The sequence below is a fragment of the Streptomyces sp. NPDC006655 genome (assembly GCF_040703965.1).
Classification (GTDB): domain Bacteria; phylum Actinomycetota; class Actinomycetes; order Streptomycetales; family Streptomycetaceae; genus Streptomyces.
In genome coordinates this window covers 56,587-113,148 of record NZ_JBEYJU010000014.1, presented here as the reverse complement: position 1 = coordinate 113,148, position 56,562 = coordinate 56,587, and the positions used below count along the sequence as shown (strand labels likewise).

Genomic DNA, 56,562 nt, shown 5'->3' with positions numbered 1-56,562 from the left:
CGTGGACCTCCTCCGGTGTCAGGGAGGCGGCCAGCTTGAACGGTGACATCCGCGCCGCGTGCAGGATCTCGTCGCTGTAGGCGTTGCCCACCCCGGCGATCAGGCTCTGGTCGCGCAGGGCGCCCTTGAGCTGTCGCCGTTCGCCCCCCAGCAGGGCGGCGAGCCGGGCCTCGTCGAAGCCGTCGGCGAGCGGGTCGGGGCCGAGCCGGGCGATACCGGGAACCTCCCGCGGGTCGCGGACGATGTACACGGCGAGCTTCTTCTGGGCGCCGGCCTCGGTGAGGTCGAAGCCCGCACCGGTCTCCAGGGCCACGCGCATCGCCAAGGGGCCCTTGCCGGGCCGGGGCGGGCCGTCCGGGAGCCGGTCCTTCCACTGGAGCCAGCCCGCGCGGGCCAGGTGGGTGACGAACCGCAGGCCGCCGTCGCCCTCGATGTCCAGGAACTTGCCGTGCCGGTGCACGGCGACGACCTCGCTGCCCTGGAAGGCGCCGACGGGCGGGTCGTACGTCTTCAGGACGCTGATGGCGACCGGCAGCACGCGGACGACCTCGTGGCCGATCAGGTTCTCGGTCAGGAAGTCCCTGAGCGCTTCCACCTCGGGCAGTTCGGGCATGTGTCCAGAGTGCTATCCGGGGCCCGCGGGGTCAGGCCGCGTCGGTCTTCTTCGGCATCCGGAACTCGCACCACACCGCCTTGCCGCCGCCCCGCGCCTCGACGCCCCAGGCGTCGGTCATCATGTCGACGAGCAGCAGCCCGCGTCCGGACACCCCGCTCTCGCCCGCCTCACGGCGGCGCGGCAGGGCACTGGAGGAGTCCTCGACCTCCACGCGCAGCCGGCGTTCGCTGCCGCCGAGGACCCTGAGGGTGACGATCGCGGAGCCCTCGGTGTGCATCAGGGCGTTGGTGATCAGCTCGTCGGCGACGAGTTCGATCTCGTCGGCGCGCTCCTCGGCGCCCCAGGCGCGGACGGCCGCGCGGATCATGTGCCGGGCCAGGCTGAGCGCCTCGGGATCACCGGACGCCACGTGCTGCTGGAGGCGGCCGACGGCCTGGGTGCTGTCCTGGCCGCGGCGGCGCAGCAGGAGCAGGGCCACGTCGTCGTCGCCGCCGCGCTCCTCGGCGATCTCGATCAGCCGGTCGGCAAGGTCCCGTACGTCCCCGGGTCCGGCGGCGACCTGCTCGGACAGGGCGCGCATCCCGTCGCCGAGGTCCGCGCCGGGCGTCTCGACCAGCCCGTCGGTGCACAGCAGCAGGATCTCGCCGGGATCCAGTTCCAGGGTGGACACCGGGTACTCCAGGCTCCCGAACTCGGCGGACAGGCCGAGCGGCAGCCCGCCCTCGACGGGCACCCGGCGGCAGCCGCCGTCGGCGCCGCGGACCAGCGGGTCGATGTGCCCGGCGCGGACCACCTGGACGACGCCGGTGGCCAGGTCGGCCTCGGCGTACAGGCAGGTGGCGAAGCGGTCGGTGTCCAGTTCGTCCAGGAAGACCGAGGCGCGGGCCATCACGGTGGCCGGGGCGTGGCCCTCGGCGGCGTAGGCGCGCAGCACGATGCGCAGCTGGCCCATGACGGCCGCGGCGTGCGTGTCATGGCCCTGGACGTCGCCGATGACCGCGCCGACCCGTCCCCCGGGCAGCGGGATCAGGTCGTACCAGTCGCCGCCGATGTCCCGGCCCAGGGAGCCGCCCGCGCTCGCCGAGCGGTAGCGGACCGCGACGTCGGCGCCGCGCACGCTCGGGATGGTGCGCGGCAGCATCGCCTGCTGGAGGCCCTGGGCGAGGTCCTTCTCCTGCTCGTAGAGCATGGCCCGCTGGAGGCTCTGCGCGATGCTGCTGCCGAGGGCGACCAGGACGGCTCGTTCCTCGTCGGAGAAGCCGTGCCGGTCGTTGTAGAGCAGGCCCATGGCGCCGATGGGGCGGGCCTGGGCGATCAGCGGCAGGTAGGCGGCCGAGGTGATGCGCAGGCCGGTGATGTGCGGCCACAGGATCGGGTAGCTCTCGGCGAAGTCCTCGGCGGACTCGATGAAGCGCGGGGTGAGGGTGCGCACCACCTCGCCCATCGGGTAGGGCTCCTCCACGCGGGTGATCCGGGTGCCGGGCACGAAGCTGCCCACCGGCCCCTCCGCGACCAGCCGGATCCGGCCGGCCTCCACCAGGCCCATCACCAGGCTGGTGGCCCCCAGGTTGGGGATGCCCTGGGCGTCCTTGAGGGCGTCGATGACGTCCTGGACGCTGCGGGCGTGCGCGAGGGCGGCGGTGATGACCTGGACGACGTTGCTCTGCTGCCGCAGCGCCTCGTCCTGGGCGGCGCGCGGGCTGTGCGCCTCGCTGTCCTCCAGTTCCCGGGTGGCGTCCCGGACGATGCCCACGACCCGGCGCGGGCGGCCCGTCCCGTCCCGCCGGATGTAGCCCTGGGTGTGGGTCCAGCGCAGGGTGCCGTCGCGGCGGCGGATCCGGAAGTACGCCCCGTAGTTCTCGCTGCCGTCCTTGATGGCCTGGGACACCACCGCGTCCAGCCGGCTGCCCTCCGACAGGGGCACCCGCACCGCGAGGCCCTCGGGGCGGCCGTCGTACTCCTCGGGGAGCAGGTCGAACACCTCGTACGCCTGGGCGTCCAGGTGGAACAGACCGGCGTCCAGGTCCCAGTCGAAGGTGCCCAGGCGGTTGAGTGCCAGGATCGGGTGGTCCGGGTGGGCGGGCCAGTCGTCCGGGAGTGACGGAGCGCTCGCTCCCCGATCAGCCATGGGGCCACCATGCCAGGGGAACCCAGGACGGGCAATTCATCCCTATTGTCTGCTTCACTCGCCCGGGTTACGCAAGCGCGGACGCGAGGTACACAGGGTGACGGGCCCCTTCCCGACACGGGGCACAGGCAGGAGCGCACGGTCGTGGACTGGTTCACCGCACCCGGGTACTGGCTGAGCCGGCTGGTCTTCCAGCGGGCCCTGGCCGGCGTGTACCTCTTCGCGTTCCTGACGGCGGCGCTCCAGTTCCGGGCCCTGCTCGGCGAGCGCGGGATGCTGCCGATCCCGAGGTTCGTGGCGCGGGTCCCCTTCCGGCGCGCACCGAGCCTCTTCCACCTGCGGTACTCGGACCGCCTCTTCGCGGGCTGCGCCTGGACGGGCTGTGCGGTGGCGGTGGCGCTGCTGGCGGGCGCCGACTCCGAACTCCCGCTCTGGGCCGGGATGCTGCTGTGGCTGGTGCCGTGGGCGCTGTACCTGTCGATCGTGAACGTCGGCCAGACGTGGTACGCGTTCGGCTGGGAGTCGCTCCTCCTGGAGGTCGGCTTCCTGGCCGTGTTCCTCGGCAACGACGAGGTGGCCCCGCCGGTCGTGGTCCTCTTCCTGCTGCGCTGGATCCTGTTCCGGGTGGAGTTCGGGGCGGGCCTGATCAAGATGCGCGGGGACGCCTGCTGGCGCAAGCTGACCTGTCTGCACTACCACCACGAGACCCAGCCGATGCCGGGTCCGCTGAGCTGGTTCTTCCACCATCTGCCGGGACCGGTGCACAAGGCGGAGGTGGCCGCGAACCACGTCACCCAACTGGTCGTTCCCTTCCTGCTCTTCACCCCGCAGCCGATCGCGACGGCCGCCGCGTCCCTGATGATCCTCACCCAGCTGTGGCTGGTGGCGTCCGGCAACTTCTCCTGGCTGAACTGGATCACCGTCGTCGTGGCCCTGTCGGCGCTGCGGCTGCCCACGGACCGTACGACCGCGCCCCCGGCCCCGCTGTGGTTCGAGGTCGTCGTCCTCGCCGTGACCGCGCTCATCCTGTTCCTGAGCCACCGTCCCGTGGTGAACATGATCTCCCGCCGCCAGGTCATGAACCGTTCCTTCGACCCCCTCCACCTGGTCAACACCTACGGCGCCTTCGGCAGCGTCAGCCGGATCCGGTACGAGGTGGTGGTGGAGGGCACCCGGGACGGCACCCCGCGCGAGGACTCCGACTGGCGGGAGTACGAGTTCAAGGGCAAGCCGGGCGACCCCCGGCACTGGCCGCGCCAGTTCGCGCCCTACCACCTGCGCCTGGACTGGCTGATGTGGTTCGCCGCCCTCTCCCCCGCCTACGCCGGCGACTGGTTCGGCGGCCTGGTGGAACGCCTCCTGGAGGAGGACCGCGACACCCTGCGGCTGCTGCGCCGCTCCCCGTTCCCGCCCGGTGAACCCCCGCGCTTCGTCCGGGCCCGCCTCTTCCGCTACCGCTACACGACCTGGCGGGAGCTGCGGGAGACGGGCGCCTGCTGGGAACGCACATACGTACGGGAGTTCATGCCGCCGACCCGCCTGGCGGGCACGGCACGACGGCCGTAGCCCCGAGGGCGGCCCGGCTCACCCGGATCGGTTCACAGGCCGTACACGTGGGTGGCGGTGGTTTCGAAGACGGCGGTGTGTTCGGTCGGGGGGATCAGCCGGCGTGCCGCGTCGAGGACCTCGGCGTAGCTCCCGGCCAGCGTGCACACCGGCCAGTCCGAACCGGCCATCAGCCGGTTGGGGCCGAAGGCGTCCAGCACGGTCTCGGCGTACGGGCGCAGGTCGTCCAGGGTCCAGGAGGCGGGGTCGGCCTCGGTGACCATGCCGGAGAGCTTGCAGACGGTGTTGGGCAGGGCGGCGAGGGCGCGTACCGCGGTGGCCCACGGCTCCGTGCTGCCCGCGGCGATGGGGGGTTTGCCCAGGTGGTCGAGGACGAAGGTGAGCCCGGGGTGCGAGCGCGCGGCCTCGGCGGCGGCCGGGAGCTGGTGGGGCAGCACGACGAGGTCGTAGACGAGGCCCGCGTCGGCGACGGCGGTGAGGCCCCGGTGGACGTCGGGGCGCAGCAGCCACCGCGGGTCGGGTTCGCCCTGGACCTGGTGGCGGACGCCCTTCAGGTACCGGCCGCCGGGGAGTTCGCGGAGCCGGGCGAGTTCGTCGGCGACGTCCGGGCGGGTCAGGTCGGTCCAGCCGACGACTCCGGCGACCAGGTCGTGGGTGTCGGCGAGGGCCAGGAACTCGGGGGTCTCCTCCGGCACGGTGACCGTCTGTACGAGGACGGTGCGGGTCACGCCCGCCGCGCGCGCCTCGGGTTCCAGGTCCGCGACGGTGAAGGTCCGCCTGAGCGGCTGGAGTTCGGGCCCGGTGAGCCAGTCCTGGTCCCGTACCGAGAGGTCCCAGACGTGGTGGTGGGCGTCGACGGTCACGGCAGCTCCCACACGACGGGCAGACCGGCCTGCGCACCCGCCTCGGAGTAGTCGTGGACGACGTCGAGGAGGTCGGCCATCCGGGCCTGCCAGGCGAGGTTGACCGGCAGCTTCTCCAGTTCGGCGAGGAGGCGGCCGTAGTCGGTGCAGTCCAGGACGTGGAAGAGGTCGGTGCCGCTGCGCCAGATCGTCCAGGAGGTGGCGCCCGCGGCGCGGATGGCGTCGGTGAGTTCGGTGGGGACCTCACGGTGGGCGGCCTCGTACTCGGCGACGCGGTCGGGGCGGACCTTGGTGTGCAGGGCGATTCTCATGGCCGTTCCTCGGTGGGTACGGGTGCGTCGGGGGGCAGCAGCCCGGTGTCGCGCAGCTCCTGCCAGAAGGCGGCCGGGACGGGCGCGGCGAACTGCCGTGCCGCGTCCGCGATCTCGGCCGCCGAGCGGGCGCCGACCAGGACGCTCGCCACGGCCGGGTGGGCGGCGCAGAAGGCGAGGGCGGCGGCCCGGAGGGTGCTGCCGTGCTGTTCCGCGAGCGACTTGAGACGCAGGGCGCGGGAGAGCAGGCCGTCCGGCGCCTGGGCGTAGTCGTAGGTCGCGTCCGGTTTCGGATCGGCCAGCAGACCGGAGTTGAAGGCGCCGCCGATCACCACCGAGACGCCGCGCTCCTCGGCCGCCGGCAGCAGGTCGGTGAGGGCGCTCTGGTCGAGGAGGGTGTAGCGGCCGGCGCACAGCACCACGTCGACGTCGGTGTCGCGGACGAACCGGGTGAGCATCGCCGTCTGGTTCATGCCCGCGCCGATCGCGCCGACGACCCCTTCGGAGCGGAGTCTCGCCAGTGCCGGGTAGCCCTCGCGGAAGGCCTGTTCGGCGTGGTCGTCGGGGTCGTGGAGGTAGACGACGTCGACCCGGTCGAGGCCGAGCCGGTCCAGGCTCGCCTCCAGGGTGCGGCGGATGCCGTCGCCGGTGAAGTCCCAGACCCGGCGGTGGGTGTCGGGGACGGCGAAGCCGTGCGCGAGGTCGTCGCCGGTGCCGGCGGCCGGTTCCAGTCGGCGGCCGACCTTGGTGGAGAGCGCGTAGGAGTCCCGGTCGTACGCGCGCAGCGCCTCTCCCAGGCGCCGTTCGGACAGGCCGAGGCCGTAGTGCGGGGCGGTGTCGAAGTAGCGGATGCCCTGCTGCCAGGCGGCGGCGACCGTGTCGTGCGCCTGCTGGTCGGGGACTTCGGTGTAGAGGTTGCCGATCACGGCGGCGCCGAGGCCCAGGGGGCCGACCCGGACGCCGCCGCGGCCGAGGGTGCTCACTGTCCCGCCGGGCGAAGACGCAGGCCCTGCAGGCCGCCGTCCACCGCGAGGGAGGTGCCGGTGGTGGCGCCGGACAGGGGGCTCGCCAGGTAGGCGATCGCGCCGGCCACCTCGGCGGCGGAGACCAGACGGCCGGAGGGCTGGCGGGCCTCCAGCGCGGCGCGTTCGGCGGCCGGGTCGGGGGCCTTGCCCAGCAGGCGGCCGATCCACGGGGTGTCCGCCGTACCGGGGTTGACGCAGTTGACGCGCACGCCGTCGCGGACGTGGTCGGCGGCCATGGCCAGGGTGAGGGAGTACACCGCGCCCTTGGTGGCGCTGTACAGGGCGCGTTGGGGCAGCCCGGCGGTGGCGGCGATGGAGCAGGTGTTGACGACGGCCGCGTGCCGCGAGCGGCGCAGGTGCGGCAGGGCGGCGCGGGCGGTGCGGACCATGCCGAGGACGTTGACGTCGAAGACGCGGTGCCATTCGTCGTCGTCGTTGTCCTCGACGGTGCCCTGGGCGCCGATCCCCGCGTTGTTGACCAGGACGTCGAGTCCGCCCAGGGCCTCGACGGCGCTCGTCACGGCCGCGCGCACGGAGGCGTCGTCGGTGACGTCGGCCTGGAAGCCGAGCAGCGGCTTCTCGACGGCGGACGGGTCGAGGTCGAGGACGGCGACCTGGGCGCCGCGCTCGGCGAGGAGTTCGGCGGTGGCCCGCCCGATCCCGGAGGCGCCGCCGGTGACCAGGGCCTTCAGGCCCGCGAAGTCGGTCATGCCGCCTGTCCCTTCTGCGTCTGCGCGTCGGCGGCCCAGAAGGTGCCGCCGGGATAGGTGTACTCCGCGACGGACTCCGGCCGCATGGCGGCCGAGAAGCCCGGTGCGGTGGGTGCCGTGTAGTGACCCTCGCGGATCACCACCGGATCGAGGAAGTGGTCGTGCAGATGGTCGACGTACTCGATGACCCGGTCCTCGGTGGTGCCGGAGACCGCGAGGTAGTCGAACATCGAGAGGTGCTGGACGAGTTCGCACAGTCCGACGCCGCCCGCGTGCGGGCAGACCGGGACGCCGAACTTGGCGGCGAGCAGCAGGACGGCGAGGTTCTCGTTGACGCCGCCGACCCGGGCCGCGTCGATCTGGACGATGTCGAGGGCGCCGGCCTGGAGCAGTTGCTTGAACATGATGCGGTTCTGCACGTGTTCGCCGGTGGCGACCCGGATCGGGGCGACGGCCCGGCGGACGGCCGCATGGCCGAGGATGTCGTCGGGGCTGGTGGGCTCCTCGATCCAGTACGGGTCGAACTCGGCGAGGGCCTTGGTCCAGCGGATCGCCTCGTCGACGTCCCAGCGCTGGTTGGCGTCGACGGCCATCCGGATGTCCGGGCCGACGACCGCGCGGGCGACCCGGCAGCGGCGGACGTCGTCGGCGAGGTCGGCGCCGACCTTCAGCTTGATCTGCCGGAAGCCGTCGGCGACGGCCTGGGCGGCGAGCCGGGTGAGCTTCTCGTCGTCGTAGCCGAGCCAGCCGGCGGAGGTGGTGTAGGCGGGGAAGCCGCGCTCCAGGAGGCGGGCCCGGCGCTCCGCGGCGCCCTCGCGGCCCCGGCGCAGGAGGGCGAGGGCCTCCTCGGGGGTGAGGGCGTCGGTGAGATAGCGGAAGTCGATCTGGCGGACGATCCACTCCGGTTCGGCGTCGGCGAGCAGCTGCCACAGCGGTTTCCCGGCACGGCGGGCGGCGAGGTCCCAGACGGCGTTGATCACCGCGCCGATCGCCATGTGCATCACCCCCTTCTCGGGTCCGAGCCAGCGCAGCTGGCTGTCGCCGACCAGGTCCCGGTAGAGGGCCGAGGGGTCGTCGCAGATCTCGTCGACCGGGCGGCCGAGCACCTGGTTCCGCAGCGCGTCGATCGCGGCGACCTGGACGTCGTTGCCCCGCCCGATGGTGAACGTGAACCCGTGTCCCTCGTGCCCGTCGGCGGCGTCGGTGCGCAGCACGACATACGCCGCCGAGTAGTCGGGGTCCGGGTTCATCGCGTCGGAGCCGTCGAGCTCGCGCGAGGTGGGGAAGCGGATGTCGTGGGTGTCGACCGCAATGACGCGGGCGGGACTCGCGGACACGGGTTGCCTTTCGGTCGGGGGGAGGGCGGGGCGCGGACCGGTCAGTCCTGGGCCCGTCCCGTGGTGACACGGGCGATCATGAGGGCGACGAGGATGATGCCGCCGTAGATGGCCTGGATCCAGAACGACGGCACCTGCGCCAGGGTGAGCAGGTTCTGCACGACACCCAGCAGGAGTACGCCGGTCAGGGCGCCGAACATGGTGCCCTTGCCGCCGTCCAGACTGATGCCGCCGATCACCGCCGCCGCGAACACCGTGAAGATCATGTTGTTGCCCTGGTTGGCGCTGATCGCGCCCACGTACCCGGTCTGCATGATGCCGCCGACGGAGGCGAGGACCCCGGCGACCACGAACACCCCGAGCATCACGCGGTCGACGCGGATGCCGGCGGCGCGGGCCGCGTCGGCGTTGCCGCCGATGGCGTACAGGGCGCGCCCGACGCGGTGGTACTTCAGGACCAGGCCGGTGACCGCGAAGGCCACCGCGGCCAGCCACACCGACAGGGGGACGTCGAGGAAGGTGGAGGTGGCCAGGGTGAAGAAGCTGTCGGGCATCCCGAACAGGGTCTTGCCCTTGGTGGCGCCGACCAGCACACCGCGCAGCACGATCAGCATGGCGAGCGTCACGATGAAGGCGTTCAGCTTGAACTTCACGACCAGGATGCCGTTGAAGGCGCCGACGGCGGCGCCGACGACCAGGATCGCCACCATGGCGAGCGCGGCGGGGAACCCGGTGCCCCAGCCGGACTCGGCGGACGGCAGCACCAGCAGGGCGCCGACCGCGGGCGCGATGCCGACGACCGATTCCAGGGAGAGGTCGAACTTGCCGGTGATCAGGACCAGCGACTCGGCGAGCACGACCATCGCGAGGGCCGCGGAGGCGCCGAGGATGGAGATCAGGTTGCGTTCGGTGAGGAACGAGTCGTTGACCACCGCGCCGAGCACCATGAGCAGCAGCAGGGCGGGGACGAGGGCGAGTTCACGGGCGCGGCGCAGGAGGACGGTGCGGGCCGCGCGGGGGTCCGGGGAGCGCACCGGGGTGAGCGGCGGGGCCTTGGTCTCAGCCATGGTCCACTCCTTCGGACGGGGAGTCAGCTCCCGGGGGCATGGAGTCCACTCCTTCTATGGAGGCGATCAGCTCGTGGTCGTGCCAGCCGGCCGGGTGTTCGGCGACGATCCGGCCGTGGAAGAGGACGAGGACACGGTCGCAGCGGCGCAGGTCGTCGAGTTCGTCGGAGACGACCAGCACGGCGGTGCCGTCCTCGCGGGCGCTGTCCACGCGGGCCAGCAGGGACTCCTTGGACTTCACGTCGACGCCCGCGGTGGGGTTGACGAGGACCAGGAGCCGGGGGTCGGAGGCCAGGGCGCGGGCCATGACGACCTTCTGCGCGTTGCCGCCGGACAGGTCGGAGACCGGCTGGTCGGGGCCCTCGGCGTGGATGTCGAGGCGTTCGATGAGCCCGGTGGCGAAGCCGCGCTTGCGGTCGGTGCCGACGAACCCGCCGCGGCCGAGCCGGTCGAGCACGGTCATGGTGGCGTTGTCGCCGATGCTCATTCCGGGGACCAGGCCCTGGTCGTGCCGGTCGCGGGGCACGAAGCCGACCCCGGCCCCGAGCGTGGCGCGCACGTCACCGAACGGCAGCGGCCGCTCCGCCACCCGGGCGGTGCCACCGGTCGGGGTGCGCAGCCCCGCGATGGTCTCGGCGAGCTCGATCTTGCCGCTGCCGCTGGTGCCGGCGAGTCCGACGACCTCCCCGCTGCGGACGGTGAGGTCGATGCCGTCGTACGACTCGGAGCTGAGCCCCCGTGCGCTGAGCACCACGGGTGCCGCGGCGGGCACCGCGTCCCGGGCCCGCTGGTCCTGCCGGGTGACGGCCTCCCCCGCCATCGCCTCCACCAGGGCGGCCCTGGGCAGGTCTGCGACGGGGGCGGTGATGATCCAGCGGGCGTCGCGGAGCACGGTGACGGTCTGGCAGACCTCGTAGACCTCCTGGAGGTGGTGCGAGATGAACAGGAAGGTCACGCCGGAGTCCTGGAGTGCCCGCATCCGGCCGAACAGCCGCTCGATCTCGCGGTTGTCGAGCTGGGCGGTCGGCTCGTCCAGGACGATGAACCGGGCGCCGAAGCTGAGCGCCCGGGCGATCTCGACCATCTGGCGGTCCTCGACCTTGAGGTCGGCGGTGCGGGCCTCGGGGTCGACCCGGACGTCCCAGGTGTCGAGGAGCGCCGCGGCCTCGTGGTGCAGCCGTCGCCAGCTGATGAACCCCCGCCGCAGGGGCTGCCGGTTGATGAAGAGGTTCTCGGCGACCGTCAGTTCGGGGACGACCGTGGGCTTCTGGTAGACGCAGGCGACCTTGCGCCGCCACGCGTCCCGGTCGGCCGGCGGGGGCGCGGGTTCGCCGTCGAAGCGGACCGCGCCCTCGTCCGGGACCTGGAGCCCGGTGAGGACGTTGACCAGGGTGGACTTTCCGGCGCCGTTGCGGCCGACGAGGGCGTGGGACTCGCCGGGCAGCACGGTGAGCCGGCCGTCGGCGAGCGCGACGGTGGGGCCGTACCGCTTGACGATGTCCCGGGCCTCAACAAGTGGCGTGATCATTTGACCGTGTTGCCCCACAGCTTCGGGTCGTCCACGTTCTCCTTGGTGACCAGGGGCGCGGGCAGCTGGTCCTCCAGGATGCCGTTCGGCAGCTTGACGATCGTGGAGTCGTGGTCGGTCGGGCCCGGCTGGAACGTCTTCCCCTCCATCGCCGCCTTGATGTAGTACAGGCCGTACTTGGCGTAGGCGTCGGCGGGCTGGGAGACGGTGGCGTCGATCTGGCCCTTGCGGATGGCGTCGAACTCCTGCGGGATGCCGTCGTTGGAGACGATCTCTATGTGCCCGCTCTGCCCGGCGGTCCTGAGCATGCCCTTGGACTTCAGGGTCTGCAGGGTCGGCGCGAGGTAGACACCGCCGGCCTGCAGGTAGATGCCCTTGATGTCGGGGTTGGCGTTGAGCAGGGTGCCCAGCTGGGAGGCGGCCGTGTCGGACTCCCACTTGGCCGGGATCTCCAGGACCTTGAGCTTCGGGTACTTCTTCTTCACGCAGGAGCGGAACGCCTCGGAGCGGTCCCGGCCGTTGACCGAGGCGAGGTCGCCCATGACCTGTACGACCTTGCCGCTGGTGACGTGCTGCCCGAGGTAGTCGCAGGCCTTGGTGCCGTAGGCGACGTTGTCGGCGCGCACCACCATGGCGACCTTGCCCTTGTCGGGCGCCACGTCCACGGCGACCACCGGTACGCCCTTGCGCTCGGCCTGGTCCAGGCCGGCCTCGATGGCGGCGCTGTCGAGCGGGGCGACGACCAGGCCCTTCACGCCCTGGTTCAGTTCGTTGTTGATGTCGGTGATCTGCTGCGAGGGGTCGCTGTTGGAGTTGACCGTCTTCAGCGCCTCGACACCCTCGGACTTCGCCATCTTGGGCACGTAGTCGTTGTACGACTGCCAGAACGGCGAGGTCAGCAGGGGCAGGACCACCCCGACCTTGCCGGTGCCGCCGCCTTTGGCGCTGCCGCTGCCGGTGTCCTTGGTGCTGCCGCACGCGGCGAGCGCGAGCGAGGCACCGACGGCCAGGGCCGTCGCGCCGATGATCCGGGACCGGTTCCGCTTCCTCAGTGTTCTGCCGTGCATCTGGCAGCTCCTCATCGAGCGTGTTCGAGCAGATGACCGCATACTTATCAGACCACTCGGCGGTATCAACACCCCGCAGACGCGATTTTCCCGCCGAACAGGCGGTATTGGTCGGACCACCTTGCTGGTTAGACTGCGGCGCACCGGCAACAGGAGGAGCGGTGTGGACGAGACGGCGCCCCAGAAGGGCACGGTGACGCAGCGCGCCATCGAGCGCATCAAGGCGATGATCGCGGAGGGCCGTCTGGAGCCCGGCGAACGGCTGCCCACGGAGCGGGATCTCGCCGCCCAGCTGGGGATGTCCCGCAGCTCCATGCGCGAGGCGATCCGGGCGCTGACGGTGCTGGGCGTCCTGGAGGCCCGGCACGGCTCCGGCATCTACGTCACCCAGCTGGAGGCGGGTGACCTCCTGGAGACGTTCGGGGTGGTCGCCGACCTGTCCCGCGGGCCGCGGCTGGTGGAACTCCTGGAGGTGCGGCGGGTCCTGGAGTCGACGGCCACGGCGCTGGCCGCGGCGCGGATCACGGCCGACCAGCTGGCCGAGGTGGAGAAGCACCTGGCGGCGATGAACGCGACGGACGATCCCGAGGTGATCCTCGCGCACGATCTCGCCTTCCACCAGGTGATCGCGGGGGCCGCGGGGAACGAGACGATGGCCGCGATCCTGGAGGGACTGTCGTCGCGCACGTTCCGGGCCCGGGTGTGGCGGGGGTACGAGGAGGAGGGGGCGTTCGCGCGGACGCGGCGGGAGCACGCCGCCATCCACCGGGCCCTCGTCGCCCGGGACCCCGAGGCGGCGAGGGCCGCGGCGGCGGCGCACGTGGGGGAGGTGGAGGAGTGGTTGCGCGGCCAGATAGGGGGCTGAGCCGTCGTGCCGTCGCTGCGGGTGCACTGCCGTCGTGGGCCGGCCTCGCCGCCGTGGTGACGACCGCCTCGTTGTCGGCCGTCACCAGCGGGGCCACCTCCTGCCCGCCCGTCACCGTCCGCTCCGGCAGGTTGACGTGCCGGCCCTCCCGCCCCGCGTCCGCGATGGCCGCGCCTGGTACACATACCGACGAGTGAGCCCCTTTCCGCATCCCTGGGAGTGCCCGTGACCAACTGGGTCGGCCGGACCGCCGCCGAGATCGCCGCCGCCGTACGGGAGAAGCGGGTCACCCCCAGGCAGGTGGTGACCGAGCACCTGGAGCGGATCGCACGGCTGGACGGACGGATCGGCGCCTTCCGGAAGGTCCGGGCGGACGCGGCGCTCGCCGAGGCGGACGAGGTCGCGGCCCGCGCCGGCCTCGACGAACTTCCTCTCGCAGGCGTGCCGTTGGCCGTGAAGGACAATCTGGCGGTGCGCGGCGAGGCACACCGTGACGGTTCGGCGGCGACACCGGACACGCCCGCCGAGGCCGACCATGTCACCGTGGCCCGGCTGCGGGCGGCGGGCGCGGTGGTCGTGGGTCTGACGCACGTGCCCGAGCTGTGCGTGTTCGCCACGACCGAAGGGGCCCACGGCATCACCCGCAACCCCTGGGACACCACCCGCAGCGCCGGCGGCTCCTCGGGCGGCAGCGCCGCCGCGGTCGCCGCCGGGCTGGTGCCGATCGCCGTGGGCAACGACGGCATGGGCTCGCTGCGCATCCCGGCGGCCAACTGCGGTCTGGTCACGATCAAGCCGGGGTTCGGGGTGGTGCCGGCCGGGATCGGCCACGGCGACTGGTTCGGCATGTCGGAGAACGGGCCGCTGGCGACCACGGTCGAGGATGCCCGGCTGATGCTCTCGGTGCTGGCGGGGCGGGAGTTCGCGGGCGCCGGGGAGCGGCCGCCGCTGAGGATCGCGGTCTCGCGGCGCAGTCCGCTGCTCGGGGTCACGGTGAGCAGGTCGTACACGAACGCGGTGGCCGAGGCGGCGGGGCTGCTGGCGGGTGCCGGGCATCAGGTGCGGCGCGCCGAGCCGCCGTACCCGGCGTCCATCGGGGTCACCGCGTTGCGGCACTGGACCGCGGGGACGGCCGTGGACGCGGCGGACCTGGACCCCGCGCTGCTGGCGCGGCGGACCCGGGTGCACGCGGCGACAGGCCGCCGCTTCCTGCGCGGGGTGCGGGTGAGCGACTCCCGCGACCGGCTGCGCGCCCGCCTCACCCCGTTCTTCGCCGAGTACGACCTGCTGCTCACCCCGGCGCTGGCCCGCCGCTCCCCCGCGGCGGCGCCGTGGCACGAGCGGGGCTGGTTCCGCAACGTCCTGGCCGACACCGGCCACGCGCCGTTCACCCCGGCCTGGAACCTCACCGGCTGGCCGGCGTTGTCGGTCCCGTTCGGCACCCTGCCCTCGGGCGCCCCGTGCGCCGTTCAGCTGGTGGGGCGGCCGGGCTCGGAGGCGGTGCTGCTGGACGTGGCCGCGCAGCTGGAGACGCTTCGGCCGTGGCGGCGGACGGCGCCGCTCGGCTGACGGCCGGCCGGTTCAGAGGGCGCGGTACATGATGTGCAGGCCCACCGGTCCGTGTACGGGGTGGTCGTAGGCCTGCGGGACCGTGCCGAGGATCGTGAAGCCGAGGGAGGTCCACAGGGCGACGGCGGGGTTGGTCTCGACGACCGCGTTGAAGACCATGGACCGGTAGCCGTGCGCCCGGGCCTCGGCGAGGACGTGCTCGGCGAGGGCGCGGCCGATGCCCTGGCCGCCGCGGTCGGGGTCGACCATGAAACCCGCGTTGGCCACCCGGGCCGCGGGTCCCCCGTAGTTGGGGGTGAGATAGGCGGAGCCGACCACCGTGCCGGCGGGGTCCTCGGCGACGTAGACACGCTTCGCCGGGCTCATCCAGAGGGCACGGGCCGCTGCCTCCGAGGTGTCGGGGTCCCAGCCGTACGTCTCGGCGGCGGCGACGATCCGGTGCCAGAAGGGCCAGATCTGCGGCCAGTCGGCCGCGGTGGCTTCTCTGATCAGCATGGGCGTGAGTCTCGCACGCCCATGCACGTCGGCGATCGCGACAGGACCGACCGTCCGGTCAGTCCACGCTGGGCAGGATGTGGGGCTCGGCGAGGTCCTCTTCGTAACCCGCGAGGCGGATCGGGGCGGACCGGGCCCACACGTCGAGGCTGCCGAGCTGTCCTGACCGGCTGCCCGCGCCCTCGGTGCGTTCCGCGGGGCGCTGCTCGCGATTCGTCTTCTCCGGTGTCACCGCGCACTCCTTATGTGTCGGTCACCCTCGGGGCGTACCGGACAGTCTGCGTTCCGGTGCTCGACGCCCGCTCGGGTCTGGGTGGAAGGCCAGTCGGACGCGGTGGCGCCGGTAACTCACAGGAGAGCAGGCCGTTGTCCACCGGCTCGCCCCGGGACGGACCATGGGTGTGGGTGGGACCCCTTGCTGTTGTCCGTCCCCTACAGATTAACCAAATGAGCACGGGTCCGCTCGATAGGTAGTGCAAACAAGGTGTAACTATCGTGAGTCGCTCCGTACTCCGACAGCCCGGTCAAGGACCCGTTCGTACCATAATGCCGTGATCGCGAGGGGGCACCTCTGCCCGCACGGGCTGCGCAGTTCAGGTTGCGTTGGCCGGGTCGAAAACTCGACCTGATGCGATGGCGCCGGACAACGGCTGTCTCGCGGAAGGACTGACGCATGGAGCTGCGCAGCGTCGAGGAGCTGATGGATCTGCTGTACGCCTGCCGGCACCGGCGCGCGCTGCGCACCGCGGCACTGCTGCGCCGTGGCCGCCCCGCCGACAAGGAGCTCCAGGTGGCGGGCCTGGTGCGCGGGATCGGGGAACTGCTGGGTTCCGCCGACGCCGCCGCGCACGCCGTCCGGCACCTGCTCGGGGAGCGGGTCCACCACCTGGTGCGCGGGGACGGCGCCGCCACCGACGAGGACGTGCTGCGCCTGCGCCAGGCCGACGAGGAGAGCCGCACCGCCGGCTTCGACGCGGGCGTCCTGGAGGACTGGCGGACCGTCCTGGAACTGGTCGCCGCCCGCAACTCCCGCCTGGGGGCTGTCGACTGACGGCCCGTCATGAGACGGTACGGCGATGACGTCATCGTCCGGACTGTCGCGCGGGGAGTCGTACGGGTTCAGGAGCAGGGCGGCCGTCGTCACCGGTGGCACGCGCGGGATCGGGCGCGCGGTCGCGGAGGCCTTCGCGGCGGCCGGGGCGCTGGTGTGCGTGAGCGCCCGCGACCCGGAAGAGGTCCGGCGTACGGCCGCGGAGCTGGGCGGTGTCGGCCTGGCCGGCAGTGTGGCCGATCCGGAGCACGCCCGGGAGCTGACCCGGCTGGCGCTCGCCGAGTTCGGGCGGCTGGACGTGCTGGTCAACAACGCGGCCACCAACCGCCCGTACGGACCGCTCATGAACGCCGACCTCGGCATGTGGAGGGACGCGTTCACGGTGAACGTCGAGGCCCCGCTGCGGCTGACCCAGTGCGCCTGGCGGGGCTGGATGCGGGAGCACGGCGGCGCGGTGGTCAACATCTGCACGGAGGGCGCGGCGCACGTGGGGCCGGACGTGGGGGCGTACGGCACCAGCAAGGCGGCGCTGCTCCATCTCACCCAGCAGCTGGCCGGGGAACTGGCGCCCCGGGTGCGGGTGAACTCGGTGTCGCCGGGGCTGGTGCGCACGGAGATGGCGCGGTTCATGTGGGAGCCGCGGGAGCGGGAGATCGCGGCGGGGCTGCCGATGGGCAGGATCGGCGAGCCGCAGGACGTGGCGCGGGCCGTGCTGTGGCTGGCGTCGGACGCCGCCGAGTGGGTGACCGGGGCCGACGTGGTGGTGGACGGCGGCACCAGGGTCCGCGCGGCACGCCCGACCGGCTGACGACCGTACGTGCCCGAGATCGAGCCGGTGACGCGGCCGCCCCGACCGGCGACGGGCCCGTGGGTGGGCCCGTGCGGGATCGAACCACGCAGAACGCGTGACCTGCGCCGGACACGGCCCCGCGAGGACAGGCCGCCGGTGCCGGGCGCCGCCCACGGTTACGTGCGGGTCACCACTTGCCGGGTGCGTAGTCCTTCAGGAAGACCCCGTACACGTCCTCGCCCTCCTCGCCGCGCACGATCGGGTCGTAGACCCGGGCCGCGCCGTCGACCAGGTCGAGTGGTGCGTGGAAGCCCTCCTCGGCCAGCCGCAGCTTGTCGAAGTGCGGGCGTTCGTCGGTGATCCAGCCGGTGTCGACGGAGGTCATGAGGATGCCGTCGGACTCGAACATCTCCGCCGCGCTGGTCCGGGTGACCATGTTCATGGCCGCCTTGGCCGCGTTGGTGTTCGGGTGCCCGGCGCCCTTGTAGCCACGGCCGAAGACGCCCTCCATCGCGGAGACGTTGACGACGTACGACCGGCCGCGCGCCGCCTTCTTCGCGGCGTCGGCCATGGCCGGGCGCAGCGCGCTGATCAGGATGAACGGCGAGGTGTAGTTGCAGAGCTGGGTCTCCAGGAGCTCCACCGGGGAGATCTGGTCGATGGTCTGCACCCAGGTGTTGGTCTCGACGACGTCCGGGACGAGGCCGCCCGCGTCGATGGCGGTGCCGTCGAGGTGCCGGGCGACGCTGGCGTTGCCCGCCACGAGCGCGAGGTCGGCGACCTTCTGGGCGTCGAGGCCGCTGGTGCCGACCGGGAGCGCGGCGATGCCGTCCACGGCGCCCGAGTTGAAGGCGCCGATGACGTGGTGGGCGGGGAGTTCACCGGCGGGCAGCGGGGCGCTCTCGCCCTCGACCAGGGCCGCGTACGCGGAGGGCAGCCGGCGTACGGTCTGGGTCGCGTTGTTGATCAGGATGTCCAGCGGGCCCGCCGCGGCGACCTGCTCCGCGAGGGCCACGGCCTGGGCGGGGTCGCGCAGGTCGATGCCGACGACCTCCAGGCGGTGCAGCCAGTCCGCGGAGTCCTCCATCGCCTTGAAGCGGCGGATGGCGTCCTTCGGGAAGCGGGTGGTGATCGTGGTGTGCGCGCCGTCGCGCAGCAGCCGCAGCGCGATGTACATGCCGATCTTGGCGCGGCCGCCGGTGAGCAGGGCGCGCTTGCCGGTCAGGTCGGCGCGGGCGTCGCGCTTGGCGCGGTTCAGCACCGCGCAGTCCGGACAGAGCTGGTGGTAGAAGTAGTCGACCTCGACGTAGCGGGCCTTGCAGGTGTAGCAGGAGCGCGGGCGCTGGAGTATCCCGGCGACCCGGCCCTCGTCGGTCCGCGAGGACGGCAGCAGGCCCTCGGTCTCGTCGTCGATGCGCTGGGCGGAGCCGGTCGCCGTGGCCTCGGTGACCGCCTTGTCGTGGGCGGTCTTGGCGGCCCGCCGCTCCTGGCGGCGGCGCTGCTTGACCGTGCGGTAGACGCCGGCCGTGGCCCGGCGCACCGCGATGGCGTCCGGGTGGTCGACCTCCAGCCTGTCCAGCTCCTCCAGGACGCTGAGGCAGACGGCGAGTCGCTCGGGGTCGATACCGGGACCGTGGACGATCGCGTCCACCGCGTCCACCGCGTCCACCGCGTCCACCGCGTCCACCGCGTCCTCGGCCGCCGGGCCGTCCTGTGTCACCGTCATCGCGCCGCCGCTTCCCTGATCCACCAGCGGCGCTCCGACTCGCGCCCGCTTTCGAACAGGGAATTTTACGGAGCACCTGCCCGAAGGACCAAACCCGCCCGAACGACGGGCGGGCCGGGGCACGGGGAGCCCTCCCTCAGTGGTGGTCGCACACCTCCATCAGGGAGCCCACCTCGTCGGTCACCGCGCGGGCGAGCACGTCGAGGTCGGGGACGGCCGCCGCGTCGGCCACCAGGCCGTAGTGGACCTGGTTGCGGTAGGTGGAGACGGCGACGGCGAGGGACTGGCCGGGCGCGAGCGGGGCCAGCGGGTAGACGGCGGTGAGCGGGTGGCCGCCCAGGCGCAGGCCGAGGCCGGGCAGCGGCACGCTGGTGACCAGGATGTCGAACCAGAGCCGGGCGGCCTGGCCGACGAGCGGCCCGCCGAGCCGGTGCCCGAGCGCCGGCACGTGGTCGGCGAGCAGGGCGACGGCACCGGCGCCCCGGTTGGGCCCGGCGTCCTTGTTGCGGACCATCGCCGTGCGGACGCGGTCGAGGCGGGCGAGCGGGTCGGGGTTGTCGACCGGGAGCCGTATCAGGTACCCGGAGAGCCGGTTGCCCTGGGGGGTGGCGCTGCGCGGACGGCGCTTGGAGACGGGGATCAGCGCCCGCGGAGCGACGCCCGCGGTGCTGTCGCCGCGCTCCTCCAGCCAGCGGCGCAGCGCCCCGGCGACGACGGCGATGAGCACGTCGTTGACGGTGCCGCCGACCGCCTTGCGGACGCGGTGCACGTCGTCGATGTCGAGGTCGACCCCGGCGATGCTGCGGGTGCCGGTGGGCTCGGACCGCAGCGCGGTGGACGAGCTCACGCCGAGCGCGGACAGGGCGACGGACGCACCGATGTCCAGGGCCCGGCCCACGTCCGAGAGGGCGCCGCGCACCAGCTCGGGCATCCTGCGCACGTCGGGCAGGGCCAGCATCGGACGGGGGGCCTCGATCGGCCGCGGGGAGCGCTCGGGCAGGTCGAGCGGGTCCATGACGCCGGCGGCCAGTCTGAGGGCGCGCAGCCCGTCGGCGAGCGCGTGGTGGAACTTGAACAGCACCGCGAAGGACACGCCGTCCTCGCCGGGCAGCACATGCGCCTCCCACGGCGGCCGGCCGCGCTCCAGCGGACGTTCCATCAGCCGGCCCGCGACCGCCTGGAAGTCGCCGGTGGGGGCGTGCAGCCGGACGTGGTCGAGGGGGTCGAAGTCCGGGTCGGTCTCGCGTGCGGCGCCGCCGAAGGCCAGTGGCTGCCAGACGTCCCTGATGCGCATGCGCAGACCGGGCACGGCGGCGGCACGGGCCGCGAGCAGGTCGGCGGCGTGCGCACCGGCCGTCGGCGAGTGCGCCGAGAACACGCCGAGCGCGCCCAGGTGCATCGGGTGCCGGTCGGACTCGATGTTCCAGAAGGCCAGATCGAGAGGGGCGAGCAGGTCAGCAGTCGCAGTCATCAAACGCCTCGCGTCGACGGAGGGTGGATCAGCAGTCAAACGCCGACACCTGATTACGGTCAAGTATGATCACGCTACGCTCAGTTAACAGCAGATTAAGTCCCGCCTCCACCGAAAGAGGCGGGAGCCAAGGGACGGCTGAGGTCACTTCAGCGCCGGTGGGGCCGCCTCGGGTGACGTACCCCACTCCGACGGGCGCGGGCCGACCGTGAACGCCAGTGACCGCAGGGAACGCAGCGAACCGTTCGTCAGGTAGGTGCGGCCGTAGTCGGATCCGTCCCTGCGGGCCCGCTGGATGTAGCGGTCGGTGGCGGAGGTGCCGGGCGCGGTCACCGTGAAGCCGCCGCTCGGCCACCAGCGGCGGTCGAGGTGCACGTCGACGCGGTCGAAGACGGGCGTGGACAGGCCCCAGGTGCCGTACCCCGGCTGGACCGGGAAGAGCCCGATGGACGACAGCACGTTCCAGGCGGACATGGTGCCCAGGTCGTCGTTGCCGGTCATCCCGGTCGGCCCGTCGGTGAACAGGGTCAGGGCCGCGTGCACCACGTCGGTGGTCTGCCAGGGGCGGCCCGTGGAGAGGTAGGTGTAGGGGGCGATGAGGTCGGGCTCGTTCATCGGGTTGTAGACGGCCGCGTTGTAGTAGGTGTACGCGTCGCCGTGCACCCAGACCTCGCGGGCGGTCCTGACCGGGTCGGCGAGCAGCTTGTCGTAGGCGAAGAAGGAGTCGAGCCGCCGGTTGGTGGCGTCCTCGCCGCCGATCAGGGAGATCACGCCGGGCAGGTCCTGCGGGACGAGCCACTGGTACTGCCAGGCGGTGCCCTCGTGGAAGCCGATGCCGCGGGCCGGGTCGGGGTTGCCGGTGAAGAGGCCCTGGCCGTCGCGGGCGCGGAAGAAGCCGGTGGAGGGGTCGAAGACGTTGCGGTAGTACTGCGCCCGGGTGGCGTAGCGCGCCGCGTCCGCGGTGTGGCCGAGGTCCCGGGCCATCTGGCCGAGCATCGCGTCGGAGAGGGCGTACTCCAGGGTGACCGAGGCACCGTGGTCGTAGTCGGAGTCGCCCACCTTGGCGTGCGGGCGGCCCTTGAGGTAGGGGGCGAAGCCGTTCGCCAGGTACTCGGCGTTGGCCTCGCGGCCGATGCCGGGATTGGCCGCGGGCGGCACGCCGTCGGCGTTCTTCTTCAGCGCCCGGTAGGCGCGCTCCTCGTACCCCTTGAGCAGGCCCGTCTGGTAGGCCGTGGTCAGGAAGGGGGTGACCGGGTCGCCGGTCATGATGTTCGTCTCGACCGTGCCGTAGCCCCAGCGGGGCAGCCAGCCGCCCTCCTCGTCGATCTTCAGCACCGACAGGGCCATGTCGCGGGCCTCACGCGGCGCGAGCAGGGCGAGCAGCTGGGCCTGGGTGCGGTAGGTGTCCCAGAGCGACCAGTTCTGGTAGTAGGTGAAGCCCCTGGCGCGGTGGATGCGGCGGTCCCAGCCGGTGTAGCGGCCGTCGGCGTCCTCGCCGACGCTCGGCGCGAGGAAACTGCGGTACAGGGACGAGTAGAACGTGCGGCGGAGGGTGGGACCGCCGCCCCGGACGCGGACGCCGGCGAGCCGCCGCTCCCAGGCGTCCCGGGCCTGCCGTCGCACCGTGTCGAACGAACGGCCGCCTTCCGCGCGGAGATTGGCCTCGGCACCGCGCGCGTCGACGTACGACAGGGCGGTGGTCGCCTCGACGGTACGGTCCCCGGTGGTGTCGAATCGCACGTAGGCGCCGTCGGTTCCGGCGCGGGAGCCGGGGGTGACCGCCGTGCCGTGCCAGGTGCCGTAGCCGGTGAAGGGGCGGCTGAAGCGGGTGACCGTGTAGACGGTGTAGGGGGCGGTGTCCCGGCAGAAGCCGTGGCCGGTGATCCTGGTGCGGACGGTGCGGTCGTCGAGGATCTCGACCTCGCTGCTCACCGGCCTGTGCAACGCCTGGGCCGCGTTGAGCAGGACGTTCGCCTTGTCGGTGGCCGGGAAGGTGTAGCGCTGCACGCCGGTGCGGGCGGTCGCCGTCAGCTCGGCCCGGACACCGGAGTCGAGACCGACGCGGTAGTAGCCGGGGCTCGCCTGCTCGTCGGCGTGGCCGAACCCGGCGGCGTACCGGGCGTAGTCCGTCTGTGTGACGTCCCCGGTGGTCGGCAGCACGGGCAGGTCACCGCCGATGGCACAGCCCACGCCGGAGAGGTGCACCAGGGAGAAGCCGCGGATCCGGTGCTGGGAGTAGTCGTAGCCGGTGCTGTGCCCGGTGTCCGGGGAGAGCTGCACCATGCCGAAGGGCACGGCCGCGCCGGGGAAGGTGTTGCCCTCGTCCTGGCTGCCGATGAAGGGGTTCACCAGGTCGGTGAGGTGGCCGTCGGCCGGATCTGCCGCCCCTGCGGCGGGGGTGGTGAACAGCGCGGACGCTGTCAGCACCCCGGCGAGGCACAGCCGTGTGCGCCGGGTCCCTCTCATGTCGATGACCTCCGAAGTTCGACATCGCTGTCTGCATCGTGAGGGGGAAAGGCCGCAAAGCCCGGCAAATAGGGGTTTTCACTTCCGGCGCGTCGCATACGAGTTGGGCCCGGCGCGAACGGCGCCGGGCCCGTGGCGGATCCGTGACTACGAGACCAGCTGCCCCTTCCCGAGGGCGATGACCCCGCCCTTGGAGACGGTGTACAGCTCGGTGTCCCGCTCGGGGTTGACGCCTATCGTGGCGCCGGGCGGGACCTCCACGTTCTTGTCGAGGACCGCGCCGCGCACCACCGCGCCCCGGCCCACGACCACGTTGTCGTGCAGTATCGACCCCTGGACCACCGCGCCCGGGTCGACGCGCACGCCCGGTGACAGCACGGACCGGGTGACCTGGCCGCGGATCAGGCAGCCCGCGCTGATGATGGACTCGCTCGCCATCCCGCCGGCGTTGAAACGGGCCGGCGAGAGCTGGTAGGAGTGGGTGTAGATGGGCCAGTTGCGGTTGAAGAGGTTGAAGGCCGGGCGCTCCGCGATCAGGTCCATGTGCGCGTCGTAGTACGCGTCGAGGGTGCCGACGTCCCGCCAGTAGCCGCGGTCGCGGCTGGTCTCGCCGGGGATGTGGTTGGTGCCGAAGTCGTAGAGCTGGGCCTCGCCGCGGGCGGTGAGCTGGGGCAGGATCGAGCCGCCCATGTCGTGCACCGAGTCGTCGTCCTCGGCGTCCCGGTGCAGCGAGTCGATCAGGGCCTTGGTGGTGAAGATGTAGTTGCCCATGGAGGCGAACACGGTGTCCGGGGCGTCCGGCAGGCCGGGCGGGTCGGCGGGCTTCTCCAGGAAGGTCTCTATCGTCCGGCCGTCCGAGCCGGGCGTGATCACCCCGAACGCCGAGGACTCGCCGCGCGGGACCCGGATGCCCGCGACCGTGACGCCGGCACCGCCCTCGATGTGCTGCTGGAGCATCTGCCGGGGGTCCATCCGGTAGACGTGGTCCGCGCCGAACACCGCCACGTACTCGGGCTGTTCGTCGTTGACGAGGTTGAGGGACTGCAGCAGGGCATCGGCGCTGCCCAGGTACCAGCGCGGGCCGAGCCGCTGCTGGGCCGGGACCGGTGTGACGTAGTTGCCGAGCAGACTGGACATCCGCCAGGTGGTGGTGATGTGCCGGTCCAGCGAGTGCGACTTGTACTGGGTCAGCACGCAGATGCGCAGCACGTCCGCGTTGACCAGGTTGGACAGCACGAAGTCGACCAGGCGGTAGGTCCCGCCGAAGGTGACAGCTGGTTTGGCCCGGTCCGCGGTCAGCGGCATCAGGCGTTTGCCCTCTCCACCGGCCAGTACGATCCCGAGTACCGAAGGCCCACCACGACGCATGGCCGCTCCCCTCACCCTGGTGCTCCATGCCTGCCCTGGGAGCACATCCGCTAAGCCTGCACCGGGATCACGTCGAACAGGCGGCTTGTTCGTTAAGGCTGTTCGAGGTTCTCTGCTCGCGTCTGCGCAGATCATGCCTGTGCTGATCACGCCTGCTTCAGGATCTCCTCGTACAGCAGGACCGTGCGTCCGGCCACCGCGTCCCAGCCGAACTCGCCCACCGCTCGCCGCCGTCCGGCCTCACCCATCCGCCGAGCCGTCTCCCGGTCGCCCACCACCGTGTCCAGGGCCCGGGCGAGACCCGCCTCGAAGTCGTCGTCGAGATCGACCAGCAGGCCGGTCTCGCCGTCCTCGACGACCTCGGGGATGCCGCCGACCCGGGACGCCACCACGGGCGTGCCGCAGGCCATCGCCTCCAGGTTGACGATGCCGAGCGGCTCGTACACCGAGGGGCAGGCGAACACGGTCGCGTGGGTGAGCAGTTGGATGACGTCGGCGCGCGGCAGCATCTGGGGGATCCAGTGCACACCCTCGCGGACCCGGCTGAGCTCCTCGAAGAGCTCGCGGAACTCCCGGTCGATCTCCGGTGTGTCGGGCGCCCCGGCGCACAGCACGACCTGCGCCGCGGGGTCGATGTCCCGTACGGCGCGCAGCAGGTGCGGGACGCCCTTCTGGCGGGTGATCCGGCCCACGAACAGCACGTAGGGGCGGCTCGGGTCGATGCCGTTGCGGGCGAGGACGTCGGTGCCGTGGTCCGGCCGGTACAGGGCGGTGTCGATGCCGTTGTGCACGACGCGGACCCTCGCCGGGTCGAGGCCCGGGTAGCAGCCGAGGATGTCCGCGCGCATGGCCCCGGAGACGGCGATCACGGCGTCGGCGGCCTCGATCGCGCTGCGCTCCGCCCAGCTGGACAGCGCGTACCCGCCGCCGAGTTGCTCGGCCTTCCAGGGGCGCAGCGGCTCCAGGGAGTGCGCGGTGACGACGTGCGGGACGCCGTACAGCATCTTGGCCACGTGACCGGCGAGGTTGGCGTACCAGGTGTGGGAGTGGACGAGTTCGCGGCCTTCGAGTCCCGCGGCCATGGCGAGGTCCACGGAGAAGGTGCGCAGCGCGTCGTTGGCGGTGTCCAGGGCGGACCAGGGGCGGTGCCGGACCACACCGTCGCCGCGGCCCTCGCCCCAGCAGTGCACCTCGAGGTCGACCAGGGGCCGCAACTCCCGGGCGAGGAACTCCACGTGAACACCAGCACCGCCGTACACGTCCGGGGGGTACTCCCGGGTCAGCAGTCCGACTCGCACCCGCAACCCCTCGCTCTTGACGCCCGGTTGGTCCATGGTCACCCAGAAGCGGCGCGCGCGGAAGGGCGCGGCGGTTGTGTGAAACAACAGTCACCGCAGATCCCGCCGCCCGGTACCCGGTAGTAGAGGCAGCAACTGCGGCGGTGGAAGGACAGTCCGGTGCGGGTGCCGGTGGGGCGCAGCCGCGGGTGGGCGAACAGGGCCGCGGTGAGGGCGCGGGCGCGGCGCGCGAGGTGCGCGTCGCCGTCGGCGCGGGCCCGTCGGTCCAGTTCGCGGGCCGCGCCGGCCAGCGCCGAGCCCGCGTTGCCCCACAACAGGCCGGCGGCGACGCCGTGGCGGGCGCGCAGGGCCGCGGCCAGGGGTTCGAGATGGCCGTGTACGACGGCGTCCACCAGGGTGGCCGGTTCGGCGCCGCCGGGCAGCGCGCGTACCTCGGTGAGCCAGAGGTCGTCGGGGGCGGTGGCGTCGGTGTCCCATCGGAGCAGGCGGGGGTCCAGGTCGGGCAGGCGGCCGTACCGGGCGGCGCAGCCGAGGGCCACGGACCAGAGCCGGGCGGCCAGCGCCTGGTGCGCGATGGAGGCGGCCACCCTGGGCTCGGGGGCCCGAAGCCGCTCCCGGACCGTGCCGACGCGGTGGGTGAGGGGATCGCGGCGACCGTCCGGACCGGCTTTCTCACAGGCCCCCGCGCGGGCTCCCGCGCAGTTCCCGTCGTGGGCCCCGTCGTGGGCCCCCGCGTAGGCCCTCGCGAGGGTCGGCAGCGCGTCGGTCCGGGCCGCCGCGGTGCCCGCGGTCGCCGCGGGCACCGTCCGCAGGACGAAGAAGCCGCCGAGCGGGCGGAGCGCGGCGAGATCGGGGTCCAGGTCCACGGACAGCAGTAGTACCAGGAGTGTTGGGCCCCCGGCCGCCCGGCCCTCCACCCGGCGTCACCCACCCTGGGGATGATCGGGGTCCTTTCCTACTCCATCGGCAGTACGACGCATTCGGTGCTCAGGTACGACGACGGGAAGCAGCCGGGCGGGCAGAGTGTTGTTCATGGAAGCCGACCGATCACCGCGTGGGGCCAACCGGCCGCGCATGACGCAGTGGAGCCGTGCATGAGCGCCCTCGCGTTGTCCGTGCTGCTTTCGTTCGTCTCCGCCGTCGCCTACGCGGGCGGAGCGATCGTGCAGGAGCAGGTCGCGGTCTCCTCCCCCGACGAGCAGTACGCGCCGCTGCGCCGCCCGAGCTGGTGGGGCGCGATGGCGCTCAACGGCCTCGGCGGTCTGCTGCACGTCGTGGCTCTGGCCTACGGCCCGCTGAGCCTGGTCCAGCCGCTGGGCGCGCTCACCATCGTGTTCGCGCTGCCCATGGCGGCGCTGTTCGTGGGCCGCGGGGCCGGGGCGACCGCCTGGCGCGGGGCGATCATGGCCACCGTGGGCCTCGCCGGTCTGCTCTCCCTGGTCGGCTCCTCCGACTCGCACGCCCTCGACTCCGCGGGGCGGATCGGGGTCGCGCTGGTCACCGGCGGGGCGGTGGTGGCGCTGATGATCGCCGGGCGGGCCGCGCACCGTCATCCGGCGGTGCGCAGTGTGCTGCTCGCCACCGCGTCCGGCATAGCCTTCGGCATGTCCTCGGTGTTCACCAAGGTGGTGGCCATCGACTGGGACGGCGGGATCGCCCCGGCCGACGCGGTCTGGCCGGCGGTGATCGGCGCCTACGCCGTGGCGGGCGTCATGATCTCCCAGGCCTCCTACCGCGGCGGCGGCCTCGCCGCGCCGCTGGCCACGCTCACCGTGGTCAACCCCGTGCTGGCCGCGGCGGTCGGCATCACCATGTTCGGCGAGGCGTTCCGCTACGGCGCGACCGGCACGCTGCTGGCGCTCGGCTGCGGTGTGGTCGCGGCAGGTGGCCTGATCCTGCTCACGACCGAACGCATCGAGAGCACTCCGCACCCGGTCCGCACGCAGCCGCTGCCGGAAACCGCACCCACGACGTCACCCGAGCCCCTGGTCGAGGCACTGGTGGAACTGGCGGAGGCGGGCCTGGCGGACGACGGCCGGACGGGGTCGGCGGTGGTCGGCGAGGCCGAGACGGGCCTGGCGGACGGTGGCCGGGCGGGGTCGGCGGTGGTCGGCGAGGCGGAGGCATGCCCGGCGGACGGTGGCCGGGCGGCAGCGGACCTGGCGGCGCTCGGGCGGACGGAGACGGGGCCGGACGGCGGCGCGATGAGGGCGGAGGCATGCCCGGCGGACGGTGGCCGGGCGGCAGCGGACCTGGCGGCGCTCGGGCGAACGGAGACGGGGCCGGACGGCGGCGCGATGAGGGCGGAGGCATGCCCGGCGGACGGTGGCCGGGCGGCAGCGGACCTGGCGGCGCTCGGGCGAACGGAGACGGGGCCGGACGGCGGCGCGAGGACGGCGGCGGGCCTGGCAGGGGTCGGACCGGAGACGACCGGCCTGGTGGATGCCGGTCCGACCGGGACGGGACGGGCGGGGGCGCTCGGTCCGGCCGAGGGCGATCCGGCGGCGGTGTGGGCGGTGGACGCCAATCTCGTGCCGGGCGAGGGTGGTCCGGCGGGGACCGGTGCGGGCGCGGGGCGGCCGGTGTCCGGCGCGATCGTCGACGGCGAGTCGGTTTCGGGTTCGCCCGCGCTCACGATGCCCCAGCAGCGCACGGCGTCCGCGGCGGACGTGGCCGATGTGCTGCTGCCCGCAGCCGACTACGTGCACGGCGCCCTGCTGGACCGGCCCCGTACACGCGCCGCATCCGTCACATCCTGACGCCACCGGCCCGGAGATAGGCGACCGGGTCGATGTCCGAGCCGAATCCCGGCCCCGTCCGCACCTCGAAGTGCAGATGCGGGCCCGTGGTGTTCCCCGTGGCACCCGAGCGCCCTATCCGCTGGCCCGTGGCGACACTCTGGCCGGCCCGCACGGAGATGGCCGAGAGATGGCCGTACTGCGAGTAGCGGCCGTCGGCGTGCCGGATCACCACCTGGTAGCCGTACGAGCCGCCCCAGCCCGCCGTGACGACCTCCCCGGCCTCGACCGCCCTGACCGAGGTGCCGGTGGGTGCGAGGAAGTCGACGCCGGTGTGGTAGCCCTTCGACCAGTGCGAGCCGACCGCGTGGTACGGCGTGCCGATCGGGGCGTCGACCGGGGCGACGAGGGAGTGCCCGGTGTGCGTCGGGGCCTTCCTCGCCTCGGACTTCGTCCGGCTCTTCGCCGCGGGCTTCGCCTTGGCCTTCCGCCTCGCCTCGGCCCCGCCGACCGGCTGCTCCGTCCGTGCGGCCCGGCCGGTCAGACTCAGCCGCTGCCCCGGCAGGATCAGGTCGGGGTCCGCCCCGACCGTCGCGCGGTTGGCGGCGTACAGCCGGTGCCAGCCCCCTGCCACGTCGTGTTCGTCGGCGATCCCGGAGAGCGTGTCGCCGCGCACCACGGTGTACATCTCGGCCTTGCCCGCCCGGGATTGCGGCGTGGTCTGCGGCTGCACGTCCCGCACCGAGCTCCTCACGGGGCGGGTACGGGCGCTGTCGCTGTGCGTGCCACCGGCGTTCGTGGTCCCGGCATGCGTCGTCCCGGCGTGCGTGCTCCCGGCATGCGTGCTCCCGGTGTGCACGTCGGGCGCGCCGCCGCCGCGGGTGAGGCCGCCCCGTACCGAGCAGACCGGCCAGGCGCCCGGCCCCTGCCCGTCGAGGACCTTCTCCGCGACGGCCATCTGCTGGTCCCTGGTCGCGAGGTCGGCCCGCGGCGCGTACCGGGTGCCGCCGTACGCCTCCCAGGTGGACTGGGTGAACTGGAGCCCGCCGTAATAGCCGTTGCCGGTGTTGATGTGCCAGTCGCCGCTGGACTCGCAGGCGGCGACCTTCTCCCAGGTGGTCACCGACGCCGCCGTGGCGGTCCCGGCGGCGGCGAGCGGGATCGCGAGCCCGGCGCCGCCCGCCGTGACGGTGAGCGAGGCCCGGTTGATCCTGTTCGGCTGGTACCGGCGGTGCCGGCCGCGTTCGGCCATGTCTGGAGCCCCCTCGCCACGCGCATCAGGAAAGGCCAAAACTAAGCGCCCCGAACAGGCCATGACAAGGCGGCAATCAGCCGCCTCTCGCCCCGGGGGACACGGCCGTCACTTCGTGAAGCGGTCTGGGGACAAACCGACTTGACGCCCCCTCGGTCGCACGGCCTCCCGCGACGGCCCCGGTACGGCATCTCACGTGGTTACTGAGGCGTCGGCCCCATGTCGTCCGTATCTGCGTGTGCGGCCGGTCGGACGGCGAGTCAGGATGGCCTTTGGGCAATACTGGCGGACACGGGGCGGCAGCACCTTTTGCACGTTCTACAAGATCGACTCGATCTTTGAGGAGCAGGCGGTATGAGCACTTCGGCGCAGATCGGCGTCACGGGTCTCGCGGTCATGGGCCGCAACCTCGCCCGGAACTTCGCGCGCAACGGCTACACGGTGGCGTTGCACAACCGCACGGTGTCGAAGACACGCGAGCTGGTGGAGAACTTCGGGGACGAGGGCGACTTCATCGCGGCCGAGACGGCGAAGGAGTTCGTCCAGGCGCTGGAACGCCCGCGCCGGCTGGTCATCATGGTCAAGGCGGGCAGCCCCACGGACGCGGTGATCGAGGAGTTCGCCCCGCTCCTGGAGCCCGGCGACATGATCATCGACGGCGGCAACGCGCACTTCGCCGACACCCGGCGCCGCGAGAAGGCGCTGCGGGAGCAGGGCATCCACTTCGTCGGCATGGGAGTCTCCGGCGGCGAGGAGGGCGCGCTGCACGGGCCGAGCATCATGCCGGGCGGCCCGAGGGAGTCGTACGACTCGCTGGGCCCGATGCTGGAGAAGATCTCGGCGAAGGCGGCGGACGGCGCGCCCTGCGTCACGCACTGCGGCCCCGACGGCGCCGGGCACTTCGTGAAGATGGTGCACAACGGCATCGAGTACGCCGACATGCAGCTGATCGGCGAGGCGTACCAGCTGCTGCGCGATGTCGCCGGGTACTCCCCCGCGCAGATCGCGGAGATCTTCCGCACCTGGAACACCGGCCGGCTCGACTCGTATCTGATCGAGATCACGGCCGAGGTGCTGGCGCACGTGGATGCGGCGACCGGGAAGCCGTTCGTGGACGTGGTGGTGGACCAGGCCGAGCAGAAGGGCACCGGCCGCTGGACCGTCCAGATCGCCCTCGACCTGGGCGTGCCGGTGTCGGGCATCGCCGAGGCGGTGTTCGCGCGTTCCCTGTCCGGCCATGCCGACCTGCGCGCCGCCTCCCGCGAGCTGGCCGGTCCCAAGCCGACGCCGCTGTCCGAGGCGGAGGCGGCGGCGTTCGCCGACCGGGTGGAGCAGGCGCTGTACGCGTCGAAGATCGTGTCGTACACGCAGGGCTTCCACGAGATCCAGGCGGGCAGCGACGAGTACGACTGGGACATCGACCTCGGTGCGGTCTCCGCGATCTGGCGGGGCGGCTGCATCATCCGGGCGGCGTTCCTGGACCGGATCCGCGCGGCCTACGACGCCCGCGCCGACCTGCCCAGCCTGCTGTCCGACGAGACGTTCGCCCGGGAGATCGCCGACGCGCAGGACGACTGGCGTGAGGTGATCATCGCGGCGACCCGGCAGGGGGTGGCGGTGCCCGGCTTCTCGGCGGCCCTGGCGTACTACGACGCGCTGCGGGCGGAGCGGCTGCCCGCGGCGCTCACGCAGGGCCAGCGGGACTTCTTCGGGGCGCACACGTACCGCAGGGTGGACCAGGAGGGGTCGTTCCACACGCTGTGGGGCGGGGACCGCGGCGAGGTCGGCGCGTAGGACCGCCGGCCGTCGGGGCGCGGGTGAGCCACGGTGTCACGCGACTCACCCGCGCCCCTCGCGTTGTCGGGGGCCGACGGCGTTCGAGGCCTCGTCAGGTGAGCGGCGGCCCCGGTTCCGGACTGGGGGTCGGCTCCGGGCCGGGCGGCACCGGGGACGGGGCGGGACCGGGCGGCGGCGGTGCCGGGACGGGGTCCGGGCCCGGGGACGGCGGGGTGGGGCCGGGGCCCGGCGGCGACGGCGTGGGCGCCGGTTCCGGGCCCGGAGGCGGTTGCGGGTCGGGGACCGGACTGGGATAGGGGTCCGGAGGCTGGGGGCCCGGACCGGGCGGGGGGCCCGGGGGTACGGGGTCGGGCTGCGGGTTCGTCATGGCGTCCTCCGCCAGTGGCTCGATGTCACCTCTGGTGCACTGCCACGCGTACCCGGCCCGGCCTCACGCACTCACCCCGGTGGCGGTCACCCCCCGGCACGCGCCGTCCGCGCCGCCGCCTCGGGGAGGTTCAGAACCGGCCGGGGTGGGCCACCAGCCACTCCTTCGCCGCGCGCAGCAGCTCGGGGTCGGGCGTGGGGGCGATGTCCGGGTGGCGTTCGGCCCACCTGACGACGTACGGGCAGAGCGGGGCCACCGGGGTGTCCTCGCGCTCGGAGACGGCGTACAGCTCGCGGGCCAGGGAGCCCGCGATGCCCTTCCCCTCGTGTTCCGGTTCCACGATGGTGTGCACGGGGACGAGGGCCCGGGAGGGCGACTCCAGCACGAAGTACTCGATGCGGCCGACGACGTCGCCGTCGGCGACCGCCTCCAGACGTCCGGCCTGCCGGTCGTCGCGGATCTCGATGTCGCTCATGTCGCCCTCCTGGTCCGCCGGTCAGACCGCTACGGCCTGCGGGCTGCGCTCCTGGTCCGAGCCCGGTACCGGCTCGGACGGGTCGGCACCGAGCGCCACGATCCGGTTGTCGCGGTCGACGTGCACGACCCGCGGCCGAAACGCACGCGCCTCGGCGTCGGTGACCTGAGCGTAGCTGATGATGATCACCAGGTCGCCGGGGTGGACGAGGTGAGCGGCGGCACCGTTGATCCCGACGACCCCCGAGCCCCGCTCGCCCTCGATGACGTAGGTCTCCAGCCGGGCCCCGTTGGTGATGTCGACGATGTGGACCAGCTCACCGGGAAGCAGGTCGGCGGCGTCGAGCAGATCGGCGTCGATGGTCACCGATCCCACGTAGTGCAGGTCGGCCTGGGTGACGGTGGCGCGGTGGATCTTCGACTTGAACAGAGTACGCAGCACTTTGGACTCCTGGAAGACGGCTCCCTGCCTGCTTTCTGCAGGTCAAGGGCGGCCCTCACTGTACACCGGCACGCGTAGGACCCGAAGATACCGAGGAACATCGACTTCACTCGGGCAGGAGGGCTTCTCACCTGCACTTACGTGCGCACCAGGCTGATTCTCCATCGCCAACCAAGCACCTGTTCGAACATCCGTCCACTTACCTGACTATACGTCAGGTCAAGCGCGGAGCCGCCTTCGGCATCGACCTGGAAATCGTTCACCGCACTCCTGGCATTACCGGGCTGCACCCGGCCCCAAAGCGTCAGGCGGTCGAACGGAGCTACGGATGGTTGATGCTCCACCGGCGTCTCCTCTTCGGATACGAGACGCTCCCGGCCCGATCCGAAGCCGTGATCAACCTGACCGGTCTGCAAGCTTGGGGTTCAACCAGGCCGGGCTCACGACTGTGATCGATCGATCACAGTCGCTACCACTTGGTGGGCAGCTGAGTTCCGGCCGTCTGCCCAGACTGCTACTTACAAGCAGGAAGGCAACGAAGAGGAGGAAGGCAGTGGAATCATCCGAAGCGCAGCCCGGCTCTGTGGCGCATCGTCCGCGTTCTGTAAACACCTGTCAGGGCCTCTGCTGACCATGCACAACGAGCACGACAAGTAGCGGATCCGGCCGTGTGAAGGAGCACAGAAGGCCACGCTCCACTGCGGGGTATCGCTCGGCTGCCCTGCACATCCGCCGTGCCGGGTGGCCACCCATCGTGGATGGCTCCGGGTTGCAACTACTGGCTGCTCCGCATCCCCTCGTTGCAACGGCGGTAGAGGCGGGATGGGCACGATGTCCGCCTCTCAGGCGTTCTCGTCATGGATCCGCGCACTCAGATCCTCCGCCCACTCCAGTGCCCACGCCTTGAGTTCGTCGATCTGGCGGGAGGTGAGCCCATACGCGGTGTAGTCCTCATCCTCGTACCAGTCCGCGCCAATGAGCCTGTCCCGGAGGTCTTCAAGGCTGAACTCGTCGTGGACACGACGGCGGCCCAGGGATTCGAGGTCGGCGGTGGAGCGGTGGCGGGAGGCAGCTTGGACGTCGATGAGGTCACGGACGGTGCCGCGGTCGGCGAGGGCACGGACCTTGGTGCCGATCACGTCATCGAGGTGAACAGGGCCGTAGGGGGTCTGAGCGGGAGGGGCCCAGAACGCCGCCTTGAGGACGTCGACCTCGCACTCCTCGCCGGTGTCCGGATCCGTGACGATGAAACGGCCGCTGAGCGGATCGGTCTGGACGTGCGTGGTCCGCCATCCGCGCTCGCTGAGACCCGCTGTGAGTGAGGCGACGATCTCCGGCATCGGAGCGGGGTTCGCGGTGGCGACGTCGAGGTCGCGGCTGAAGCGTTCGACCAGGCCGTGGGCCTGTACGGCGTATCCGCCGATGAGGACCAGAGGGTAGGGGGAGCCGATGTCGAGGATGTCGGCGAGGAGACGCTCGTGGAGCGGAGTGAGCTTCACGCGGCGGTCGTGTCGGCCGGAGCGGTGCGGAGCAGCTCGGGGAAAGCGTCCTCCCAGACCTCGCGGATGTAGGGGCTGATCAAGCGCCGCAGCACGGGCCACTGCTCGGTGAGCAGCCGGTGGTGCAGGAGTGCCACCAGGTCCTCACGGAGTCCTTCGGCGAGGACGGTCCGGTAGAGCGTCATGCGGGACTTCGGACGGTCCAGGCTGTAGCTCGTCCGCCCGGACCAGACGATGTGGAGCGGCAGGTCCACGTTGCCCTCGACGGGGCCGGCCAGCTCCTGCAAGCGCTCGGGCAGTCGGCTGCGGTAGCGGTCCCGCAGTACCTCGGCGCGGGGGGGGGGCGGTGATCGTCGAGTCCATGCATCCAGTATCGCTGCTGGAAGGCGGCGGCATGGCGGAAACGGAGCTCCCCTGTCGTATGTACGGGTCGGGCGTACGTCGTCTCGTTCACCCAAGCGCTGTGGGCCGAGACCCAGGGCACCGGGGTCCGGGTGGTGGCGGTCAGTCCCGGTCCCACGAAGACGCCGATGAACACCCGCGGCACGCGGAGCACCGAGGCGGTCGCCACCACGGTGTTGCGTGCCCTGGCGGGCAACGGACCGGCGGTCATCGACGGCAGAACCAACGCCCTGAACGCTCTCCTGTTCGGAAGGCTGCTGCCGACGCGCCTTTCCCTCGCCGTCGCGCGACGGATCATGGCCAGAAGGGGTGTCTGAGTAGACGTTGAGTCCGTTGCCGAGTCGCGCATACGGTGCCGCCGACCGCGAGCCGGCCCGCGTGTCCAGCGACGCGATCAGCACGGGGTCGGCCGGGGACGAGGGCGCACGGCATGCCGCGCAGCACATCACCGCCGCAGTCCGGGCGGTCAGCAGCGCACCTACGCCTGCCGCGCCGACGGGCATCCGCTCTCGACGCCCTGCTCCCGCTCGGCTCGTTCCTTCCTGCACCGACGCCCTCTGGTGCCGCGTAGCGGCAGCAGAGGGCGTCGGATTCGATCGGCGTCGGCTTGCCCACAGTGGTGTTATCAAGGGTGTATGGAGGCATTCTCCGAACGCCCTCTGAGCCCGGAACGTCATCCGCCCGTCGGCCGCTCGCGCAAAGGTCGCGCTTGCCGGTTGGACCCGCGCAGTGCGGCCGGTCAGGTGTTCCTCCTCCAGGTCGTCATCGTGGTCCTGCTGGTGGTGGCCGCGGTGGTGGGCATGGTGCTCCAGGCGGCGAGTGACGCTCTGCAGCAGGGGCGACGGGAGTCGGTCGTCGCGGCCCAGTCGTTCGCGAGTGCCCCTGGCGTGGCAGCGGCACTGCGGAGCCGGGACCCCTCAGCGGTGCTCCAGCCGCGGGCCGAGGCGGCGCGCAAGCGCACCGGCATGGATTTCGTCGTCGTCATCAGCACGAAGGGGATTCGTTACACCTACCCCTATCCGCAGGAGATCGGGAAGAAGTTCGTCGGCGCCATCGCACCGGCGCTGCAGGGCCGTACCGTCATCGAGCAGGCCGGTGGGCCGCCCCTGCCCGCGGGCCGGGGGACGGACGTCCAGGCGGTGGTTCCGGTGACCGACTCGCGCGGCAAGGTGGTCGGCCTGGTCTCCGCCGGAATCACGGTCAGGAACGTGGTGGGACTGTGGCTGCCGCAGCTGCCGATCATCCTGGCCGGCGGCGCGGTCGCGCTGGCGCTGGCCATGACGGGGACGACGCTGGTGTCCCGGCGGCTGCGGCGGCAGACCTTCGGCCTGGCTCCGGTGGAGCTGGCCCAGTTGTACGAGCACCACGACGCGGTCCTGCACGCGGTGCGGGAAGGGGTGCTGATCACCGGCGCCGACGGACGGCTGCTGTTGGCGAACGACGAGGCGACACGGCTCCTCGGACTGCCGGCTGACGTGCGGGGGCGCTCGGTGCGGGAGCTGGGACTGCCGGAGCCGGTCATGAGCCTGCTGTCGTCGCAGGAGGAGGTCACCGACGAGGTGCGTCGCGCGGGGGACCGACTGCTGGCGGTGAACAAACGGCCGACGTACCCGCGGGGCGACCGGGGAGGCAGCGTGGTGACCCTCCGGGACACCACGGAGCTGGCGGAGATCTCGGGTCGGGCCGAGGTCTCGCGGGAGCGGCTGAAGCTGCTGTACGAGGCCGGGGTGCGGATCGGGACGACGCTGGATGTGAGGCGTACGGCCCAGGAACTGGCCGACGTGGCGGCGCCGCAGTTCGCCGACCTCGTGACGGTGGATCTGCTCGACGCGGTGCTGCGGGGCTGGGAGCCGACGGCGGAGGGCTGGCGGCATCTGCGCCGGGCGGCGATCGGCGGCGATCAGCGCATGACGCCGGTGTATCCGCTGGACGAAGTGATCGCGTTCTCGCCCCGCACCCCGCAGATGCGGACGCTGCAGGAGGGGCGGGGGATGCTGGAGCCGGACCTGCGCCGGTCGGACGGCTGGCGGGAACAGGACCCGGAGCGCGCCCGGAAGGCCCTGGAGGCCGGGCTGCGGTCGCTGGTGGCCGTGCCGCTGCGGGCGCGGAACGTACCGCTGGGCGTGGCGAACTTCTACCGGATGGCGGATTCTCCTGCGTTCGATCCGGAGGATCTCACCTTCGCGGAGGAACTGGCCGTACGGGCGGCGGTGGCCCTCGACAACGCCCGGCGGTTCACCCGGGAGCACACGATGGCGGTGGCGTTGCAACGCAGTCTGCTGCCGCGTGGACAGCCGGAGCAGGACGCGCTGGAGGTGGCCTGGCGGTATCTGCCCTCGGAGGCGGGGGTGGGCGGGGACTGGTTCGACGTCATCCCGCTTCCGGGCGCGCGTGTGGCCCTGGTGATGGGTGACGTCGTCGGTCACGGGCTGCACGCGGCGGCGACGATGGGTCGGCTGCGCACCGCCGTGCACAACTTCTCCACCCTGGACCTGCCCGTGGACGAGGTGCTCGGGAACCTGGACGACCTGGTCGTGCGCATGGACAACGAGAAGAACAGGGGTGATGCCGTGGATGACCAGGAAGGGGAGGGAGTGACCGGAGCGACCTGTCTGTACGCGGTGTACGACCCGGTGGCGGGGACGTGCACGACGGCCCGTACGGGACACCCGGAACCGGTGGTGGTGCGCCCGGACGGGACGGTCACCTGCCTCGGCGTGCCGGTCTCGGCGCCCCTCGGTCTGGGCGGCTACCCCTTCGAGAGCGTCGAGGTGTCCCTGCCGGAGGGTGCACAGCTGGTGCTGTACACCGACGGCTTGGTGGAGAACCGCGCCCACGACTTCGACGTCGGGATGGAGAGGCTGCGCCGGGCTTTGGGCGGGTCCGGGAACCGCACTCCGGAGGAGACGTGTCAGGCGGTGATCGACGCGCTGAAGCCGTCACGCCCCTCCGACGACATCGCGCTGCTGACGGCGCGTACCCGGAGGTTCCCGCGCTCGCGCATGGCCGAGTGGGACGTGCCGCCCGATCCGGCGTTGGTGCCCTCGGTGCGGGCGCGCTGCCGGGAGACGTTGCTGGAGTGGGGGCTGGAGGAGCTCGGATTCGCCACGGAGCTGATCGTCAGCGAGTTGGTCACGAACGCGATCCGGTACGGCTCGCCGCCGGTCGGCGTACGGCTGTTGCACGGACGCTGTCTGATCTGCGAGGTCTCGGACGGCAGCGGTACCTCGCCGCGCCTGCGGCGGGCGGCGGCCACGGACGAAGGGGGGCGGGGGCTCTTTCTGGTGGCGCAGTTCGCGCAGCGATGGGGAACGCGGTACACGACCCGCGGCAAGGTCATCTGGACGGAGCAGCTTCTTCACGACGGCGAATCCCCCGCCTCGGGCGTCGCACCGGTCGACTTCCTCCTCGACCAGTTCGACCTCGACCAGTTCGATGATCCCGGTGTGTGAGCCGACGTTGAGGGGACCGGCGTCCCCCCGCTCGCGTGGCGGCTGACGGGACTCGAACGTCGCCACACCACCCGCGGAGAGCGCTGGGTCATCGGCCGGTCGGGCTGAGGACCGCTGTCACGAGCCGACGCGCGTACGCGGCGTCGAGTCCGTCCGGGCGGAAGAGGATGCGGTACATCAGCGGGGCGACGACGCCGTCGACGACCGTCTCGACGTCCGGCGTGTTCTCCCCGCGTTCTGTCGCACGGGTGAGGATGACGTCGATCTGTTCGGCGGCGTAGGCCGAGCACTGGCCGGCGTTGCTGCCGTCCGGGTCGCCGAGCAGGGCGTCACGGATGTAGGCGCGGCCGGCGGGGGAGGACATCTCGTCGAGGAACTGCTCGGCCCAGGCCGTCAGGTCGGCCGGCAGGGCGCCGTGGTCCCCGGGCTCGGTCTCGGGCCGCAGACGCTCGACCGCCACGTCCGACAACAGCTCCTGCAGGTCCCCCCAGCGGCGGTAGATCGTCGACGGTGTCACGCCCGCGCGCTGGGCGATCATCGGTACCGTCAGGGCGTCGCGGCCCACCTCCGAGGCGAGTTCGCGCACGGCGGCGTGCACCGATGCCTGGACCCGGGCGCTGCGCCCACCGGGGCGTACCATCTGCCTGCTCATGGAACCCACCTTAAAGCGAAATCATTGCGTCTAGTGACCCGCTGGGCCACCGTGCGACGGCCTCTCTCGCTGCCAGTCGTGTGGTTCGGCGTCGAAAGCCGGTGAGTGCCCGACGGCTGTGGCACAGCCGTCGGGCACTCGCGCTGCCCGTGCGATGCTGCCGGGTCCCGTCCTTCGTTCACGCCGCGTGGGCGAGGTCGTGGGCGGGCTGGGTCTGCTCGTAGGCGTGGCCGACCCGTAGGAGTACGTCCTCTTGGAGCGGTCGCCCGAGCAGCTGCATGCCGATCGGCAGCCCCGCCGTGTCGTGGCCGACCGGCATGGACAGGGACGGTACTCCGGTGATGTTGGCGGGGGACGACAGGCGCACGTAGGCGTCGGAGACGCCCTCGACGGTGCCGTCGGCCCAGGTGATCGTCTCCTGGCCGGCCCTGACGGCGGTCGCCGGGACGGTGGGGGCGGCGATCACGTCGACCTCCGTGAGCATGCGGGCCCATTCCTGCCGCATGAGGGTGCGGGAGCGCTGGGCACGCAGGTAGTCTCCGGCGGGCATCAGTTCGCCGGCCTCGAGGAGGACGCGGACGTCGTCCTGGTAGAGCTCCGGGACCGTGCGCAGACTCGCCTCGTGGTAGGCGGTGGCCTCGGGCACCATCAGACCCCACTGCGTGGCCTGGATGTAGCGCGTCATGGGGATCTCCACCTCGACGAGGCGTGCTCCGAGCGCCTGAAGCTGGTCGATGGCACGCCGGACGGCGGCTTCGACCTCGGGGGCGACCCGGTCGAAGTAGTAGGTGCGCGGCACGCCGACCCGCAGCCCCGTCAGGTCCGTGCCCGCATCCGGCCGGTAGTCCGTGGCGGGTGTGGTCAGGGAGGCGGGGTCGCGCGGGTCGTGCCCGGCCAGGGCGGCCAGGACCAGGGCCGCGTCCTCGACCGTGCGGACGATCGGGCCGACGTGGTCCAGCGACCAGGACAGGGACGTGACACCGTGCCGGGGGACGAGCCCGTAGGTCGGCTTGAGGCCGACGACCCCGTTGAGCGCGGCGGGCACCCTGATGGATCCGCCGGTGTCGGTGCCCAGGGCGAAGGTGGCCATGCCCGCGGCGACGGCAACGGCGGACCCGCCACTGGATCCGCCGGCAACCCGGCCTGTGTCCCAGGCGTTGTGGGTCTGTGGGGTGGTCAGGCCGTAGGCGAACTCGTGCGTGTGCGTCTTGCCCAGCAGGACCGCACCGGCCTCCGCCAGGCGCGCGGCGACCGTGCTGTCGGTCTGCGCACTGTGATCGCCACGGACCCGGGAGCTGGCCGTTGTCGCCGCGCCCGCGACGTCGATCAGATCTTTGACGCCCATGGGGATGCCGTGCAGCGGACCGAGGTAACGGCCGGCCGCGATGTCGTGTTCGGCTGCACGCGCGGCAGTGCGGGTGCGCTCGGCGGTGACGGTGACGTAGGCCCGAAGGCGCGGCTCCGCCTGCGCGATGCGCTCAAGGACCGAGTCCGCCAGCTCGACGGGGGACAGCTGGCGTGCCCGGATCGCGTCGGCGGCTGCGGTCAGGGACAGCTCATGCGGCTGCATCGGGCTTCTCCTGTTCCGCGCGGTAGGCGGGGGCGGGCGGGGTCTCCCCGAAGTCCAGCTCCCGCAGGACCGCGACGACGGAGTGGATGTGGTGGGCGGTGGCCGCGACCGCGGCGTGGCGGTCGGCAGGCAGCGGGAGCCCGGCGCGGGCGGCCCAGCGGGCCGCTTCCGGCGGGGTGAGCTCTACGGCGGACATGGATCTCTCTCTTCTCGGGCTCTTCTCGGGCCGAAGCGGCGAAGCGCCCACTTCAGCTGCAAAAGCTAAGTATTTGCGTTAGTCCATCGTAAGGTCTACGGTTCCTTAAAGCAAACTCATTGCTTTAAGTGCATGAGGAGTCCCATGCCCACCGTCACACCCCGAGCTCCCGCGCCACGCCGCCCCTACCGAGCCGCCCGCCCCCGCACGGCCAACCGCGCGGCGTCCTTCGTACTGAACGCCTCGGTCCTGGCCGCACTCCTCGCGGCATCCAGTGCACCCACCCCGCTCTACCCCCGTTACCAGGACGCCTGGCACCTGTCCGCGCTCACCATCACCGTGGTGTTCAGCGCCTACGCTCTGGCCCTGCTGCTGGCCCTGCTCACCACCGGAGCACTCTCCGACCACCTGGGACGACGCCCCGTCCTGGTGGGCGCCCTGGCGGTGGAGGCCGCCTCCATGGTGCTGCTGGCCTCGGCGGACGGGGCCGGCGCACTGACCGCCGCCCGCGTCCTGCAGGGGGCGGCCACCGGCGCGGCCGCCAGCGCCGCGGGCGCGGCCCTCCTCGACCTGGAAAACCCCCGGCGTCCGGGCCGGTCCGCCCTGACCAACAGCATCGCCCCGGCGGCGGGCATGGCCGCCGGCGTGCTGGCCTCCACCCTTTTCATCCGTTTCGTGCCCGCCCCCACGGTCACCGTGTACGTCGTGCTCGCGGTCCTCTTCGCCGCCCAGGCGGTCGCGGTCATGTTCACGACGGAGACGGCCCGCCCGCACCCCGGCGCCCTGAGTTCGCTGCGCCCTGAGCTCGCCGTGCCCCCGTCGGCGCATCGTGCTCTGCTGGCGGCCGGTACCGGTGTCGTCGCCGTCTGGGCCCTGGGCGGCTTCTACTCCTCCCTCGGGCCGGCGCTCGTGCGCCTGGTGGCACCCGGTGCCCCGCAGGCGGCCGGCGGCATGGTCTTCTTCACGCTGACCGCCGCGGCCACGCTCACCGGGTGGATTCTGCGGCGTACGGCGCCGTACGCCGCCGCCACCGGCGGGAGCCTGGCCGTCGTTCCCGCCGCGGCCCTGACGCTGAGCGGTCTGCACGGCGCCGGGCTGCCCGCCGTCTACGGCGGCGCGGCCCTGGCCGGGATCGCCTTCGGCGCCGTCTCCCAAGGGGCGCTGCGCATGACACTCGCCTCCCTCGACGCGCAGGACCGTGCCGCGACCCTGGCCGCCTACTACGTCCTCAGCTACCTCTCCATGAGCCTGCCCGCCATCGCCGCGGGCGCCGCCACCCAGCACTATGGGCTGCGCGCCGCCGCCCATGCCTATGCCATCGCCGCCGCTCTGCTCGCCGTCGCGGCCCTGGCCGCACTCACCGCGTCAAGGGGCAGGACAGTCCACCACGCGCACAACGACCTTCCGTAACGAGACCCGGAGGACAGAACGATCATGAGCACTGCCCACCACAACCACCCGGCCACCGACCTGACCGCCGCCCCCTCCTGGACCGTGGGCGACGTCACCGTCCACCGCATCGACGAGGTCCTCCTGCCGCCCGCCACCGGACCGTGGTTGCTGCCCGACGCCACCCCGGACCTCGTCGCCGCGCAGGACTGGCTGCGTCCCCACTTCGCCGACGACGAGGGCACCCTCCGCATCGACAGCCACAGCTTCGCGTTCACCCTCGGCGGCCTGCGCATCCTGGTCGACACCGGCATCGGCAACGGCAAGGAGCGGGCCAATCCCGCCTGGCATGGCCTGGATACCGACTACCTGGAGCGCCTGGCCGTCGCCGGATTCCCCCCGGACTCGGTCGACCTGGTGATCCTCACCCACCTGCACGCCGACCACGTCGGCTGGAACACACGGGAGGCGGACGGCGATTGGGTGCCCACCTTCCCCCACGCCCGTTACCTGACCTCCCGCACCGAGCGGGAGTTCTGGGCCGGGTACGACATGGACGAGGCACGCGAGCAGATGTTCCGCGACTCCGTGATCCCGGTCGAGGAGGCGGGACTGCTCGACCGCGTCGACGTCCCCGCCGAGGGCATCGACGTCACCCCCGGCCTGCGCCTGCTCCCCACCCCCGGCCACACCCCCGGCCACGTCGCCGTCGAGCTGACCAGCCACGGCCGGACGGCACTGATCACCGGCGACTGCATCCACCACCCCGTCCAGTTCGCCCACCCGGCCATCGGTGCCTGCGTCGACATCGACCCAGAGCAGTCCGAGACCTCGCGCCGGACACTGCTCGCCTCGCTCGCCGACACGGACACCCTCGTCCTGGGCACCCACTTCGCACCGCCCACGGCCGGCCGCGTCGTTTCCCACGAGGGCGGCTACCGGCTCTCGCCCGTCCCCGCCGGCTCGCACTGACCCGGCGACGGTCCGGGCGGTGTCCATCAGGGGAGCGTTATCCGCTTGTCGAGTGGCGCGTCTTCGCGGTGCCTCGGCACGGCCGGGCAGGCGTCGGGCAGGTCGCCGGTGGCTCGACCGTCGCCCGCGCGCATCACCACGCGGTAGGCGGCTCTCAGAGCGTAATGACGGCGGCCGGCAGCTCGCCTGTCAGGATGGACGTCCTTCGGCAGGGCCGGGGCCCGGAACTACGTGCCCGGGACAGCAAGCATGCGCCTACGAACCCTGGTCCTTGCTGGGGGCGACCGGGAAGGATGCCTCGTCGCGGCCCGTGCCGTCGGTGATCCACCACCTGTCCTCGCCGAGAAGGGCCAGTTCCGCGCGGCCGTCGCCGTCCCAGTCCTGGACGGCGAAGAGCGTGCCGTCGGGGCCGTCGTCACCCGGCGCGGACCGCTTGGTGGAGCGCCAGGGCTTCGATCCGAGCCCGTGCTCGGAGCCGCCCCGCAGCACCTCGATCCGCGCGTCCCCCGCCTCCTTCTTCTTGGTGAGCTGTACCGCCAGGTCGTCGCAGCCATCGCCGTTGAAGTCCCCGACGGCGAGCCTGGCGCCGAAGCCCTCCTTGAAGTCGCCGCCGTCCATGGTGACCCACTTCCCCGGCTCCTTCCCGTAGCGGACGCTGACCTGGCCGCGCCGGTGAGGTGTGTCGACCTCGTCGTAGCTGTCGACGAAGCTCCGGCCCATGGCGATGTCCTGGCGCCCGTCGCCGTGGAAGTCGCCGAAGACGATGTTCTCGCCCTCCGGCAGCCGCTCGGGTTCCTTGCTCAGGCCGTCGGCGGTACGGGCGCCGCCCGTGAACAGCAGGGGCGGATCCCACGGAGAGTTGTAGAGCGCGAGATCGGTGGCGCGGTCGTCGTTCGCGTCCCCGGCGACCAGCACGGGTGACGTGCCCTCGTGGACCGGGCTGGGGATCTCCACGGTCCTGACCGGGGCGCCGGAGCGCTTGAACGGTCCCTTGAGGACAACCAGTTCCCGAGCCGCGTTCGAGTCCCTGAACACCGCGAGGTCGGTGTGGCTGTCCCCGTCGAAGTCGCCGGCGACCGGCGCGGTGCTGTATCCGCTGCCCGGTAGCGGCACACGCCCGTGTGCTCCGCCGACCCGCGGTCCCTCGGGGCCTCCCCACAGGACCTGGGCGGCGCCGCTCACGACGAGGTCGGCGTGGCCGTCCTCATCCAGGTCGGCGACGGTGGGCTGCAACGGGTCGTCACCCGTCTGGACGTCGTGCGGCACACCGAGGTCGTCGTGGGCGAAGACGGTCGTGCGGGCGGGGTCAGGACCGTGCTCGGAACCGGGCACGACGAACACGTCGAAGTTCTCCGTCTCGGAGATCTCGTGCACCAGATCGACGAAGCCGTCCCCGTCGAGGTCGGGGGGCGCGGGCGTGGTCTCGCGCGCCGAATCGACGGCCCGGCAGGGGCTGTTGGGGACCGCACGCGCGCCGCCGGACGGCCGAAGGACGAGGAACGCCAGCACCGCCACCACTACGAGGGAGGCCACCACGGCGTGCCACATGCGCAAGTAGCGGAAGAACGGACCGCCAGCTGTCGGACAGTGCATCAGCCCACTTCACGGGTGTGGACGCGGCCCGCACAAGGAAGCAGATCATTTCGTTGCGGGGGTGATGCACGACGGTCCTGCCATCGCCCGGGGCACCGGGTGCCGTCGGGGCGCTCAGCCGGCACGTCGACGTCAGCACGCGACCGCTGTGCGACGAGTACCGGCTGAGCCGGGGGAGAGACACGGCAGGCGACGGTCTCCCCCGGTGAGCCGCGAGGGCGTCGACGTGAGCCTGACTCCCGCCCCGGCGCCTGCCCCGCCTCCGCCGCCAGCCGCCAGCCGCCAGCCGCCAGCCGCCAGCCGCCAGCGTATGACGGGTGCTGGCGGCGACGCCGTGCGATGTCGGCTCCACCGACCTCCCCCAGCCACCGACGCGTCGGCCCGTGCCCGCCGCCCGGCCTGATCGGCTCCAGCGGCGCGGCCATCTCCATGCCGAGTCCCTTCCGGCGCGCGACCGACCGCGACGGCACGTCGTCGCCACCACGAGGGACACCTACAGCGAGGCGTCCGCCTCGCCGGGGCGGACGGCGTCGGAGCGCAGGCCGGCGGCCGGGCGGTCGCCGCGCGTCGTCAGCAGTCCGAGCAGCGCGACGATGACGATCGTCGCGCCGAGGCTGACCCAGCCGGCCCCCAGGTCCAGACCGTCCTGACGGGACGAGGACAGCCAGTCGGTGACGGACGCGCCGAGCGGGCGGGTGATGACGTAGGCCGACCAGAACGCGGTAACGGTGCCCAGCTCCGCCCAGCGGTGCGCGGCGGCCGGGACGGCGATGGCGATGGCGAACACCACGATCGAACCCAGGTACCCCAGGTGCAGCATGTCGGCTGTCAGATCGCCGGCGACGGTGCCGAGGACGAAGGTGGTCGTCACCATCGACCAGTAGAAGCGTTCGCGCCGCGGTGTGGTGATGCTGTGCACATCCAGGGTCTTCTCCCGGGCATACCACCGGACGAAGATGACGGCCAGCACGATCGAGAACCCCACCGTCGTCACCGGGTACGGAAGGCCGACCAGGAAGGTGAGGGCGTCGGCCACCATGGTGCCGAAGACGGCCACCATGGTCACGGCCGACCAGTAGATCCAGAGGTGGTAGCGGTCGCTGCGGAACTGGACGATCAACGCGATCGCCAACGCGGTCGCGCCCGAGCCCAGGGCGAGTCCCGGATTCATGTGGCCGACAAGGAAATCCGAGAAGGTCTCGCCCATCCCGGTGGTGAGGATCTTGACGACCCAGAACAGGGCCGTGATTTCCGGGACCTTGACGGCGAGGCGTCCCGCGGACGCGGCGGCAGATGTCCGAGCGCCGGGCGCTGCAATACGCATGATGATCCGTTCTCTCTGCTCATTCGCTGATAGGAAGGGCACACAGCGAGCGGTGACGTCCACAGAGGGACGATGGTGTGGCCTGGCCGATACCGAAGACGCGCTCGGCCGTGCGGTGGCGGATCACGTCTGTCGGCCGTCGGGCAACGGACGTGGTCCGCTGGAAGGCGACCCGCGGCCGCGGGATCCTCCGTTGTTCGGCTGGGTGATCGCCCGTCAGCAGACCTTCGTTCACGCGAACCGAGCGCGGGACCCGCCCGAGCGCCTCGCGTCCGGATCACCGATGCCGTTCGGGTCCGGCCAGTGCCGGTCCACCCTGGTCAGCGCGGTCTGCGCCGGGGAACCGGGGATGGAATCGGTGTTCTGGAATGAGCCGGGGAACAGCAGTCCCAGCCCGACAACGGCTGCCAGGGCGACCAGCCATCCGATCAGCGTCGTGCGCCACCGGCGGGCACCGAAAGCGCCCAGCCGGTACAGGAACGTAGCCATGACCACATCTCTCATCAGGGGGTGGAAGCGACATGGCTGATGCTGGTCGGGGCACTTGACGGCCGACGCACCCCGTGCCTGACGGTTCCTTGACGGTTTGGGCGAGACGGCGCGGAGCGTTCGCCGACGCCTGCGAACGGGACGGGGAAGGAGTACGAGCGCGGTCGGCAGCAGTGCGGACACCGCTCGCCACGCTGCGTTCCGCTGCGACACCCGACGCCGGCACCCCGCCTCGGACAACGCTCCCCGATCGTCGACGAGAAGGACCCCGAGGTCCCGGGGCACAGAACCCGGCGTACCGCCCGCCTCGTCCACCGGCGGCCATGGTCATGGCGGGGCGACCGCTGCCGCCCTCAGCGCCTGGTGCCTGCACCCGGTCTCGCCATCAACACACCTCTAGCGTTGGCCTCGACCGTTCATGAGCCGTCGTCGGGTCGCTGACGACTCCATCCTTGTGTGGTGCGGATGTTCCGAGGCCGGGGCAGGCTGAGGGTTTCGGCGGCCGTGTACTCCTCGACCGCCATGACCCTCATGCCCGCCGTCCGCCGTCGACCGACAGCGCGATCCCGGTGATGTAGGACGCGGCGTCCGAGCAGAGCCAAACCGCGGCTGCGGCGGCCTCTTCCGATGTGGCCATCCGGCCGAGTGGGGTGATCGCCTCCTGCATCGCGATCAAGTCGGTGCCGGCCGCCACCCTTTCGAAGCCGGGTGTACGGGTCGGGCCGGGGCAGACGGCGTTGACGCGGATGTTGTGCGGTGCGTAGTCCACGGCGGCGACCTTGGTGAGCCCGACGATGCCGTGCTTGGCGGCCACATAGGCAGGGGCGGTCGGGATTGCGTACAGGCCGCCGTTGGAGGCGACGTTGACGATCGCGCCGCCGCCGCGGCTGCGCAGGGCGGGCAGCTCGTACTTCATGCAGAGGAAGGTCCCGCCCAGGTTGACGTGGGTCACGCGCTCGAACTCCGCCAGCGGCATCTGGTCGAGCTGCCGGTGGTGTGAGTCCAGGCCGGCGTTGTTCACGGCGAAGTCGAGGCCGCCGTACGTCTCGACCGTGCGTTCGACGGCTGTCCGCACCGCGTCCTCGTCGGCGATGTCGACGCTGAGTGCCAGTGCCTCTCCCCCCTCCTTCCTGATCATTTCGGTGGTCTCGACGGCTGTTGCCTCGTTGATGTCGGTGACGGTGACGGTGGCGCCCTGCCGGGCCAGCTCGATCGCCGTCGCGCGGCCGATTCCGCTTCCAGCACCCGTCACGAGTCCGATTTTTCCTGCGAAGTTGCTCATGATGACCTTCCGATGCAGTTACTCGCACCAGGCGATGCCTGATTCGCCCGGGCGACCTTGTTTCGGGGTACCGCGACGGCCGGCGGCCGTTGACCTCGGCGTGCCGGACGAGGGGTAGCGCCCTGTCACGCGTCGGTGCCGGGCACGGCCGTCCACCCAACCGCGATCGCGGTTGCCGATGGCGGTTCGCTTCCGCCCTGGGGACAACGGGGGTTGCCGCGTCAACCGATGGCTAACTCAGGGGTACGACGATTCCGGTACCGTGCCGGCCCGTCTCGGCCTCGTCCAGCAACAAGGAGGCCAGCGTGACCCGGGAGATTCGGGGCGGCAGCAGCGGACGCCGCAGGTCCGCCAGTGGCACGATGTGGCGGGTAGGGCTGAGAGGGCCATCGGTGACGTCCGGGGCGTGGAACACCGTAGCGCCGGCATCCAGGGCGATCTGGTCGGCCTCGACCTTCTCGGCCAGCTCCGAGCCGACGAACATCCGCATCACCCCCGCATAGATCAGCCCACCCGATCGACTCGACACGCCCGAGCCCAGTGCGCCGAGCCATACCGTCGCGCGAACGTTCGCCGCCGCGAGCACCCTGGCCCCGGCGACCAGTGCGCCCGGGCCGTCGCCCTTACCGATACCGATGGCAGAGACGGCCACGTCGACGTCGGTCAGGTCGGGGAAGCCCTGCTGGACGGTGACATCGGCCTTCCGGACCTCGACCTGCCGCGACGCAGGCACGGTGACCTTGGCCGGCGTGCGAACCAGGGCCACGACCTCGTGTCCCCGTTCCAGCGCTTCGTCGACGAGCGCGCTGCCGGTCCGCCCTGACGCTCCGAGTACGGCTATGCGCATGATCTTTCACCCTTTAACTGAACAACTGTTGGTTACTTAAGTAAACAACCGTTGGTTAGTGATGTCAAGGCGTGAGCTGCCTGTACGGTGAACATCTGTTGCTCAACTGTTCGCACCGGTCAGAAGGAGGCGAAGATGTCGTCTCAGGAGCGCTCCGCTCCCCGTCGCCGCAATCCACGCGGGCAGGGGCAGGTCCTCAAGGCCCAGCTCGTGGACGCCGCGGCGAAGCTGCTCTCCACCCTTGATCAGCCGGAGACGCTGACGCTGCGGCAGGTGGCGCGTGAGGTCGGGGTGGCACCTGCCAGCATTTACAGCCACTTCCCCGACCTGAGCGCATTGATCCAGCACGTGCTGCGGCTGCGCTATGAGGAACTGGCCCGTTTGATGGACCAGGCCGCGCAGTCGGCCCCGGATCCACTGGCCGACCTCGTCGCCCGGTGCGCGGCCTACGTACGCTGGGGAGTCGGCCAGCCCGGCCATTACCGCACTCTCTTCGGCGGACGGATGCCGGACGACCTCGTCCCCGGATCGGCGCACGGCGCCGGGGCCGAACCGCTCGAGGCCGTCGTGACCTCCCTGGCGGCCGCCGCCGAGGGAGAGCGCAGGCAGCCCTCGGCGGAGCAGCAGTGGCAGGCCGGCCTCATGCTGTGGACCGCGCTGCACGGCCTGGTCAGCCTTTACAACGACCACGGGAACCTTCCCTGGCCACCCCTGGACGACCTGATCGCCGACCTGCTCAGCCTGCACACGGCCCGCCCGGCAGACGAGATCGCGGCCCTCCTGCCCCCGTGCGAGGATGGCCCGGGCTCGGCCCCGGACTCCATCTGACTGCTGATCACGAGCCGGGGAGTATGCGATGCCCGTGTCCGCCTCCTCCCCCGTCGGCGCGGCGGCTGAGAGCAGGACAAGTAGGGGGCGGCAGAACAGGGTGTCGCACCGGCGGGGTCTGGCGCTCCTGTTCGGCGAGCATCCCACGGCTGCCGAGCGGCCGCCCGCCACGCCGTCTTCTCCGGACCGGACCCCCTGCCCGAGCTGGGTGACCTTGCCGACGAGGCGCTGCGGTCAGATGCGCAGCACACGCCTGGCGTTCAGATGGGCGATCTTCTCCTTCACCTGGGACGGCAGGTCAGCCTTCTCGATCGAGGCCACCGCGTCGGCCGTGACCTCGTACGGGTAGTCGACCGCGAACATGACCGCGTCGGCCCCCATGGTCAGCACGGCGGCTTGTACGGCCTCCGGGGCCAGTACCCCGCTCGTGGTGATCAGGATGTTGCTCCCGAAGTACTGCGACGGCATCCGCTGGAGCGGCTCGTCGACCCGGAGCGAGCGGTAGCGCGAGTCGATGCGGGAGCGTTGGAACGGCAGGAACTCGCCGAGGTGCCCGAGGATCAGGGTGGCGGCGGGGTGCCGGTCGAACACTCCGGCATAGATCAGCCGCATGGCGTGGCCGCCGGTTTCGGCCTGCCAGCTCCAGCTGGCCCCGTACATCTCGGGCCGTCCGCGCATCACGTGCCAGTCGTCGCAGGGCAGCGAGCCGGGATGCAGGTACAACGGCACACGGAGCTCTTCCAGCGCGCTCCACAGTTCGTCATATGCGGGATCGTCCAGGTATCGGCCCTGCGTGTGGTCATTGACCAAGGCACCTTTGAATCCGAGCTGCTCGACGCAGCGTTGGAGTTCGGTCACGGCGGCGGCAGGGTCCTGCAGGGGCAGGGCGGCGAACCCCCTGAAGCGGGTGGGGTGGCGGGCGACGGTCTGGGCGAGGAAGTCGTTGGCGAACCGGGCGTTGTCGACGGCGGCGCCGGCGTCGGTGTCGGCCTGGATGCCGGGGACGCTCAGCGACAGGACCTGAATGTCGATGCCGTGTGCGTCCATGTCGGGAAGACGGTGCTCCTCAAAGTCACCCAGACGTCGTCCCCAGTCCTTCACGTACTGGTCGCTGACCTGGATCTTCTGGGGCGACGAGGGTTGACGCGAGAACAACTCCGGGATGATGAAGGCTTCTTCCAACGCGATGTAGGTCATTGCGGGGCTCCTCGGTCGTGCCTTGTGGTGGTGTGGCCGGCCCCGGGGCAGCGTTCGATGCTCGTACGGTGAGCGGCGCCGATCCGTGCGTACCAGTCGATGAGTTCTGGTCTGTCGACGCTGCCGGGGTCGACCACGGTGTCCTGAGCGTCTCCGCGCAGCAGACGTTTCACGGGGACTTCGAGTTTCTTGCCGGTGCGGGTGTGCGGGATACCGGGGGCTTGGATGATCTCGTCGGGTACGTGGCGGGGGGAGGCTCCGTGGCGTATGGCGTGGCGGATCTTCTCGCGCAGCACGTCGTCGACGTCGGTGCCGTCGGTGGTGGTGACGAACAACGGCATCCAGTAGTCGCCGCCGTCCTGCTCGATCCCGACGACGAGAGCTTCCGCGATCTCCTCGAGCTCCTCCACCGGGCCGTATATGTCGCTGCTGCCCATGCGTATGCCGTGGCGGTTCAGGGTCGCGTCGGACCGGCCATGCATGATCACCGAGCCCTGTTCGGTGATGGTGATCCAGTCGCCGTGCCGCCACACTCCCGGGTACACGTCGAAGTAGGCGTCGCGGTAGCGGGAGCCGTCCGGATCGTCCCAGAAGAAGAGCGGCATCGACGGCATCGGCCGGAGTACTACCAGTTCCCCCACCTCGCCCCGCACCGGCTTCCCGTCCGGGCCGAAGGCTTCCACGGACACGCCCAGGCAGGGGGCGGACAGCTCCCCGGCCCAGACCGGCGTGGTGGGCGTGGCACCGAGGAACGCGGTGACCACGTCGGTGCCGCCGCTGGTGCACATCACCTGTGCCCGGGGCCCGAGTTCACCGGCGACCCAGTGCTGCAGGTCGCCGGGGAACGTCGAACCGGTGACGCCCAGGCGCTCGAGCGAGGCCGGACAGTGGTCGGTGAGCCGCACGCCGGCCTTGCGACACGCCGCCAGGTAGCCGGGGCTGGTACCCAGGACCTTCACCTCCAGGCCGGCCGCGAGCCGCCAGAGCGCATCAGTATCGGGATACGTCGGGCTGCCCTCGTAACACACGGCTGTGGCACCCAGGAGCAGACCGGCGACCAGGACGTTCCACATCATCCAGCTCGGCGTGGTGTGCCACAGCAGGCGGTCCCCGGCGCGCAGGCCAAGCTGCAGGCCCAGGTTTTTGAGGTGCTCGAGCACCACCCCGCCGTGCCCGTGCACGATGCCCTTCGGCCGGCCGGTCGTGCCCGAGGAGAACACGACCCACAGCGGATGGTCGAACGGGACGGGGCGGGGTGCGAAGTCGGCGTCGTGCTCGGTGAGCGCGGACCACCCAAGGGCGTCGGGCACCCGTGCCGCGTCACCCACGACGATGGTAGCCGCCAGGGTCGGCAGTGCGTCGCGCAGGGCTTGTACGTCGGGGCAGCGGTCGATGTGCTTCCCGCCGTGCAGGAAGCCGGTCGCTGCGATCAGCACGGTCGGCTGGAGTTGTGTGAACCGTGCTTCGGCCGCGGCCGCGGTGTAGTCCTGCCCGCACACCGCCCAGGTCGCGCCCACGCTGGCAGTGGCGAGGAAGGCTGCGATGGCCTGTACCCCGTTGGGGAGGTATCCCACCACCCGGTCACCCATGCGCACGCCAAGTCCGGCGAGTGCCTGGGCGAGTGAGGCGACCTGGCGGCGCAGTTGGTCCCAGGTGATGGCCACCGGGCCGGTGTCCTCGGTCACCGTGATGACGGCGGTGTCGGTGCCGGTCCGGTCGCGGAACACCTCGGCCGCGTAGTTCAGCGTGCTACCGGGGAACCACACGCTTCCCGGCATGGCCTCGGTCGCCAGCGCGGGTCCCGCTGGGCGCTCGGGCAGACGGAAGTAGTCCCACACCGCGGCCCAGAAGCCGTTCACGTCGTCGACCGACCACGCCCACAACGTGTGGTAGTCACCGCTCAGGTCACGTCCTGCGTGCCGAGAGGCGAACCGCGCGAAGTCGGTGATCCGGGCATTTTCGACAGCCTGTGTCGTCGGGGTCCAGTCCGGTGGCTTCGTGCTCATGAGGTGCCCCCCGCCTTTGCTACGTCGAGCAGTGCGACCGTCGTGTGCACTGCCTTTGTGGCCATGGCCTCGCCCAAGGGAAGGCCATGGGTGTCGGCGAGGGTGACGAAGAGCCGGTTCCCGCCGTCGCCGCAGCATGCGATCGGCAGCAGCGTCCCGGTGCCGATCGAGGTGACCAGCTCGTTCTCCCGCACCAGGGCGACGGCGTGTCCGGTCGTGGTGGCCACCCAGACTCCGTCCTGTGTCGCCCAGATTCCGTCCGGCCGGACGTCGTCGCCGATCAGATGGGCGAGGTCGGCGTAGGTGCGACGGTCCGTGAGGGCGCCGTCGTCTGCGACGGTGAAGGCGGTCAGTCGTTGCCGGGTGGTCTCGGCGACCACCAGGGTGCGGCCGTCGCCGGCGAAGGCCAGCCCGTTGGGGAACTCGACGTCTTCGGCGGCCACGTGTACCGCTCCGTCCGCAGCAACGCGCAGCAGCCGACCCGGCCGCAATGGCTCACCGGTGTGCGCGGCGAAGCCGACGTCATCCACGTAAAGGTTGCCGTGCGGGTCGCCGACCATGTCGCCGAGCGGACCGGTGGCCACCGCGCTCAGGTCCGCGTAGGTGTCGAATCGCTCACCGGTCCACACGCCGATACGCCGTTGATGCATCATGGCCCCGACCAGCCGCCCGTCCGGCAGGAACCACAGGCCGTTGGGGACGGCATCCAGCGCAACGCCGCGCCAGGGGCCGTCGTGGTCGGTCCACAGCTTTCCGCCCTGGGTGTCGGACAGCCACAGTGCACCGCGCTGCCAGCGGGGGCCCTCCCCCCACGTCATTCCGGCCGCGTACTCCTTCACGCGCCCACCCCCTGTACCGATGCCACCCGCGCCAGGTCGCGGGTGGCCCGTTCCAGTTCCGCCGTGTCGGCGACGAGCGCGAAGGTGTAGCGATCCGGACGGATGATCGCCGCTGCCGCCGAGTGTTCGGCCAGCCAGCGGTCGATGACCGGCCCCGTCTCCGGGACGGCCACTACGCCGAGTTGGCGCCACAGCTGCTGCACGTCCACGGACACGGCGGAGGTGATCTCCGGCTTCCCCACGACGGTGAAGCCGTATCCGCTCACATCGTCCAGCCTCTCCCCGTTCGCGCCGCGTGGCTGCGGGCTCAGTTGCCCGATGGCTCCGCCGGGCCGGGCAACCACGCCTGGCCCCAGCAGCGGCCGGTACCTCTCGATCGTCTGCGTTCCGTTCAGCTCCGGGAACGCGCCCATTCCGAGGGCTTCGATCAGGTTGGACTGCCGGGCGGATTCCTCGATGTAAGGGCGCACGTGCGCAGCCCGCTCGCTTTCGTAGGTGTCGAGCAGGGCTTGGGGACTTTCGCCCTTGACCACGGCGGCGAGCTTCCATGCCACGTTCGCGGCATCGCGCAGCCCGGAGCACATGCCCTGGCCGAGCATGGGAGGCATTTCGTGCGCGGCGTCGCCGGCGAGCAGCAGGCGGCCGGACCGCCAGCCGTGCACGAGCCGGGCGTGCCACTCGTAGGTGTCCGTACGCATGATGCGGTAGCTGCCCGGTTCCAGCCAGCGGCTCAGCAGGTCGTACACCGACTGCGGTCGTTCGAGCTCTGCCGCGTCGTCCTCGTCGAGCAGCATGAACTCGAAGCGGAGCATGGGCGGGAAGATCGGGACGTAGGTCACGGGCCGCTTCCCCTCGCACCAGATGAATCCGCTGTCCGCCGGGAGCTGTGCAGGGTGTTCGAAGGGGTGGATGTCGATGATGAGGGAACGCTGAGTGCCGTGGAGGTCCTCGACTTCGGCGTTCATCGCCTGCCGGACGAAGGAGTTGGCGCCGTCCGAGCCGACGGCGTAGCCGGCCGTGAGAGTGGTTTCGGCTCCGGTCGACCGGTCGAGCAGCGTGAGCCGCACCGCTTCGTCGTCCTGCTCGATCGCGGTGGCCGTCCAGCCGAACCAGAGGTCTGCGTTCGCGTCGGCCGCCAGCAGACCCCGCAGCCGCGACTCGAAGTCAGGCTGGTGGAACTGGTAGTCGGTGCGCCAGCCCTGGTCGGATTCCTCCTCGGGCAGCGTCTGCTGGAGGAAGGCCTGCCCGTCCTCCCGGTGCAGTGTCCAGGCGGCTTGGCGCAGGAACCGGTGTTCCATGTCCTGCGCGCCGAGGGTCTGCAGAAGGCGCATGGTCTCGTCGTCGAGATGCGTGGCGCGCGGATGCTGGCAGACGAGCCGGTTCGGGTCGATGGCGGCGACCCGGAGCCCCTTCATGGCCAACAGTCGTGCGAGAGCCAGTCCGACCGGGCCGCAGCCGACGACGGCGACGTCGTAGGTATCCATGATGCGCTCTTTCATTGTGTGTGTCCGGCCGTCGGCTCTTTGGCGCGCGGCGCGGGGGCGAGACGGCCCTGGTTCCGGGATGTCCGTCCGCCGACAGCCAGGGCGAGGGCTGCGCCGAGGACGGCGGGGACGGCGAAGAGGACGAAGTTCCAGCGGGGTTCCAGGCCGGCCGCGAGGATCCAGCCGCCGAACGTGGGGCCGGCGATGGCGCCGATGCGACCCACCCCGAGCGCGACACCCACCGCGCTGGCCCTTGCGGTCACCGGGTAGGAACGTGAGATGTACACGTTGATCAGTCCCTGGACGCCGACCGCGCCGCAGCCGCCGACTGTCACGATGCCGTAGAGCACCGGCAGCGGCAGTCGGGCGCTCATGGCCACGATCGCGGCGGCTCCGAGGGCGAAACTGGCCGTGATCGGGCCCCTCGATCCGGCACGGTCGGCCAGCAGCGCCATCGCGAGCCCGCCGACGGTGGCACCGAGGTTCAGCAGCACGAGGAAGGTCCCTGAGTCCTGCAGCGGATGGTCCGCCGTCTGCATCAGCCGCGGCAGCCAGGTGTTCATGCCGAAGATGAGCAAGAACGACAGGGCCGCCATGGCACAGAACATCAGGGTGATACCACGGTAGGGCGGTCTGAGCACCAGCCGGACACCACGGTTGCCGAGGTCCGGGGTCGACGCGCTGACCGCCTGGTGGTACTCCGTGGACTCGGGCAGCCAGACGAAGGCCATGGGCAGCAGAAGCAGACCGGCGATGCCGCCGACCAGGTACTCCTGGTGGAAACCGTGCCCACTCAGCAGTGTGTTGGCGACGAGGGCCGCGAACGAACCGCCGATGGCGGTCCCGCACTGGACGATGCCCGAGTAGAGGTTCTTTCGCCTGTCCGGGGCCAGTTCGAAGATCAGTGGGCCCATCGCCGGGTAGATCGCACCGACACCGAGCCCGACGACGAGTCGGCCGGCGCCGAACAGTGCGGGAAGGGGTGCCGCGGCGCAGGCGAACATCCCGGCACTGACCACCGCGATACTGATCAGGGTCGTGCGGCGCCGGCCGAACCGGTCGGTGAACTGGCCGACCAGCAGGGAGCCGACGAGCATGCCGATCGGAGTGAGGCTGCCGAGCAGGCCGACGAAGGCGACGGAGAGGTGCCAGGGACGGTAGCCCAGCAGCAGCGGAGTGGTCGCACCGTAGGCGACGAGGTCGAAGCCCTCCAGTGTCATCACAGCCAGGCCCACGGCGAGTGCGGTGCCTGACCGCGATGAAGGGCCCGGGGACGGTCGGCCGCGCCGACGGACGAAGGCTGGTGTGCTCAATGTTCCGGCTCCGGTTTCAGCGGTCTCACCCGTCGCGACTGCTGACCGCGGCGCTGCGGGAAAGGGGCGTGGGTGTCTGTGTGCGGCTCGCCGACGGCGGGTCGGCGCAGGAATGCGGTTCGGGGCTCATCCGGGTGATGCGGGCGGGGCAACGCGCCTCGTCGCGGTGTACGGTGCCGGGCGCTCTCAGTTGTTGGCCTTATGGGCGCCTGCCATCAGCGCGGCCAGGTCTTCGGGAGCGAGGAACGACGGCGGCGGCGGAGGCCCCCAGGTGTAGAGCGCCTGCATTCCTTCGAAGGATCGTGGCGTCCACAGCTGGTCGTCGACGATGCAGTCCATGTCGGCGTAGTACTCGCTGAAGTTGCCGGCCGGATCCTTGAGGTACCAGAAGAAGTTCGAGCCGATGTGATGGCGGCCGAGCCCCCACACATGGCGTTCCGGGTGCTCGGTGAGCATGCGCGTGGCGCCCCGGCCCACCTCGTCGACATCCGTCACCTGCCAGGAGGTGTGGTGCAGGAAGTTGAGCGGCGCCTGCTGCACCAGGACGTTGTGGTGGTCGGTGGAGCAGCGCAGGAACGCGGCTGAGCCGGGCACGACATCACTGACCTTGAATCCGAGTCCTTCGGTGAAGAACCGCTGTGTCGAGTCCTGTTCCACCGAACCTATGACGACGTGGCCCAGGGCCAGGGGCCGGACCGGGTCGGTGCGGGAGAGTACGGGTGCTCGGGTGCCGGCACGGTCGAGGCGTCCGGGACCGTTGTACGGGGTGGCCGGCACGGTGATCCGGGTCAGCCGGGGTGCGATGCGCACGTCCACCGAGATACCGGCGACGGGTTCCGTG

Annotated in this window: 49 protein-coding genes and 1 pseudogene (2 of these 50 cut by a window edge); 13 read left to right on the top strand and 37 right to left on the bottom strand. The window is 71.7% G+C overall.

Annotation, left to right across the window (positions count from 1 at the left end; translation table 11 throughout):
• Together AB0958_RS11400 and AB0958_RS11395 are read right to left on the bottom strand one after the other, a co-directional pair.
• Window positions 1-613, bottom strand: the 5' portion of a protein-coding gene (locus AB0958_RS11400) for a DNA-formamidopyrimidine glycosylase family protein (RefSeq protein WP_366890131.1). The gene continues 251 nt to the left of window position 1, outside the view; only the first 613 of its 864 coding nucleotides appear in the window; its start codon is at window positions 611-613; its stop codon lies beyond the left edge, outside the window.
• A 31-nt stretch (window positions 614-644) separates the two neighbouring features.
• A complete protein-coding gene (locus AB0958_RS11395) occupies window positions 645-2,744 on the bottom strand; it encodes a SpoIIE family protein phosphatase (protein ID WP_366890130.1) in 2,100 nt (699 codons plus the stop codon).
• 144 nt (window positions 2,745-2,888) lie between these two features.
• Here AB0958_RS11395 and AB0958_RS11390 point away from each other — a divergent pair, with 144 nt between their 5' ends.
• Window positions 2,889-4,310, top strand: a complete 1,422-nt coding sequence (locus tag AB0958_RS11390) for a lipase maturation factor family protein (protein WP_366890129.1) — start codon at window positions 2,889-2,891, stop codon at window positions 4,308-4,310.
• Between the two features lie 32 nt (window positions 4,311-4,342).
• Here AB0958_RS11390 and AB0958_RS11385 read toward each other — a convergent pair whose 3' ends face one another.
• Genes AB0958_RS11385 through AB0958_RS11350 form a run of 8 tightly spaced genes read right to left on the bottom strand, consistent with a single transcriptional unit; the run spans window position 4,343 to window position 12,218 of the window.
• Complete coding sequence (locus AB0958_RS11385; RefSeq protein WP_366890128.1) at window positions 4,343-5,173, bottom strand: amidohydrolase family protein; 831 nt, start codon at window positions 5,171-5,173, stop codon at window positions 4,343-4,345.
• On the bottom strand, window positions 5,170-5,484 hold the full coding sequence (locus AB0958_RS11380) for an L-rhamnose mutarotase (RefSeq protein ID WP_366890127.1): 315 nt from the start codon (window positions 5,482-5,484) through the stop codon (window positions 5,170-5,172). The genes AB0958_RS11385 and AB0958_RS11380 overlap by 4 nt, the downstream gene beginning before the upstream one ends.
• Window positions 5,481-6,467 carry an aldo/keto reductase gene (locus AB0958_RS11375; RefSeq protein WP_366890126.1) on the bottom strand — a complete coding sequence of 329 codons (987 nt, stop codon included), beginning with the start codon at window positions 6,465-6,467 and terminating at the stop codon, window positions 5,481-5,483. The genes AB0958_RS11380 and AB0958_RS11375 overlap by 4 nt, the downstream gene beginning before the upstream one ends.
• Complete coding sequence (locus AB0958_RS11370) at window positions 6,464-7,219, bottom strand: SDR family oxidoreductase (RefSeq protein ID WP_366890125.1); 756 nt, start codon at window positions 7,217-7,219, stop codon at window positions 6,464-6,466. The genes AB0958_RS11375 and AB0958_RS11370 overlap by 4 nt, the downstream gene beginning before the upstream one ends.
• Window positions 7,216-8,556 carry an L-fuconate dehydratase gene (locus AB0958_RS11365; protein WP_366890124.1) on the bottom strand — a complete coding sequence of 447 codons (1,341 nt, stop codon included), beginning with the start codon at window positions 8,554-8,556 and terminating at the stop codon, window positions 7,216-7,218. The genes AB0958_RS11370 and AB0958_RS11365 overlap by 4 nt, the downstream gene beginning before the upstream one ends.
• Window positions 8,557-8,597: 41 nt before the next feature.
• Window positions 8,598-9,623, bottom strand: a complete 1,026-nt coding sequence (locus AB0958_RS11360; protein ID WP_366890123.1) for an ABC transporter permease — start codon at window positions 9,621-9,623, stop codon at window positions 8,598-8,600.
• The gene (locus AB0958_RS11355; protein WP_366890122.1) at window positions 9,616-11,151 is read right to left on the bottom strand and encodes a sugar ABC transporter ATP-binding protein; all 1,536 of its coding nucleotides are present in this window, start codon (window positions 11,149-11,151) and stop codon (window positions 9,616-9,618) included. Before AB0958_RS11355 ends, AB0958_RS11360 begins: the two co-directional genes overlap by 8 nt.
• The gene (locus AB0958_RS11350; RefSeq protein WP_366890121.1) at window positions 11,148-12,218 is read right to left on the bottom strand and encodes a sugar ABC transporter substrate-binding protein; all 1,071 of its coding nucleotides are present in this window, start codon (window positions 12,216-12,218) and stop codon (window positions 11,148-11,150) included. The genes AB0958_RS11355 and AB0958_RS11350 overlap by 4 nt, the downstream gene beginning before the upstream one ends.
• Before the next feature lie 163 nt (window positions 12,219-12,381).
• Here AB0958_RS11350 and AB0958_RS11345 point away from each other — a divergent pair, with 163 nt between their 5' ends.
• A complete protein-coding gene (locus AB0958_RS11345) occupies window positions 12,382-13,083 on the top strand; it encodes a FadR/GntR family transcriptional regulator (protein ID WP_366890120.1) in 702 nt (233 codons plus the stop codon).
• Window positions 13,084-13,308: 225 nt separating this feature from the next.
• A complete protein-coding gene (locus AB0958_RS11340) occupies window positions 13,309-14,652 on the top strand; it encodes an amidase (protein ID WP_366890119.1) in 1,344 nt (447 codons plus the stop codon).
• Window positions 14,653-14,664: 12 nt separating this feature from the next.
• On the opposite strand, the gene AB0958_RS11335 is transcribed toward AB0958_RS11340, so the two are convergent.
• Window positions 14,665-15,147 carry a GNAT family N-acetyltransferase gene (locus AB0958_RS11335; protein ID WP_366890118.1) on the bottom strand — a complete coding sequence of 161 codons (483 nt, stop codon included), beginning with the start codon at window positions 15,145-15,147 and terminating at the stop codon, window positions 14,665-14,667.
• Between the two features lie 58 nt (window positions 15,148-15,205).
• Window positions 15,206-15,379 carry a hypothetical protein gene (locus AB0958_RS11330; RefSeq protein ID WP_366890117.1) on the bottom strand — a complete coding sequence of 58 codons (174 nt, stop codon included), beginning with the start codon at window positions 15,377-15,379 and terminating at the stop codon, window positions 15,206-15,208.
• 441 nt (window positions 15,380-15,820) lie between these two features.
• Here AB0958_RS11330 and AB0958_RS11325 point away from each other — a divergent pair, with 441 nt between their 5' ends.
• Together AB0958_RS11325 and AB0958_RS11320 are read left to right on the top strand one after the other, a co-directional pair.
• On the top strand, window positions 15,821-16,198 hold the full coding sequence (locus AB0958_RS11325) for a hypothetical protein (RefSeq protein WP_366890116.1): 378 nt from the start codon (window positions 15,821-15,823) through the stop codon (window positions 16,196-16,198).
• 25 nt (window positions 16,199-16,223) lie between these two features.
• Window positions 16,224-17,006, top strand: a complete 783-nt coding sequence (locus AB0958_RS11320) for an SDR family oxidoreductase (protein WP_366890115.1) — start codon at window positions 16,224-16,226, stop codon at window positions 17,004-17,006.
• A gap of 169 nt (window positions 17,007-17,175) precedes the next feature.
• Here AB0958_RS11320 and AB0958_RS11315 read toward each other — a convergent pair whose 3' ends face one another.
• The 6 genes from AB0958_RS11315 to AB0958_RS11290 all read right to left on the bottom strand — a co-directional run bounded on the left by AB0958_RS11315 (window position 17,176) and on the right by AB0958_RS11290 (window position 26,183).
• On the bottom strand, window positions 17,176-18,714 hold the full coding sequence (locus AB0958_RS11315; protein ID WP_366890114.1) for an SDR family NAD(P)-dependent oxidoreductase: 1,539 nt from the start codon (window positions 18,712-18,714) through the stop codon (window positions 17,176-17,178).
• A gap of 136 nt (window positions 18,715-18,850) precedes the next feature.
• Complete coding sequence (locus tag AB0958_RS11310) at window positions 18,851-20,185, bottom strand: wax ester/triacylglycerol synthase family O-acyltransferase (protein WP_366890113.1); 1,335 nt, start codon at window positions 20,183-20,185, stop codon at window positions 18,851-18,853.
• 144 nt (window positions 20,186-20,329) lie between these two features.
• Window positions 20,330-22,651 (bottom strand): GH92 family glycosyl hydrolase, encoded by a 2,322-nt coding sequence (locus tag AB0958_RS11305; protein ID WP_366890112.1) that lies wholly within the window; start codon window positions 22,649-22,651, stop codon window positions 20,330-20,332.
• Between the two features lie 147 nt (window positions 22,652-22,798).
• A complete protein-coding gene (gene glgC, locus AB0958_RS11300) occupies window positions 22,799-24,019 on the bottom strand; it encodes a glucose-1-phosphate adenylyltransferase (protein WP_366890111.1) in 1,221 nt (406 codons plus the stop codon).
• Between the two features lie 146 nt (window positions 24,020-24,165).
• Window positions 24,166-25,317 (bottom strand): glycogen synthase, encoded by a 1,152-nt coding sequence (gene glgA, locus AB0958_RS11295; protein ID WP_366890159.1) that lies wholly within the window; start codon window positions 25,315-25,317, stop codon window positions 24,166-24,168.
• 38 nt (window positions 25,318-25,355) lie between these two features.
• Window positions 25,356-26,183 carry an IucA/IucC family C-terminal-domain containing protein gene (locus AB0958_RS11290; protein ID WP_366890110.1) on the bottom strand — a complete coding sequence of 276 codons (828 nt, stop codon included), beginning with the start codon at window positions 26,181-26,183 and terminating at the stop codon, window positions 25,356-25,358.
• 228 nt (window positions 26,184-26,411) lie between these two features.
• On the opposite strand from AB0958_RS11290, the gene AB0958_RS11285 reads away from it, so the two are divergent.
• Window positions 26,412-28,076: a DMT family transporter gene (locus AB0958_RS11285; protein ID WP_366890109.1), complete on the top strand. Its 1,665-nt coding sequence runs from the start codon at window positions 26,412-26,414 to the stop codon at window positions 28,074-28,076.
• Here the strand turns inward: AB0958_RS11285 and AB0958_RS11280 are convergent.
• Window positions 28,066-29,307, bottom strand: coding sequence for a transglycosylase family protein (locus tag AB0958_RS11280; protein ID WP_366890107.1), 1,242 nt, complete (start codon window positions 29,305-29,307; stop codon window positions 28,066-28,068). The genes AB0958_RS11285 and AB0958_RS11280 overlap by 11 nt on opposite strands.
• 354 nt (window positions 29,308-29,661) lie before the next feature.
• Here AB0958_RS11280 and gndA point away from each other — a divergent pair, with 354 nt between their 5' ends.
• Window positions 29,662-31,101, top strand: a complete 1,440-nt coding sequence (gndA, locus tag AB0958_RS11275; RefSeq protein WP_366890106.1) for an NADP-dependent phosphogluconate dehydrogenase — start codon at window positions 29,662-29,664, stop codon at window positions 31,099-31,101.
• Between the two features lie 500 nt (window positions 31,102-31,601).
• Here the strand turns inward: gndA and AB0958_RS11270 are convergent, their stop codons facing one another.
• Together AB0958_RS11270 and panD are read right to left on the bottom strand one after the other, a co-directional pair.
• On the bottom strand, window positions 31,602-31,946 hold the full coding sequence (locus tag AB0958_RS11270; protein WP_366890105.1) for a GNAT family N-acetyltransferase: 345 nt from the start codon (window positions 31,944-31,946) through the stop codon (window positions 31,602-31,604).
• A 21-nt stretch (window positions 31,947-31,967) separates the two neighbouring features.
• Entirely contained in the window at window positions 31,968-32,387 is a 420-nt protein-coding gene (panD, locus tag AB0958_RS11265; protein ID WP_366890104.1) for an aspartate 1-decarboxylase, read from the bottom strand.
• Between the two features lie 239 nt (window positions 32,388-32,626).
• Here panD and AB0958_RS11260 point away from each other — a divergent pair.
• Window positions 32,627-32,791, top strand: a pseudogene (locus tag AB0958_RS11260) (IS5/IS1182 family transposase); the annotation flags it as partial.
• Between the two features lie 438 nt (window positions 32,792-33,229).
• Here AB0958_RS11260 and AB0958_RS11255 read toward each other — a convergent pair.
• Window positions 33,230-33,886, bottom strand: a complete 657-nt coding sequence (locus AB0958_RS11255; protein WP_366890103.1) for a nucleotidyl transferase AbiEii/AbiGii toxin family protein — start codon at window positions 33,884-33,886, stop codon at window positions 33,230-33,232.
• Window positions 33,883-34,257 (bottom strand): hypothetical protein, encoded by a 375-nt coding sequence (locus tag AB0958_RS11250; RefSeq protein ID WP_366890158.1) that lies wholly within the window; start codon window positions 34,255-34,257, stop codon window positions 33,883-33,885. The genes AB0958_RS11255 and AB0958_RS11250 overlap by 4 nt, the downstream gene beginning before the upstream one ends.
• A gap of 159 nt (window positions 34,258-34,416) precedes the next feature.
• Here AB0958_RS11250 and AB0958_RS11245 point away from each other — a divergent pair, with 159 nt between their 5' ends.
• Together AB0958_RS11245 and AB0958_RS11240 are read left to right on the top strand one after the other, a co-directional pair.
• Complete coding sequence (locus tag AB0958_RS11245; protein WP_366890101.1) at window positions 34,417-34,605, top strand: hypothetical protein; 189 nt, start codon at window positions 34,417-34,419, stop codon at window positions 34,603-34,605.
• A 318-nt stretch (window positions 34,606-34,923) separates the two neighbouring features.
• Complete coding sequence (locus AB0958_RS11240; protein ID WP_366890100.1) at window positions 34,924-37,740, top strand: SpoIIE family protein phosphatase; 2,817 nt, start codon at window positions 34,924-34,926, stop codon at window positions 37,738-37,740.
• Window positions 37,741-37,828: 88 nt separating this feature from the next.
• Here AB0958_RS11240 and AB0958_RS11235 read toward each other — a convergent pair whose 3' ends face one another.
• From AB0958_RS11235 to AB0958_RS11225, 3 genes are all read right to left on the bottom strand, one after another.
• Window positions 37,829-38,392 (bottom strand): TetR/AcrR family transcriptional regulator, encoded by a 564-nt coding sequence (locus tag AB0958_RS11235; protein ID WP_366890099.1) that lies wholly within the window; start codon window positions 38,390-38,392, stop codon window positions 37,829-37,831.
• A 178-nt stretch (window positions 38,393-38,570) separates the two neighbouring features.
• Window positions 38,571-39,962 carry an amidase gene (locus AB0958_RS11230; protein WP_366890098.1) on the bottom strand — a complete coding sequence of 464 codons (1,392 nt, stop codon included), beginning with the start codon at window positions 39,960-39,962 and terminating at the stop codon, window positions 38,571-38,573.
• Window positions 39,949-40,158 carry a hypothetical protein gene (locus AB0958_RS11225; protein ID WP_366890096.1) on the bottom strand — a complete coding sequence of 70 codons (210 nt, stop codon included), beginning with the start codon at window positions 40,156-40,158 and terminating at the stop codon, window positions 39,949-39,951. The genes AB0958_RS11230 and AB0958_RS11225 overlap by 14 nt, the downstream gene beginning before the upstream one ends.
• A gap of 144 nt (window positions 40,159-40,302) precedes the next feature.
• Between AB0958_RS11225 and AB0958_RS11220 the strand changes: the two genes are divergently transcribed.
• Window positions 40,303-41,568, top strand: a complete 1,266-nt coding sequence (locus AB0958_RS11220; protein WP_366890095.1) for an MFS transporter — start codon at window positions 40,303-40,305, stop codon at window positions 41,566-41,568.
• A gap of 24 nt (window positions 41,569-41,592) precedes the next feature.
• Window positions 41,593-42,519 (top strand): MBL fold metallo-hydrolase, encoded by a 927-nt coding sequence (locus tag AB0958_RS11215; protein WP_366890094.1) that lies wholly within the window; start codon window positions 41,593-41,595, stop codon window positions 42,517-42,519.
• A 255-nt stretch (window positions 42,520-42,774) separates the two neighbouring features.
• On the opposite strand, the gene AB0958_RS11210 is transcribed toward AB0958_RS11215, so the two are convergent.
• The 5 genes from AB0958_RS11210 to AB0958_RS11190 all read right to left on the bottom strand — a co-directional run bounded on the left by AB0958_RS11210 (window position 42,775) and on the right by AB0958_RS11190 (window position 48,054).
• Window positions 42,775-44,112 (bottom strand): FG-GAP and VCBS repeat-containing protein, encoded by a 1,338-nt coding sequence (locus AB0958_RS11210; RefSeq protein WP_366890093.1) that lies wholly within the window; start codon window positions 44,110-44,112, stop codon window positions 42,775-42,777.
• Between the two features lie 493 nt (window positions 44,113-44,605).
• The gene (locus AB0958_RS11205; RefSeq protein WP_366890091.1) at window positions 44,606-45,436 is read right to left on the bottom strand and encodes a hypothetical protein; all 831 of its coding nucleotides are present in this window, start codon (window positions 45,434-45,436) and stop codon (window positions 44,606-44,608) included.
• A gap of 231 nt (window positions 45,437-45,667) precedes the next feature.
• Window positions 45,668-45,925 carry a hypothetical protein gene (locus AB0958_RS11200; protein ID WP_366890090.1) on the bottom strand — a complete coding sequence of 86 codons (258 nt, stop codon included), beginning with the start codon at window positions 45,923-45,925 and terminating at the stop codon, window positions 45,668-45,670.
• Window positions 45,926-46,454: 529 nt separating this feature from the next.
• Complete coding sequence (locus tag AB0958_RS11195; protein ID WP_366890089.1) at window positions 46,455-47,207, bottom strand: SDR family oxidoreductase; 753 nt, start codon at window positions 47,205-47,207, stop codon at window positions 46,455-46,457.
• Window positions 47,208-47,439: 232 nt separating this feature from the next.
• Window positions 47,440-48,054, bottom strand: coding sequence for an NAD(P)H-binding protein (locus AB0958_RS11190; RefSeq protein WP_366890088.1), 615 nt, complete (start codon window positions 48,052-48,054; stop codon window positions 47,440-47,442).
• Between the two features lie 135 nt (window positions 48,055-48,189).
• Between AB0958_RS11190 and AB0958_RS11185 the strand changes: the two genes are divergently transcribed.
• Entirely contained in the window at window positions 48,190-48,882 is a 693-nt protein-coding gene (locus AB0958_RS11185; RefSeq protein ID WP_366890087.1) for a TetR/AcrR family transcriptional regulator, read from the top strand.
• 234 nt (window positions 48,883-49,116) lie between these two features.
• On the opposite strand, the gene AB0958_RS11180 is transcribed toward AB0958_RS11185, so the two are convergent.
• From AB0958_RS11180 to AB0958_RS11155, 6 genes are all read right to left on the bottom strand, one after another.
• Complete coding sequence (locus AB0958_RS11180) at window positions 49,117-50,079, bottom strand: amidohydrolase family protein (protein ID WP_366890086.1); 963 nt, start codon at window positions 50,077-50,079, stop codon at window positions 49,117-49,119.
• A complete protein-coding gene (locus AB0958_RS11175; protein ID WP_366890085.1) occupies window positions 50,076-52,085 on the bottom strand; it encodes an acetoacetate--CoA ligase in 2,010 nt (669 codons plus the stop codon). The genes AB0958_RS11180 and AB0958_RS11175 overlap by 4 nt, the downstream gene beginning before the upstream one ends.
• Window positions 52,082-52,903, bottom strand: a complete 822-nt coding sequence (locus tag AB0958_RS11170; RefSeq protein WP_366890084.1) for an SMP-30/gluconolactonase/LRE family protein — start codon at window positions 52,901-52,903, stop codon at window positions 52,082-52,084. Before AB0958_RS11170 ends, AB0958_RS11175 begins: the two co-directional genes overlap by 4 nt.
• A 17-nt stretch (window positions 52,904-52,920) precedes the next feature.
• Window positions 52,921-54,408 carry a bifunctional 3-(3-hydroxy-phenyl)propionate/3-hydroxycinnamic acid hydroxylase gene (locus AB0958_RS11165; RefSeq protein ID WP_366890083.1) on the bottom strand — a complete coding sequence of 496 codons (1,488 nt, stop codon included), beginning with the start codon at window positions 54,406-54,408 and terminating at the stop codon, window positions 52,921-52,923.
• An 11-nt stretch (window positions 54,409-54,419) separates the two neighbouring features.
• Window positions 54,420-55,643, bottom strand: a complete 1,224-nt coding sequence (locus tag AB0958_RS11160; protein ID WP_366890082.1) for an MFS transporter — start codon at window positions 55,641-55,643, stop codon at window positions 54,420-54,422.
• 264 nt (window positions 55,644-55,907) lie between these two features.
• Window positions 55,908-56,562, bottom strand: the 3' portion of a protein-coding gene (locus tag AB0958_RS11155) for a VOC family protein (RefSeq protein ID WP_366890081.1). It continues 272 nt past the right edge of the window; 655 of the gene's 927 nt are visible here — the last part of the coding sequence; the start codon falls outside the window, past its right edge — the gene reads right to left on this strand; the stop codon is at window positions 55,908-55,910.

Bases quoted from the DNA above. Each gene is read 5' to 3' on its own strand.
- AB0958_RS11395 (WP_366890130.1), bottom strand. From the start codon at position 2,744: ATGGCTGATCGGGGAGCGAGCGCTCCGTCACTCCCGGACGACTGGCCC.
- AB0958_RS11380 (WP_366890127.1), bottom strand. From the start codon at position 5,484: ATGAGAATCGCCCTGCACACCAAGGTCCGCCCCGACCGCGTCGCCGAG.
- AB0958_RS11370 (WP_366890125.1), bottom strand. From the start codon at position 7,219: ATGACCGACTTCGCGGGCCTGAAGGCCCTGGTCACCGGCGGCGCCTCC.
- AB0958_RS11360 (WP_366890123.1), bottom strand. From the start codon at position 9,623: ATGGCTGAGACCAAGGCCCCGCCGCTCACCCCGGTGCGCTCCCCGGAC.
- AB0958_RS11355 (WP_366890122.1), bottom strand. From the start codon at position 11,151: ATGATCACGCCACTTGTTGAGGCCCGGGACATCGTCAAGCGGTACGGC.
- AB0958_RS11350 (WP_366890121.1), bottom strand. From the start codon at position 12,218: ATGCACGGCAGAACACTGAGGAAGCGGAACCGGTCCCGGATCATCGGC.
- AB0958_RS11335 (WP_366890118.1), bottom strand. From the start codon at position 15,147: ATGCTGATCAGAGAAGCCACCGCGGCCGACTGGCCGCAGATCTGGCCC.
- AB0958_RS11325 (WP_366890116.1), top strand. From the start codon at position 15,821: ATGGAGCTGCGCAGCGTCGAGGAGCTGATGGATCTGCTGTACGCCTGC.
- AB0958_RS11320 (WP_366890115.1), top strand. From the start codon at position 16,224: ATGACGTCATCGTCCGGACTGTCGCGCGGGGAGTCGTACGGGTTCAGG.
- AB0958_RS11315 (WP_366890114.1), bottom strand. From the start codon at position 18,714: ATGACGGTGACACAGGACGGCCCGGCGGCCGAGGACGCGGTGGACGCG.
- AB0958_RS11310 (WP_366890113.1), bottom strand. From the start codon at position 20,185: ATGACTGCGACTGCTGACCTGCTCGCCCCTCTCGATCTGGCCTTCTGG.
- AB0958_RS11305 (WP_366890112.1), bottom strand. From the start codon at position 22,651: ATGAGAGGGACCCGGCGCACACGGCTGTGCCTCGCCGGGGTGCTGACA.
- glgC (WP_366890111.1), bottom strand. From the start codon at position 24,019: ATGCGTCGTGGTGGGCCTTCGGTACTCGGGATCGTACTGGCCGGTGGA.
- AB0958_RS11285 (WP_366890109.1), top strand. From the start codon at position 26,412: ATGAGCGCCCTCGCGTTGTCCGTGCTGCTTTCGTTCGTCTCCGCCGTC.
- AB0958_RS11280 (WP_366890107.1), bottom strand. From the start codon at position 29,307: ATGGCCGAACGCGGCCGGCACCGCCGGTACCAGCCGAACAGGATCAAC.
- gndA (WP_366890106.1), top strand. From the start codon at position 29,662: ATGAGCACTTCGGCGCAGATCGGCGTCACGGGTCTCGCGGTCATGGGC.
- AB0958_RS11270 (WP_366890105.1), bottom strand. From the start codon at position 31,946: ATGAGCGACATCGAGATCCGCGACGACCGGCAGGCCGGACGTCTGGAG.
- AB0958_RS11245 (WP_366890101.1), top strand. From the start codon at position 34,417: ATGAACACCCGCGGCACGCGGAGCACCGAGGCGGTCGCCACCACGGTG.
- AB0958_RS11240 (WP_366890100.1), top strand. From the start codon at position 34,924: ATGGAGGCATTCTCCGAACGCCCTCTGAGCCCGGAACGTCATCCGCCC.
- AB0958_RS11235 (WP_366890099.1), bottom strand. From the start codon at position 38,392: ATGAGCAGGCAGATGGTACGCCCCGGTGGGCGCAGCGCCCGGGTCCAG.
- AB0958_RS11230 (WP_366890098.1), bottom strand. From the start codon at position 39,962: ATGCAGCCGCATGAGCTGTCCCTGACCGCAGCCGCCGACGCGATCCGG.
- AB0958_RS11225 (WP_366890096.1), bottom strand. From the start codon at position 40,158: ATGTCCGCCGTAGAGCTCACCCCGCCGGAAGCGGCCCGCTGGGCCGCC.
- AB0958_RS11220 (WP_366890095.1), top strand. From the start codon at position 40,303: ATGCCCACCGTCACACCCCGAGCTCCCGCGCCACGCCGCCCCTACCGA.
- AB0958_RS11215 (WP_366890094.1), top strand. From the start codon at position 41,593: ATGAGCACTGCCCACCACAACCACCCGGCCACCGACCTGACCGCCGCC.
- AB0958_RS11210 (WP_366890093.1), bottom strand. From the start codon at position 44,112: ATGCACTGTCCGACAGCTGGCGGTCCGTTCTTCCGCTACTTGCGCATG.
- AB0958_RS11205 (WP_366890091.1), bottom strand. From the start codon at position 45,436: ATGCGTATTGCAGCGCCCGGCGCTCGGACATCTGCCGCCGCGTCCGCG.
- AB0958_RS11200 (WP_366890090.1), bottom strand. From the start codon at position 45,925: ATGGCTACGTTCCTGTACCGGCTGGGCGCTTTCGGTGCCCGCCGGTGG.
- AB0958_RS11195 (WP_366890089.1), bottom strand. From the start codon at position 47,207: ATGAGCAACTTCGCAGGAAAAATCGGACTCGTGACGGGTGCTGGAAGC.
- AB0958_RS11190 (WP_366890088.1), bottom strand. From the start codon at position 48,054: ATGCGCATAGCCGTACTCGGAGCGTCAGGGCGGACCGGCAGCGCGCTC.
- AB0958_RS11185 (WP_366890087.1), top strand. From the start codon at position 48,190: ATGTCGTCTCAGGAGCGCTCCGCTCCCCGTCGCCGCAATCCACGCGGG.
- AB0958_RS11180 (WP_366890086.1), bottom strand. From the start codon at position 50,079: ATGACCTACATCGCGTTGGAAGAAGCCTTCATCATCCCGGAGTTGTTC.
- AB0958_RS11175 (WP_366890085.1), bottom strand. From the start codon at position 52,085: ATGAGCACGAAGCCACCGGACTGGACCCCGACGACACAGGCTGTCGAA.
- AB0958_RS11170 (WP_366890084.1), bottom strand. From the start codon at position 52,903: ATGACGTGGGGGGAGGGCCCCCGCTGGCAGCGCGGTGCACTGTGGCTG.
- AB0958_RS11165 (WP_366890083.1), bottom strand. From the start codon at position 54,408: ATGGATACCTACGACGTCGCCGTCGTCGGCTGCGGCCCGGTCGGACTG.